The 57671-nt window shown below is 54.7% G+C and carries 57 protein-coding genes and 2 tRNA genes (1 of these 59 running past the window's edge); 34 read left to right on the top strand and 25 right to left on the bottom strand.

Annotated elements, in window-relative coordinates; genetic code table 11:
- A protein-coding gene (locus VK738_20125; GenBank protein ID HTD24970.1) for a DUF6569 family protein crosses the window boundary here: on the bottom strand, positions 1-420 show its beginning. It extends 687 nt beyond the left edge of the window; only the first 420 of its 1107 coding nucleotides appear in the window; it begins with the start codon at positions 418-420; the stop codon falls past the left edge of the window.
- Positions 421-691: 271 nt separating this feature from the next.
- On the opposite strand from VK738_20125, the gene VK738_20120 reads away from it, so the two are divergent.
- The 7 genes from VK738_20120 to VK738_20090 all read left to right on the top strand — a co-directional run bounded on the left by VK738_20120 (position 692) and on the right by VK738_20090 (position 7351).
- A complete protein-coding gene (locus VK738_20120; GenBank protein HTD24969.1) occupies positions 692-1615 on the top strand; it encodes a sigma-70 family RNA polymerase sigma factor in 924 nt (307 codons plus the stop codon).
- A 17-nt stretch (positions 1616-1632) separates the two neighbouring features.
- Positions 1633-3450, top strand: coding sequence for a hypothetical protein (locus VK738_20115; protein ID HTD24968.1), 1818 nt, complete (start codon positions 1633-1635; stop codon positions 3448-3450).
- Positions 3451-3483: 33 nt separating this feature from the next.
- Positions 3484-3651: a Trm112 family protein gene (locus VK738_20110; GenBank protein ID HTD24967.1), complete on the top strand. Its 168-nt coding sequence runs from the start codon at positions 3484-3486 to the stop codon at positions 3649-3651.
- Between the two features lie 16 nt (positions 3652-3667).
- Positions 3668-4246: an aminodeoxychorismate/anthranilate synthase component II gene (locus VK738_20105; GenBank protein HTD24966.1), complete on the top strand. Its 579-nt coding sequence runs from the start codon at positions 3668-3670 to the stop codon at positions 4244-4246.
- Between the two features lie 76 nt (positions 4247-4322).
- Positions 4323-5312 (top strand): hypothetical protein, encoded by a 990-nt coding sequence (locus tag VK738_20100; GenBank protein ID HTD24965.1) that lies wholly within the window; start codon positions 4323-4325, stop codon positions 5310-5312.
- A 324-nt stretch (positions 5313-5636) separates the two neighbouring features.
- On the top strand, positions 5637-6524 hold the full coding sequence (locus VK738_20095) for an energy transducer TonB (protein HTD24964.1): 888 nt from the start codon (positions 5637-5639) through the stop codon (positions 6522-6524).
- Positions 6525-6559: 35 nt separating this feature from the next.
- Positions 6560-7351, top strand: coding sequence for a TonB family protein (locus tag VK738_20090; GenBank protein ID HTD24963.1), 792 nt, complete (start codon positions 6560-6562; stop codon positions 7349-7351).
- A 40-nt stretch (positions 7352-7391) separates the two neighbouring features.
- Here the strand turns inward: VK738_20090 and VK738_20085 are convergent, their stop codons facing one another.
- The gene (locus VK738_20085; protein ID HTD24962.1) at positions 7392-7721 is read right to left on the bottom strand and encodes a YtxH domain-containing protein; all 330 of its coding nucleotides are present in this window, start codon (positions 7719-7721) and stop codon (positions 7392-7394) included.
- A gap of 274 nt (positions 7722-7995) precedes the next feature.
- Between VK738_20085 and efp the strand changes: the two genes are divergently transcribed.
- The 7 genes from efp (at position 7996) to VK738_20050 (ending at position 14362) form a co-directional block, all read left to right on the top strand.
- Positions 7996-8556, top strand: a complete 561-nt coding sequence (efp, locus tag VK738_20080) for an elongation factor P (GenBank protein ID HTD24961.1) — start codon at positions 7996-7998, stop codon at positions 8554-8556.
- A 92-nt stretch (positions 8557-8648) separates the two neighbouring features.
- Positions 8649-8939, top strand: coding sequence for an acylphosphatase (locus VK738_20075; GenBank protein HTD24960.1), 291 nt, complete (start codon positions 8649-8651; stop codon positions 8937-8939).
- A gap of 95 nt (positions 8940-9034) precedes the next feature.
- Positions 9035-9580 carry an adenine phosphoribosyltransferase gene (locus tag VK738_20070; GenBank protein ID HTD24959.1) on the top strand — a complete coding sequence of 182 codons (546 nt, stop codon included), beginning with the start codon at positions 9035-9037 and terminating at the stop codon, positions 9578-9580.
- Positions 9581-9641: 61 nt separating this feature from the next.
- On the top strand, positions 9642-9830 hold the full coding sequence (locus tag VK738_20065) for a hypothetical protein (GenBank protein HTD24958.1): 189 nt from the start codon (positions 9642-9644) through the stop codon (positions 9828-9830).
- Positions 9794-10105 carry a type II toxin-antitoxin system RelE/ParE family toxin gene (locus VK738_20060; GenBank protein HTD24957.1) on the top strand — a complete coding sequence of 104 codons (312 nt, stop codon included), beginning with the start codon at positions 9794-9796 and terminating at the stop codon, positions 10103-10105. Before VK738_20065 ends, VK738_20060 begins: the two co-directional genes overlap by 37 nt.
- Before the next feature lie 140 nt (positions 10106-10245).
- Positions 10246-12072 carry a GAF domain-containing SpoIIE family protein phosphatase gene (locus VK738_20055; protein HTD24956.1) on the top strand — a complete coding sequence of 609 codons (1827 nt, stop codon included), beginning with the start codon at positions 10246-10248 and terminating at the stop codon, positions 12070-12072.
- 166 nt (positions 12073-12238) lie between these two features.
- Positions 12239-14362, top strand: a complete 2124-nt coding sequence (locus VK738_20050; GenBank protein HTD24955.1) for a M13 family metallopeptidase — start codon at positions 12239-12241, stop codon at positions 14360-14362.
- Positions 14363-14547: 185 nt separating this feature from the next.
- Here the strand turns inward: VK738_20050 and VK738_20045 are convergent, their stop codons facing one another.
- The gene (locus VK738_20045) at positions 14548-16248 is read right to left on the bottom strand and encodes an OmpA family protein (GenBank protein ID HTD24954.1); all 1701 of its coding nucleotides are present in this window, start codon (positions 16246-16248) and stop codon (positions 14548-14550) included.
- Positions 16249-16497: 249 nt separating this feature from the next.
- Here VK738_20045 and aroE point away from each other — a divergent pair, with 249 nt between their 5' ends.
- The gene (aroE, locus tag VK738_20040; protein HTD24953.1) at positions 16498-18111 is read left to right on the top strand and encodes a shikimate dehydrogenase; all 1614 of its coding nucleotides are present in this window, start codon (positions 16498-16500) and stop codon (positions 18109-18111) included.
- Positions 18112-18173: 62 nt separating this feature from the next.
- On the opposite strand, the gene VK738_20035 is transcribed toward aroE, so the two are convergent.
- Positions 18174-18866: a LexA family transcriptional regulator gene (locus VK738_20035; GenBank protein ID HTD24952.1), complete on the bottom strand. Its 693-nt coding sequence runs from the start codon at positions 18864-18866 to the stop codon at positions 18174-18176.
- Between the two features lie 184 nt (positions 18867-19050).
- Between VK738_20035 and VK738_20030 the strand changes: the two genes are divergently transcribed.
- Together VK738_20030 and VK738_20025 are read left to right on the top strand one after the other, a co-directional pair.
- Entirely contained in the window at positions 19051-19530 is a 480-nt protein-coding gene (locus VK738_20030; protein ID HTD24951.1) for a dual specificity protein phosphatase, read from the top strand.
- Positions 19531-19605: 75 nt separating this feature from the next.
- Positions 19606-20475 (top strand): HipA family kinase, encoded by an 870-nt coding sequence (locus tag VK738_20025; GenBank protein ID HTD24950.1) that lies wholly within the window; start codon positions 19606-19608, stop codon positions 20473-20475.
- 111 nt (positions 20476-20586) lie between these two features.
- Here the strand turns inward: VK738_20025 and sucB are convergent, their stop codons facing one another.
- Positions 20587-22350, bottom strand: coding sequence for a 2-oxoglutarate dehydrogenase, E2 component, dihydrolipoamide succinyltransferase (gene sucB / locus VK738_20020; GenBank protein ID HTD24949.1), 1764 nt, complete (start codon positions 22348-22350; stop codon positions 20587-20589).
- Positions 22351-22452: 102 nt separating this feature from the next.
- On the opposite strand from sucB, the gene VK738_20015 reads away from it, so the two are divergent.
- Complete coding sequence (locus VK738_20015; GenBank protein ID HTD24948.1) at positions 22453-23700, top strand: hypothetical protein; 1248 nt, start codon at positions 22453-22455, stop codon at positions 23698-23700.
- Between the two features lie 45 nt (positions 23701-23745).
- On the opposite strand, the gene VK738_20010 is transcribed toward VK738_20015, so the two are convergent.
- Complete coding sequence (locus VK738_20010; GenBank protein ID HTD24947.1) at positions 23746-24786, bottom strand: small ribosomal subunit Rsm22 family protein; 1041 nt, start codon at positions 24784-24786, stop codon at positions 23746-23748.
- 161 nt (positions 24787-24947) lie between these two features.
- Here VK738_20010 and VK738_20005 point away from each other — a divergent pair, with 161 nt between their 5' ends.
- Complete coding sequence (locus VK738_20005) at positions 24948-25097, top strand: hypothetical protein (GenBank protein HTD24946.1); 150 nt, start codon at positions 24948-24950, stop codon at positions 25095-25097.
- A gap of 8 nt (positions 25098-25105) precedes the next feature.
- On the top strand, positions 25106-25375 hold the full coding sequence (locus VK738_20000; protein ID HTD24945.1) for a hypothetical protein: 270 nt from the start codon (positions 25106-25108) through the stop codon (positions 25373-25375).
- A gap of 18 nt (positions 25376-25393) precedes the next feature.
- Here the strand turns inward: VK738_20000 and VK738_19995 are convergent, their stop codons facing one another.
- Positions 25394-25777 carry an EVE domain-containing protein gene (locus tag VK738_19995; GenBank protein ID HTD24944.1) on the bottom strand — a complete coding sequence of 128 codons (384 nt, stop codon included), beginning with the start codon at positions 25775-25777 and terminating at the stop codon, positions 25394-25396.
- A 112-nt stretch (positions 25778-25889) separates the two neighbouring features.
- Between VK738_19995 and VK738_19990 the strand changes: the two genes are divergently transcribed.
- On the top strand, positions 25890-26900 hold the full coding sequence (locus VK738_19990; protein HTD24943.1) for an ion channel: 1011 nt from the start codon (positions 25890-25892) through the stop codon (positions 26898-26900).
- On the opposite strand, the gene VK738_19985 is transcribed toward VK738_19990, so the two are convergent.
- The 10 genes from VK738_19985 to VK738_19940 form a co-directional block, all read right to left on the bottom strand.
- The gene (locus VK738_19985; protein ID HTD24942.1) at positions 26890-27288 is read right to left on the bottom strand and encodes a RidA family protein; all 399 of its coding nucleotides are present in this window, start codon (positions 27286-27288) and stop codon (positions 26890-26892) included. The two genes, VK738_19990 and VK738_19985, sit on opposite strands and share 11 nt — an antisense overlap.
- Before the next feature lie 46 nt (positions 27289-27334).
- Positions 27335-27691, bottom strand: coding sequence for a cupin domain-containing protein (locus tag VK738_19980; GenBank protein ID HTD24941.1), 357 nt, complete (start codon positions 27689-27691; stop codon positions 27335-27337).
- Positions 27692-27714: 23 nt separating this feature from the next.
- Complete coding sequence (locus VK738_19975) at positions 27715-28137, bottom strand: hypothetical protein (GenBank protein HTD24940.1); 423 nt, start codon at positions 28135-28137, stop codon at positions 27715-27717.
- Positions 28127-29104 (bottom strand): alpha-ketoacid dehydrogenase subunit beta, encoded by a 978-nt coding sequence (locus VK738_19970; GenBank protein HTD24939.1) that lies wholly within the window; start codon positions 29102-29104, stop codon positions 28127-28129. The genes VK738_19975 and VK738_19970 overlap by 11 nt, the downstream gene beginning before the upstream one ends.
- Positions 29105-29813: 709 nt before the next feature.
- Positions 29814-31151, bottom strand: a complete 1338-nt coding sequence (locus tag VK738_19965; GenBank protein ID HTD24938.1) for a thiamine pyrophosphate-dependent dehydrogenase E1 component subunit alpha — start codon at positions 31149-31151, stop codon at positions 29814-29816.
- A gap of 100 nt (positions 31152-31251) precedes the next feature.
- Positions 31252-32007, bottom strand: a complete 756-nt coding sequence (locus VK738_19960) for a hypothetical protein (protein ID HTD24937.1) — start codon at positions 32005-32007, stop codon at positions 31252-31254.
- 114 nt (positions 32008-32121) lie between these two features.
- Positions 32122-33390 (bottom strand): hypothetical protein, encoded by a 1269-nt coding sequence (locus VK738_19955; protein HTD24936.1) that lies wholly within the window; start codon positions 33388-33390, stop codon positions 32122-32124.
- Between the two features lie 80 nt (positions 33391-33470).
- Positions 33471-34331: a lipoyl(octanoyl) transferase LipB gene (gene lipB / locus VK738_19950; protein ID HTD24935.1), complete on the bottom strand. Its 861-nt coding sequence runs from the start codon at positions 34329-34331 to the stop codon at positions 33471-33473.
- 329 nt (positions 34332-34660) lie between these two features.
- On the bottom strand, positions 34661-34957 hold the full coding sequence (locus VK738_19945) for an oxidative damage protection protein (protein ID HTD24934.1): 297 nt from the start codon (positions 34955-34957) through the stop codon (positions 34661-34663).
- Between the two features lie 235 nt (positions 34958-35192).
- Positions 35193-37682, bottom strand: a complete 2490-nt coding sequence (locus tag VK738_19940) for a 2-oxoglutarate dehydrogenase E1 component (protein HTD24933.1) — start codon at positions 37680-37682, stop codon at positions 35193-35195.
- Positions 37683-37949: 267 nt separating this feature from the next.
- On the opposite strand from VK738_19940, the gene VK738_19935 reads away from it, so the two are divergent.
- Positions 37950-38216 (top strand): hypothetical protein, encoded by a 267-nt coding sequence (locus VK738_19935; protein HTD24932.1) that lies wholly within the window; start codon positions 37950-37952, stop codon positions 38214-38216.
- 52 nt (positions 38217-38268) lie between these two features.
- Here VK738_19935 and VK738_19930 read toward each other — a convergent pair whose 3' ends face one another.
- Positions 38269-39096 carry a dolichyl-phosphate beta-glucosyltransferase gene (locus tag VK738_19930; GenBank protein ID HTD24931.1) on the bottom strand — a complete coding sequence of 276 codons (828 nt, stop codon included), beginning with the start codon at positions 39094-39096 and terminating at the stop codon, positions 38269-38271.
- 164 nt (positions 39097-39260) lie between these two features.
- Positions 39261-40223: a tail fiber domain-containing protein gene (locus VK738_19925; protein ID HTD24930.1), complete on the bottom strand. Its 963-nt coding sequence runs from the start codon at positions 40221-40223 to the stop codon at positions 39261-39263.
- A 336-nt stretch (positions 40224-40559) separates the two neighbouring features.
- Between VK738_19925 and VK738_19920 the strand changes: the two genes are divergently transcribed.
- From VK738_19920 to VK738_19905, 4 genes are all read left to right on the top strand, one after another.
- Positions 40560-41369 (top strand): hypothetical protein, encoded by an 810-nt coding sequence (locus VK738_19920; GenBank protein HTD24929.1) that lies wholly within the window; start codon positions 40560-40562, stop codon positions 41367-41369.
- A 40-nt stretch (positions 41370-41409) separates the two neighbouring features.
- Positions 41410-42090 (top strand): hypothetical protein, encoded by a 681-nt coding sequence (locus VK738_19915; protein HTD24928.1) that lies wholly within the window; start codon positions 41410-41412, stop codon positions 42088-42090.
- A gap of 129 nt (positions 42091-42219) precedes the next feature.
- Positions 42220-42921, top strand: a complete 702-nt coding sequence (locus VK738_19910) for a hypothetical protein (GenBank protein ID HTD24927.1) — start codon at positions 42220-42222, stop codon at positions 42919-42921.
- A gap of 243 nt (positions 42922-43164) precedes the next feature.
- Complete coding sequence (locus VK738_19905) at positions 43165-44211, top strand: hypothetical protein (GenBank protein HTD24926.1); 1047 nt, start codon at positions 43165-43167, stop codon at positions 44209-44211.
- A 266-nt stretch (positions 44212-44477) separates the two neighbouring features.
- Here VK738_19905 and VK738_19900 read toward each other — a convergent pair whose 3' ends face one another.
- From VK738_19900 to VK738_19890, 3 genes are all read right to left on the bottom strand, one after another.
- The gene (locus VK738_19900) at positions 44478-45683 is read right to left on the bottom strand and encodes a transposase (GenBank protein HTD24925.1); all 1206 of its coding nucleotides are present in this window, start codon (positions 45681-45683) and stop codon (positions 44478-44480) included.
- 320 nt (positions 45684-46003) lie between these two features.
- Positions 46004-46121: transfer RNA gene (locus VK738_19895), tRNA-Asp, on the bottom strand.
- A 1229-nt stretch (positions 46122-47350) separates the two neighbouring features.
- A complete protein-coding gene (locus VK738_19890) occupies positions 47351-48976 on the bottom strand; it encodes an FAD-dependent oxidoreductase (protein ID HTD24924.1) in 1626 nt (541 codons plus the stop codon).
- A 550-nt stretch (positions 48977-49526) separates the two neighbouring features.
- Between VK738_19890 and VK738_19885 the strand changes: the two genes are divergently transcribed.
- The 3 genes from VK738_19885 (at position 49527) to VK738_19875 (ending at position 51298) form a co-directional block, all read left to right on the top strand.
- Entirely contained in the window at positions 49527-50273 is a 747-nt protein-coding gene (locus VK738_19885) for a PilZ domain-containing protein (protein ID HTD24923.1), read from the top strand.
- Between the two features lie 26 nt (positions 50274-50299).
- Positions 50300-50674 (top strand): response regulator, encoded by a 375-nt coding sequence (locus VK738_19880; GenBank protein ID HTD24922.1) that lies wholly within the window; start codon positions 50300-50302, stop codon positions 50672-50674.
- A gap of 195 nt (positions 50675-50869) precedes the next feature.
- The gene (locus tag VK738_19875) at positions 50870-51298 is read left to right on the top strand and encodes a hypothetical protein (protein ID HTD24921.1); all 429 of its coding nucleotides are present in this window, start codon (positions 50870-50872) and stop codon (positions 51296-51298) included.
- Positions 51299-51420: 122 nt separating this feature from the next.
- Here VK738_19875 and VK738_19870 read toward each other — a convergent pair.
- Positions 51421-51497 (bottom strand) — tRNA-Pro (locus VK738_19870).
- 191 nt (positions 51498-51688) lie between these two features.
- Entirely contained in the window at positions 51689-52135 is a 447-nt protein-coding gene (locus tag VK738_19865; GenBank protein HTD24920.1) for a MerR family transcriptional regulator, read from the bottom strand.
- A 654-nt stretch (positions 52136-52789) separates the two neighbouring features.
- Here VK738_19865 and VK738_19860 point away from each other — a divergent pair.
- The 5 genes from VK738_19860 (at position 52790) to VK738_19840 (ending at position 57231) form a co-directional block, all read left to right on the top strand.
- Complete coding sequence (locus tag VK738_19860; protein HTD24919.1) at positions 52790-54511, top strand: hydantoinase B/oxoprolinase family protein; 1722 nt, start codon at positions 52790-52792, stop codon at positions 54509-54511.
- An 80-nt stretch (positions 54512-54591) separates the two neighbouring features.
- A complete protein-coding gene (locus VK738_19855; protein HTD24918.1) occupies positions 54592-54942 on the top strand; it encodes a hypothetical protein in 351 nt (116 codons plus the stop codon).
- Positions 54920-55486 (top strand): DUF1572 family protein, encoded by a 567-nt coding sequence (locus VK738_19850; GenBank protein ID HTD24917.1) that lies wholly within the window; start codon positions 54920-54922, stop codon positions 55484-55486. The genes VK738_19855 and VK738_19850 overlap by 23 nt, the downstream gene beginning before the upstream one ends.
- Positions 55487-55542: 56 nt before the next feature.
- Positions 55543-55758 carry a hypothetical protein gene (locus VK738_19845; GenBank protein HTD24916.1) on the top strand — a complete coding sequence of 72 codons (216 nt, stop codon included), beginning with the start codon at positions 55543-55545 and terminating at the stop codon, positions 55756-55758.
- A 258-nt stretch (positions 55759-56016) separates the two neighbouring features.
- Positions 56017-57231: a glycine C-acetyltransferase gene (locus tag VK738_19840; GenBank protein HTD24915.1), complete on the top strand. Its 1215-nt coding sequence runs from the start codon at positions 56017-56019 to the stop codon at positions 57229-57231.
- Between the two features lie 193 nt (positions 57232-57424).
- Here VK738_19840 and VK738_19835 read toward each other — a convergent pair.
- The coding region (locus tag VK738_19835) for a hypothetical protein (GenBank protein ID HTD24914.1) at positions 57425-57671 on the bottom strand (247 nt) is incomplete at its 5' end.

The raw sequence follows: 57671 nt of genomic DNA, 5'->3' as shown, positions 1-57671 counted from the left end.
TTTGCCGACAATGCGGTCCTGCTTGCCGCCGGTTACTATCTCGCCTGCCAGCAGCAGCAACGGACGCTTCGAGTTATTGATGAGATAGAGCCGGTTCACCTCGGCGCCCTCCCCTCGCGGCGGATAGTAGGTATGGGGACGCCTCACCATGGGACGAACTCCACCATGCTCGGAGACCTCCACCTCGCCGCTGTGCAGGCCTTCATCCAGTGTCAAGAATTCGTGGGTATCGTGGGTGGTAGAGGCCACGACTGGGAAGATCGTCAAATTGCCGTGGGTAATAGGTGAAAGCACCTGGTAGCGGCTGCCCGTGGGAAAGCCAGCCTCAGCCGGGGTTGGCGGATAGAGCAGGGCTACCGCGAATAGAGCCATCCCTAGGGCAATGGCTGTGAAAACTAATAATTTGTTTTTGCGTGTCATAAATATCCTCCAGAAATTCTCGCCGGGGTCGCTTCTGGAGAAAGAACGCTGCAGCTCACGTTTCTTGCAAGCAGTGTGGCTTTAAATCTAAGGGCTCCGCAGCCAAAACAAGGCTGCTACGCTCGCGCGAGGCGGCGCTCGCTCCGCGCTCACCCGGTTCACCCCCTAGTTCCAAAGATAAAAGTGCATGCAGGCGGTTATTTCGAGATAATTCAGCTAGACAGCTTTGCTGTCAGAAGCATCCAAATTGAGATAACATCCAGAAACCCAGATGGTTAGCAAGGCCCAACCTGCGGTATCGGCGTGGAAGCGCACGCTCTTCACCGAGCTATTCAACCAGAGCGGCGCCGCCGGGTATGGCCTGTCCGCTGAGTCGTTCACAATCTGTTTGAACGAAGTGGTAGCCAAATATTTGCCTCCAGCAGCGCCGGAGGCCGAAATCCGGCAATTTGTTAAAGCCCTTAGAGTGGCAGAATTGGTCCTGGCCCGTGCCTGTGCGGCCGGCAACGAAGCTGCCTGGACCGAGTTTTTGAACCGCTACCGCGCGCCGCTTTACCAGGCGGCCCGGGCCATCGTTCGTGACGACACTCTCGGCCACGAGCTGGCCGATTCACTCTATGCCGATCTTTATGGAATACGCACGCGTGAAAATGCCGGCGCCGAGGTGCGGGTTTCAAAGCTCAACTTCTATATGGGACGGGGCTCACTGGAAGGCTGGTTGCGTACGGTTTTGGCGCAGGAGTATGTAAACCGCTATCGCTCGCAAAAACGTCTGGTAAGTATTGAGGAAGAAAATGAACAGGGCGCACAGTTTGCCGCCCCTACAAGCGAGCCGGTTGCGAGCGCAGACCCGCGTCTGGATGCCGCTACCGATTCCGCACTGGCGCAATTAGGGGTTGAGGACCGCTACATTCTGGCCTCATATTTTCTGGATGAAAGAACTTTGGCGCAAATTGCGCGCTCGCTGGGGGTGCATGAGTCCACCATCAGCCGCAAGGTGGAGCGCGTGGTCAAAGACCTGCGCAAGAAGATTGTGCAAGCACTGGTGCGCGGCGGAATGAGCCCCCGCGCTGCCGAAGAGGCCCTGGAATGCGATGTGCGTGACATGGCCCTCAACGTCAGCGAAAAGTTGCGCCCGCCTCCCGTGCAAGAAAGCGAGAGTAGATCGTTCCAAAGGATAGAAGGGGAAGATTAGGGAGTAAAGTAGTGGTGATGGCAGATCCGCGAAATTCGAAGATTATCGGTGCGCGTTTGAGAGTGGGCGCGATGGCGCCCTCTTCCGCCCATCCCGACCCTGATCTGCTTACCGCCTTTGCCGAGCAATCCCTGAACGAGGGGGAACGGGTAAAAGTTTTAGAGCATCTGTCGCAATGCACGGTTTGCCGCGATGTCGTATATTTTGCCCTGCCCGAGGAGCAGGCAGCGCCGCTTGAGGTGGTTAAAGCTCCAATCGTTAAAGCCCCACCCCAGGCCCGCTGGTTTGCGGGGAGACGGTTGCAGTGGGCAGCTCTTGCCGCGTCGCTCAGTATGATTGCGGCAGTAGCGATTTTCCTGAAGAACAATCCTGAACGCCTCGCCACTCCCGGGCAGGTGGCGCATGAGACTTCCGGTACCGAATCCGAAAAAGACTCGCGCACTGTGGCAGCCCCGCCGGCCAATACCGCCCCAGCTTCTGCGATTACAGACGAAATAGCTGGGAAAACAGATAACGGTGGCAGCAAAAAAACAGATAACGACCTTAGTAGAAGAGAGACTGCGGCTTTAAAGTCCTCGGAATCTCCAGAAAAATCCAAGGCGAGCCCCGGGGTTGCGGGAGAATTCGGCAGAGGTTCATTCGGTGCACTCGCCGGGTCTCGGGATGATCAGGCCAAGGCAGGCAGATTTAGCGATAAGGAAGCCAAACAAGTTCCCGGAGCCAAGAATGAACAGAAGGACGCAAATGGAGAAGCGTTGGCTTTTAGCGCGGGTAACCGCTTGTCAGAAGACAATAAGAGGTTGTTCGATCTTCGCCAACAGCAGACGACTCACGGCGGTCCTGCTGCCAACATGAACGCCATGAATAATAGCGGTCAGAACAATACGAACTTGAATTATTACGACCGCAATGGGAATGGCTATACCGCCAATGCACCTCCTCCTCCCGCTGCCCCACCTTCCCCGAGTGCTACTGGAGCTGCGATAGGCGGACCAGTTTCAACGGGGAGTCCTGACTCCCTGCAATCGTTTAAGGTTGACCAGGCTGAGTCCGCGAAACCGGCAGCGCAGGCAGCTCTCGCAAAGGTGGCTGCACCTGCACCAGCAACGCGGGCGGTAGTGCCGGCTGAGGAAGCACGTAATAGAAAGAAGCTGGAAACAATTCCTGCGCAGCCAACTCCTCAAGGAACAGAGGAGACGGTTGCTGTAGCAGGGCAAGCCCAGGAAGTTGCGACAAACGGTACATCTGCTGGCCTTATAGACCAGAATAAGACTGAGAATTTGCCGATCAGCCGAAACGCAATAAGCCTGATGACGCTCACCCCCGGTGTGGCCCGCACGACCGCTATCACAGGCTGGCGCATCTATCACGGCCAGGTACAGGCTCGAATCTACGGTTTATGGCACACCATAGCAGTGCGAACGCAGCAAGCTTTTAACCACCGTTCCGCTAATCCCAGTTCTGCCAGCACGGTTTCAGGGGGCGTTGTTTCAGCGAATGACAGTTCAACTAAGGTCGGCTCAACAACTGAAACCGTTGCAGTCGAAATGTCGCCTGTGGTTCCTCCGCAACGTTTCAGCAGTGTGTCGGCCGTGGGAAGCGACGTTTGGGCGGCACAGGCGGTTGGCAAGGGTCAAGCTTACGTCACTGTATATCATTCGCATGATGACGGCGTGACCTGGCAGCCTTCCCTTCTAGCCGGCACAGGTCTTCTCAAGCCTGAGGCTCACGTTACCATTGCATTCAAGGACGCTCAGCAGGGCGAGGTGGACCTTTCCACCGGCGAAAAGTGGCAGACCAGCAATGGCGGCGCACAGTGGAAGTTCGTGAAATAACCCATCCTCCACCCGGTTATAATTTCAAATTGAATGATCTCGGAAGATTTACTTGCGATTCTGGCTTGTCCTGAATGCCACAAAGAGCTGGTTTATAACCAGCAGGCGCAAACATTGAAATGCGGCGCCTGCCGGCGGGTGTATCCCATCCGCGATGGTGTTCCCGTTCTGTTGAAGGACCAAGCAGTTCAAGAAGAGTAAAGAATTAGGCATCTTTATGGTTTTTGTGCTCGATAATTACGACTCATTTACCTACAACCTGGTGCAATATCTCGGGGAGATGGGTGAACAGGTTGAGGTGCGCCGCAATGATCAGATTACGGTGCAGGAGCTTGAGCGCCTGCGGCCCAAGCAAATTGTCATCTCGCCCGGACCGTGCACGCCGCAAGAGGCCGGTATCAGCATCGAACTCATTCAGTATTTTGCCGGTAAGGTTCCGATTCTTGGTGTATGTCTTGGCCATCAAGCCATTGGTGCGGCTTTTGGCGGAAATATTATTCGCGCCAGGAAGTTGATGCACGGGAAAACCAGTCCCATTACGCATAGTGGCAAGGGTGTGTTTCACGGCTTGGAGTCTCCGCTGACGGCCACCCGTTATCACTCCTTGATTATTGATCGCCAGACAGTCCCTGCTGAATTAGAAATTACTGCCTGCACCCGGGAAGAAGATGGTACCGAGGTCATCATGGGTGTGCGCCACCGCAAGTTTCCCGTGGAAGGCGTGCAATTTCATCCGGAAAGTGTATTGACCCCTTGCGGAAAGCAGATGCTGAAGAACTTTATTGCTTCGGCTTGACTGAATATTACTTACGCCTATGGTTCGTGGCCCGGCAAATTACGCTGACTTTAGAGTTTACAATCCCGGGCATTCCATGGTCTTCCGCTGCTGTGGCGCAGTAATTCTGCTGGGACTGGCGCTCTTTCCTGTACGGCTGCCGGCGCAAGGCCCGCCGCCTCAAGGCGAATCGAACGTTGTGGGTGAAGTGTTCGCCTCCGATGCCAGCGTTCAGGGCTCAGTCATCTTTGCTTCTGGCGGCATGCGCCTGCTCTCCGGGTCAACCGTTTCAGCCGGAGCAGCGACCGCAACCGTGCGGCTCAAGCGTGGCGGCGAGGTGCGTGTCTGTCCTGGAAGCAATGTCCAGGTGAACTCAGTGGCGTCGCAAGGCCAGCAACGTGACCTTGTGTTGAGTCTCGATACGGGCATGCTGGAGGCGCATTACTCTCTGTCAGCCGGCAGCGATTCTGTGGTCACACCTGATTTCAGAATTACTCTCACCGGCCCGGGAGAGTTCCATGTAGCCATCGGCGCCGATGCCCACGGTAACACCTGCGTGCAGCCATTGCGCGGCAACAATTCCGCCATTATTGTGAATGAGTTGATGGGAGAAGGCAGCTACCAGGTTAAGCCTAACCTGGGTATGTATTTTCTTAGCGGTCGCGTGAAAGCGGCCGTAGCTGAGGTTCCTACCTGCGGATGTCCCGCGCCGGTCGAGCCGCGCCCCCTGGAAACGGCCCAGCAGCCGGCCACGCCAGCTTCGCCAGAGATCGCCCAGGCTGGCCCAACCCAGCCCATGGCTGATAGCGTAACTCGGCCGCTACCGGCGACCCGGCCGAATGATGTAAGCGTACAAGTGGACGCTCCTGTCGTATTCAATGCTGCCGACCCCGGACCTTCGCTCGAAATGGCGCAATTGGTGCAACTACCCCTCACTCAGGTGCCCTGGTTTTTTACCGACACGGTGGTTCCACCGCCAGTTGTCCAAGTAAGCGCACAACCACCCAGCAAACCCAAGGACAAAGAGAAGAAAAAAGGCTTTTTCGGTCGGTTGCGCGGAATGTTTGCCTCTATCTTTGGGAAATAGGCGCTTGCGCAGCTTAGAAAGGGCAAAAGAAAAGCTTTTTTGGACGGGCTTCGCGGAAATGGTTGCCTCTATATTTTTGGGAAATTAGGGCATCTGGGCAGCAGTCTTTCGTAATTTGTCAAAATCTTGTCTCTTCTGCCACACTATGGCCATCCAGGGGTTAGAATCGGGATACCAGCTAATATTACTTAACAAAAGGTTACGTATGGTTGCGGGCTTTAGGGTTATTTTTTTTACGTTTGGCAAATGCTTTTTGAAACCAAAACGGCTAAAATCGCGTCTATACTAGACTAGTATCCAAATCAGAGGGCATTAGGGAAGTTCATGGCGAGTTCCGCAATCAAGAGTAATTCCCCGTTACCGCCTGCGCCTGCACGGGGAAGAGAACCCGATATCTTGCCTTCGCTCTTTGGTGCTGGATACGGCACCTACCAGACCCGCCCCCGGAATTTCATACTTTCCTTTGTGTTGCACACCTTGGCTGTCGTTTTGATCCTGGTGATTACCACTTATGTTGCGCAACATCCTAAAGTAATCACTGATAATGTTTCAAAGGTAATTGATATCAGTGCCTACGTTCCCTCCTCGATTGGGGGGCCGTCTGGCGGCGGTGGCGGCGGTGGCGCACGAGAAAAACTGGAAGCCTCCAAGGGAGTCTTACCTAAATCTGCGCCCGATCAGATAACCCCTCCCACAGTGGTTGTACGCAATCTTGAACCTAAGTTACCGGTTCCGCCAACCGTGGTTGCTCCTCCCATGGTTGCTCCTGCGTTGCCGCAGATGGGTGATCCGCTGGCCTCAGTCGCGCCAGCCTCCAACGGTATCGGTTCAGGCAGCGGTATTGGAAGCGGTTCAGGTACAGGAGTGGGTTCAGGACGCGGTCCAGGCGTAGGCCCCGGCTGGGGTGGTGGCATGGGTGGTGGCGCTTACCGTGTAGGCGGCGGCGTCAGTGCTCCGCGCGCAATCTTCTCACCCGATCCTGAGTATTCGGAAGAAGCCCGCAAAGCAAAGTATCAAGGTGATGTGATTTTATGGGTAGTGATCGGCCCAGATGGCAAGGTGCACGACGTTAAAGTTGCCCGCACCCTGGGGTTAGGACTTGACGAAAAAGCCGTAGAGGCCGTCAAAAAATGGGTCTTCGAACCTGCCAAAAAAGACGGCCAGGCAGTCGCAGTACAATTGAACATTGATGTTACTTTCCATTTATACTGATTGGCTCAGTATACTGATTTAACTCTGAACAACTTATGCAGATCCCTACCAGCTCGGCGCCGCGGGCACAGCAGCATATTTTGCCGAGCCTTTTTGGGATCAATCATTCCAGTGCCGCCCGCTCCACCAAAATCCTCTGGTCGGTGGCCTTGCATGGATCAATACTTTTACTGTTGCTTTGGCTTAGTCAGGTAGCACTGTGGCGCATCAACAAGGCCAATACCACCCCTTATCACATATCGGCTGTGATCTTCGCTCCCAGCTCGAGTGGCGGCGGGGCGCATAGCCTGCTGGCGCCTTCACGCGGAGCGCTACCGCAGACTCGTCCACAGCAAATTACCCCGCCTACAACGCGAACTGTAGAGCGCCCGCCCTTGCCTATGGAACAGAGTATTGCGGCTCCTGTGATCAAAACCGACGACAAGCCGGTAGGAGATCCTTTTCACGGCGTGCTGGGCCTGCCTTCCGACGGGCCCGGACAGGGTGGTGGCATCGGCACCGGGTGCTGTGGCAGCATTGGTTCCGGCATCGGTGATTATCCCGCAGCCGGGAAGGGTGGCGTGTCAATTCCCAGGGTTATTTACGATCCTGACCCGGACTATACCGATGCAGCCCGCCTCAACAAGCTGCAGGGCACGGTGGGATTGTGGGTCATCGTGGGCGCAGATGGCCACGTACAAGATATTCACTTGCGGCGCGGCTTAGGATATGGCCTGGATGAACGAGCTATTGCCGCGGTCCGCACCTGGCGCTTCGAGCCGGCCCGCAAAGACGGGCAACCCATAGCCGTGCGAGTGAGTGTCGACGTGGATTTTCGGATGTATTGATTGCCAGTCAACGATCAGGATTTTATTTCTGCACGTCCTCTTATCTTTTTACCTCTTTAATAACCGGCCTGATTTTTTCAGTGGCGTTTTCGGCCGCTTCTTTGGCCGAGCCAACCCAGCCGCGTGCAGTTTCTGCCCACTCGGCGCCGCGCTCTTTCCACTCATCGGCCCGTTCGTTCAGCGTCTCCATAGCGTCCTCGTATTTGCGCCGCAACATGCGCCGGGTCTGGCGTCCGGAGCGCGGCGCCAGCAACAGGGCAGTCAGCGCGCCAGCTCCCACCCCGATCAACAGCAAGGTAATGCCCAGTCCTACTCCGCTGCCTCGTTGTTCGTTGGGTTCGCATTCGCTAGTATGTTCGTAGTTGGTCATGGGTCCTCCCAGTCAAAAAAACATTTAAGAAATCGTGGTCTTCCTGAAAGCGGGAGACCTTTCGCAGCCGTCTCTTCGGTCTTGCTCCACTGAATATTTAGAAAAGCGGCTTGCCCCAGGTGTTGTCCCATCAGCTAAGAAATATCTCAAATGAGGGCCCGGCAACTTAGGTGAATTGGCGGCGGGAGATGCGGTAGAATATAAGTTTGCCTCTGCTTCCGCGCCCTAACGCGGCCAGCCTGCAAAGATCCAAATCAGCGAGGAGAAGTTTGGAATGTCAATTCCAGCAACCCAGTTGCGCCCAGGGATGATCATCAAGCACAACAATGACCTGCATGCGGTCTTCAGCGTCGAGCACCGCACGCCCGGCAACCTGCGCGCCTTCATTCAAGCCAAGCTGCGCAACCTGCGCACTGGCGCCATGTTCGAGCACCGCTTCCGTTCGCCTGACCCAATTGACAAAATTGTGGTCGATGAGGTGGAAATGGAGTTCCTATACGCCGATGGCGGAGATTATTACTTCATGAACACCGAGACCTTCGAGCAACTCCACCTGAACAAGGATGTGCTGGGAGACTCCACTGACTACCTCACGCCCAACCTCCAAATCAAAATAGAGTTTTATGACGGCAAGGCCGTGGGCGTGGAACTTCCGCAAATTGTGGAGCTGACCGTCGTCGAAACCGAACCTGGGTTGAAGAGTGCTACCGCCAGCAGCGTTACCAAGCCCGCCAAGCTCGAAACCGGCGTGGTGGTGCAGGTGCCTCCGTTCATTAATGAAGGCGAAAAAATCCGCGTGGATACCGCCGAAGGCGCATATCTGTCGCGAGCATAGCTCAAATGGGTGAGCGCGAAGCGAGCGCCGGATCGCGCGAGGGCGCAGCAGCGGAACGAAGTGAAGCGTTGCGGAGCCCTTAGATCAAAGCCATGGCGAGCAACCTGATCACAAAGCGTTATGTGGTTCGCGGCCGGGTGCAGGGAGTGGGCTTCCGCTGGTTTGTGCAGCGGGAAGCCGAAGCGCTGGACCTGTCAGGCTGGGTGCGCAATACTCCCGATGGTGCTGTAGAAGTTCTGGCCAGCGGCAGCGAGCAGCAACTTGCTGCTTTGGAGGCCAAACTCAAACAGGGTCCCAGGGCCGCTCGCGTAGACGGCGTGGAAGAGAGCGTGGCCCAGGCGCCTCCAAATCTCAGAAGCTTCCACATTGAAGGTGCCTGGTAAACTGAAAAAATTGTAGTTGCGGGCTTTGTGACAATGTTTAATCGGCAATGATATAAGAGTTCGAAACTGAACATACATCCAGGAGCGTAAAACGAATGCAAACCAAGGCCGTGACAAATTGTGACCATTTAAAGAAACTGATTCGCGAAGTCCCGGACTTCCCCAAGAAGGGCATTCTCTTTTACGACATCACGACGCTGCTCAAAGACAAGCTGGGGTTTGCTACGCTGATTGACGCTCTCTCCGAGTATTACCTCAACCGGAATATTGATCTGGTGCTGGGCATCGAAGCGCGCGGCTTTATCTTCGGACCAGCCCTGGCCTACCGCCTGAACGCGGGCTTTGTGCCCGTGCGCAAACCCAAGAAGCTTCCCGCCGAGACCGCCAAGGTGACCTACGACCTGGAATACGGCAGCGACACACTGGAAGTGCACAAAGATGCCATCCGCCCCGGCCAGAGAGTGCTGATTGTGGATGACCTGCTCGCCACCGGCGGTACAGCTTGCGCAACCGTGCAACTGGTCAAATCCCTGGGTGGAGAGATTGCAGGCCTGGGGTTCGTGGTTGAACTCGACTTCCTGAAAGGCCGCGACAAGCTGGCTCAACACGATGTTTTTGCTCTGCTGCACTACGACCAGTAGCCGTTGAATCACTAATAGCCGTTGAATCAATGATGAATTCGGGCTACTATTCGGACTAGACATGGCTAAAGCGAAGAAATTCGAGTTTGAGAATCCATCTCTCGCCGTTGACGATGAAGATGCAGAGACCTTGGCCGCCATTGATGAAGGTATCCGTGACGCTGAGGCTGGCCGAACCATACCTGCCGAAGAAGTCCGTAAGCTCTTGCCAAAGTGGATTACCGCCTCCTCTACACGCAAAGGGCGCTGAACGATCTTGCTGAAATCATCGGCCACATCGCCTCCGATGACCCAGAGGCGGTTTTCCGTTTTGGCAGCTCTTTGTTAGACCACGTTAATCTGCTGACTCGCTTTCCACGCATGGGCGGCATTGTTCGAAAACGGTCGCGAGTGCGAAAACTGCTGCATAGCCCAATTCTGGTTTATTACGAAGATCACGAAGATAAACGCCTGATAGAAATTTTGCACTTTCGCCATGGAGCGCGGAAGCAACCGAAGTCTGAAATCAATCCAAAACGTGGTTAACAGCGCAGTTGAGGTAGCATGGAAGCTTATTTACAAGCCCACTGCCGCCCGCATATAGTTAGTAGCCAATATCTCCCGCCGAGGCTTAGGACGAGCGGACAGATTGCAAGTTTTTCTGGCCAGGCGGAATAAGGTTTAGCTTGAATCCAACTGCCGCACACAAGAGCGCTGCCGGCCCCAAGGCCACACGCAAAGATTACGTCACCGCTTTTGGACAAGCCGTGACGCGGTTTAACTCCAAGGATTCAGGCGATAAAGTTTTGTCGTTGGTTCCCGAACTCTTGGTGGCTGATTTCGAATCGCTGCGCTCCGAGCTTTGGCTGTGGGATAGCGCCTCCAACTCAGCACGCCTGGCTCATGCTGCAGGAGTAGAAGGCGAAAAACAACGCCAAAACGCCGTCTTCGGCAAGGGAGCGATCGGCAAAGTGTTGGAAGCTCGCCAGTCTCTCGTGAGCAAGGCGTTGAATTCTTTCCCTGGCCCTGGCTCTGATCCGGAATTTGCTTCTCGCACTGGGTTGCATACCATTTCTGCTTATCCCCTGATTGTTCGCGGCGAGTTGATCGGTGTTCTGGCCAATTACACCAAGGAGTTGCCCGATCCAGAGCTGCTGAGCTGGTGGCAGCTCTACTCCGAAGTTTGCAGCGTGGCCGTACAAGAAGCGATCAGTTCCGCCGAGAGCCGCAAGACCATTACTCAACTCTCGCTCTTGTTCGAAGCTACCCGCCTGCTCAATTCCACCCTTGATCTTGCCGAGCTGTTGGAATTGATTCTTAAGCTTGCTCGCACCGAACTGAAAGCCGACCGTGGGTCGGTGTTCCTGGCAGATCATAAGACGAAAGAGCTGTGGTCCATCGTGGCTTCCGGCCTCGAGCATGAAGAGATTCGCATACCTGTAGGCCGCGGTGTGGCGGGCACGGTGGCGCAGACGGGCGAGATCATCAATGTGGAAGACGCCTACAGTCTCCCTTACTTCGATTCCAGCTATGACAAGAAGTTTGGTTACACCACACGTTCATTGCTCTGCCTGCCGATCCGCCATTTTGATGGACAAGTCGTCGGTGTGATCCAGTTGCTCAACAAATGCGGCAGCAGCAAATTCACCAGCGATGATGTTGATTTCCTCAACAAACTTTCCGGCCACATGGCCATGGCACTGGAAAAGGCGCGCCTGCATCGCGAAATCGTGGAGAAGCAACGCCTGGAAAAAGAAATGGCGCTGGCGCGGAACATCCAGAGGAGCCTGCTGCCTGAGGCCCCACCGGTGGTCCCCGGATACGAACTCGCCGTTCTGAATGAACCTTGCTTTGAAGTAGGGGGCGACTACTATGATTTTCTCAACCTGGGACCGCAGACCCTGCTGCTGGTGATTGCCGATGTCGAGGGCAAGGGCGTCTCCTCGGCGTTGATCATGAGCAATCTGCAGGCGACCTTGCGTGCCCTGGTGATGCATTTGCACTCGCTGGAGGTCCTGGCGCTCTCTCTGAACGAGATGATCTACAACGACACCAAATCTGAAAAATATCTGAGCATCTTTCTCGGTTTGGTGGATACACGCCGCGGCGGCCTGCATTACATTAACGCCGGCCACGTTCCGCCCATTCTGATCAACGGTGAGACCGGCGCGTACAAGCTCTTAGAGGAGGGCGGCACTGTGGTGGGATTGTTCCCTCACACCGAATACAATCGCGGATCGGCAACTCTTGCGCCCGGCGATGTGCTGGTCTGCTGCACCGATGGAATCCTCGAAGCCATGAATGCCAAAGAAGATGAATACGGCAACGAGCGCCTGGCAGAGTGCGTGGCCCGCCATCGCACCAAACCGGCGCAAGCCATCGTGGATGCCGTGCAGGCGGAAGTCAACGAATTCTCGCGCAGCGGAACTCACATAGACGACAAAGTCCTGATGATTGTGAAGGTGGTCAAGGCAGGATTGCTGGAAGCCGCCTCCACTAAAAAAATCAATTAGGCTGCTGGTAACGATTATTCTTTTCGTACGTCTACACTCTGATAGGCTTGGCCGAAGACCCCCAAACAGCTACGGTTTACAGACACATTACATTAGGCATAGACTTTCAATTTTGCTTAACCTTCCCGGCAATAAAGCTAACGACAAAAGAGGCGAGGATAAAGATATGCGTTGGAAAATTTTTTTCGCAGTAACTCTCCTGAGCATTGCAACCGCGGTCGCGCAGAGTGGAGGCGCGGCCAATCAGAACTCATCCAAGAGTTCTTTCACCGCCAGCCCTGGCGAGATGGCTTCGCAAGCCTCTGCGCCGGCTTCCAACCCGGTCGCACGTCCCAAATCTTTTGATCTCGGGGCCATGGATAAATCCGTGGACCCCTGCGAAGACTTCTTCGAATATGCTTGCGGAACATGGCGCAAGAACAATCCCATTCCGGCGGACCAGGCGCGTTGGGGCCGTTTTAATGAATTGGCCGAATACAACCGCCAGCTCCTGCACGAGATCCTGGAAAAAGCTTCCACCAACGGTCCCAAACATGACCCGGTCACGCAGAAGATCGGCGATTTTTATGCGTCCTGCATGGATGAAAAGACCGTCAACGCGCAGGGCAGCGCCCCAGTCAAGCCACTGCTCGATCGCATCGCCGCCATTTCCAATAAAGACGAACTGGTGAAAACCATCGCGTACATGCACTCTCTGGGTATCAACGCACTCTTCAACTTTGGCGCCCAGCCTGATTTGCACAATGCCAGCATGCAGATTGCCGGCGTGTTTCAAGGTGGGCTCGGACTTCCCGACCGCGATTACTACATCAAAGATGATCCCAAGTCGCAAGAGGCCCGCGAGAAATATCAGGCGCACGTCACCAACATGCTGAAGCTCCTCGGCGATGACGATGCCACCGCGCAAAAAGAGACCCAGACTATTATGGCCATTGAGACCAAGCTGGCCCAGGCTGAGTTTGATCGGGTGAAGATGCGCAATCCCGAGAACCGCGACCACAAAATGGCAGTCACGCAACTGGCTACGCTGGCTCCTAACTTTGAATTCCCGCGTTTCTTTGCGTCTACGGGCGCACCGTCATTTACCGATGTCAACGTGGCTCCTCCCGATTTCTTCAAACAGGTGAATGGAGTAATTGATTCCGTGCCGATTGACGATTGGAAAGCATATCTGCGATGGCACGCCGTTCACTCCGTTGCTCCCACGCTTTCCCAACCCTTCGTCGAGGAAAACTTCAGCTTCTATGGGAAATATCTCTTAGGCCAGAAGGAGCTTCAGGCGCGATGGAAACGCTGCGTCCTGTTGACCGATCAACAACTGGGAGAAGCGCTGGGCCAGCTTTATATCGCCCAGGCTTTTGGCAAAGAAGGCAAGGACCGCATGTTGAGGATGGTGAACGCCCTGGAGGAAGCTCTGGGCTCCGATATCCAGGACCTGCCCTGGATGACCGCGGACACCAGGAAACAGGCGGAAGTGAAGCTGAAGGCCATCACCAACAAGATCGGCTATCCCGACAATTGGCGCGACTACAGCAAGGTAAAGATTGTGCGTGGCAATCTGTTGGGCAACTTCTGGCAGGCACGCTCTTTTGAGATACGCCGTGACTGGAACAAGATTGGCAAGCCGCTCGACAAGAAAGAATGGGGAATGACACCGCCAACCGTGAATGCCTATTACAGCTCGTCGGAAAACGATATCAACTTTCCCGCCGGCATCTTGCAGCCGCCATTCTTCGATCAGGCTGAAGACGACGCCGTGAACTTTGGCGGCATCGGCGTGGTGATTGGCCATGAGTTGACGCATGGTTTTGACGATCAAGGCAGCAAATTTGATGGCAGCGGCAACCTGACCAACTGGTGGACCGAAGCCGATCGGAAAGAATTCGACAAACGTACTGGTTGCATCGCTGACGAGTACAGCTCATTTAATCCTGTGGCTGATGTTCATCTCAATGGCAAGCTGACACTGGGCGAAAACACCGCCGACAATGGCGGTCTGCGCATTGCCTTGATGGCCCTGCGCAAGGCCTTGGCTGCGGATCCCAATAACCCCGCGAACCAAAACAAAAACGGCTTTACTCCTGAGCAGCGCTATTTCCTGGGATTTGCCCAGGTCTGGTGTGAAAATCGCACAGAAGAAAGTCAGCGGTTGTTGGCTAAAACTGATCCGCATTCTCCAGGACGTTACCGTGTAATCGGGTCGGTGCAGAACAGTGCTGATTTCCAGAAGGCCTTCAGTTGCAAGTCTGGCCAGAAGATGGTCAGTGAGAACGCCTGCCACGTCTGGTAGTTGTTGTTCTCTCAAACTGAAGGACCCACAAGTTAAATAACAAGCAGCCTGCATTCGACATCCATACAGGATGGGATGCAGGCTTTTTCTTGTTGTTTACGGCCCCGGGATCTCTTCTGTAGAGGTAGGTCCCAATAAAAAAGGCGCATGAAAAAATTCATGCGCCTGTATAGGGGCTGTGATTCTTACTGTGGTGGTGGCGTGGTGGCAGGCTTCTTCCTGCTCCTCTTCTTGGTTGTTGCCGGTGCAGGTGTTACAGGCGCAGGCGTTGGCTCTGCCGGAGCAGCTTCTGCTGGAACTGTTGTGCCCGCTGGCAATATCCAGACTTCAGCCGTGCCGCTCGGGCTCGCACTCGTGCGGGTTTCAATCCGCTTGGGGTCAATGCCTTTACCGACGAGGTAATTCTTGACATTGGTGGCCCGCAACGCTGCCAGGGTCTTACGTTCCCCAGCATCCGAATGGCCTATGACAACCGCGGTTGCATCGGCTTGCTGTTGGAGCTGCAAGGCAACACCATCCAGAATAGCCTTGGCCTTGTTATCAACGTAAGCGCTGTTTCGTTTGAAATTGACCGTCTGCGAAGTAGGCGTCGGCGCCGCTGGCGGAGCTTCTACGTCCACGTTTGCAGTTGAGCTTGCCGTCTGATTGCGGTCATCGGTCACGGTTCCGGTTACACCTACAGGTCCGGGTTGAACGTCCGAGGTATCCAGCACGGCGGTGTTGTCCCGTGGCGTCAACCGTCCCGCTGAAGTGCTGTAGGAGAACGTCAGCGGATGGTTATCCGGACTGGAGGCATCGCAGGTGATTGTCGAACTCTCGCCGCGTTTTACCGTGGCCGGATTCGGAGTGCAATTGATGGTCGGAACTGTAGAAACAGCCGCTGGCGGCGGTGGTGGCGGCGGTGGTTCGAACATTTCTACGCCATCGCCGACTTTAATGTCTTCCAGAGAGAATGTAATGATGCCCGTGGAACTCTTGGGGCTCACACTCACTATCATCAGATTTCCCAGCGAGCGCCGTGGCAGTTCGTTGATCTTGGAGCTGGGTACATTGGGCAGGGCTTGCGTATCTTCAAGTGTGGAAGCCTTAAATGTAAGACTATCAGCAGCATCCTTGGCAATATCGCTATAAAGGCGGGTCGTGTGGAAGTAATCGCCCACTTTTACTCCTTTGTCTGCTCCGATATTAAGATAGACAATGCGCCCTTTGCCTGCGAGCAGGTCCCAATCTTTCGCCAGAATAATTCTTCCCGTTGTTTTACCGTTCACGGGTGCAAAAGGGTCAAAAGGTCCTGGGTCTTTGTACTTTGGCACCACCCGCTCCACATAAGGGATGGCAAGATCATGCGGCACAATTCCGTCGCAAGCAAAAGTAATCAGCCCAATGGCGGTATTGCCTCGAACCCCTCCCTGGACAATCGTCATATGCCCGACCTCGGCGTAGGGCTGGCCCGCTTCAGCAACCGCGCCGTGCTGGCCCTTAAAGGCCTCCCAGCGGTTGGGGTCTCTAAGCTTGCGGATAATGGAATATTGCTGGCCTTCCTGGAACCCGCTGCCAGTCAGATAGGCGTACTTTCCCTCGCTGAAGCGAGTCTCAAAGGGTGTGTCCCACCCGGCCGTTATGTAGGTTCCTTCCGGGACCTGCTGGTTGGTAATGAATCCGGCGCAATTGACGTCGCTATAAGTGGGGGCATCCACTTTTTCCACCAGATTGGTCCTGGAGACCACAGCCTGCGGAGGCGGAGGAGGCAGTTGGTCCTGTGTACCCTGCTGTAGTGAGGCAGGGGGCTGTTGCGGCTGCGATGCTGGCTGTTGCGCGAGCGCTTGCTGCCCCCCAGCAAGCACTGCAAAGGCCAGAATAAACAGCCCAAAACCGGTTTTTTTCATGGTTCCTCCGGGCAAATACGCCACCAGCAGCCGTTTCCGGGTGGAAATTCTCCCCACCGGGCAAGAAGACGCCTGCCGAAAAAGCTAGTAATCCGGTTGCAACGCTAACAAAGCCAAAGGGTTGGGTCAAGGGAACTCCAGGACACCCTGTTAACTGAACTGATACGTACCTTCGTGTAGCCGTGCAAAAAAATCACTGGGTTGCATCTTGTATGGTGCATTCTGTATGATGACGCGCCAGTCTCTAACATGCCAACTACCAGTAAATCGGTCATTCCTGAGGTAACGCCTCGGTTCAATCCGCGGTTGTTGCGCCTGCCGCGCGTCTGCGTGGCCCTCATTGGGGCCACTCCCACGGAGTTGGCGCAAAAAGCAGAAGCGGTAGTCCGCGAGAACCCCTTTATTGAGTTCCGCCTCGATTATCTTTCGCGGCCAGGATCGGCTTTTCCCATACTTAAAAGCTTCCTGGAGTTTCACCCCGAAGCCATTGCTATTGCCACTTGCCGGCGGGTGAAAAGCGGGGGCAAATTCCGGGGTTCGATCCAGTCGGAAGTGGAGATTTTGCTGAAAGCCGCTGACATGGGCTGCCAGCTCGTTGACCTCGACATCCAGAGTGCCAAGAAGCTCAAACCGGCCGAGCTTCAAAAAATCCGCCAAAAGGCTGCGCTCATTCTCTCATTCCACGATTTTCGCTCGACCAGGAAACTCGATGAGACCTTTGCCGAGATGGAGCGCATTCCGTCCGACTACATCAAGATCATCAGCACGGCCACCAACCTCTACGACAACGTAATCATGATGAAATTCCTGGAGCGCACCAGCGAGAAGCGCTCCATGGTGGGCGTTTGCATGGGCGAGCAGGGAATCATCAGCCGTATTCTGGGGTTGCGTGCCGGCAGCCAATTCACCTTCGCTTCCGCCACTCCTGGGGAAGAGACCGCTCCCGGGCAGGTTACCGGCCGCACGCTGCGCGAAACCTACCGCGTGGAGCAGGTGGATGCTGCCACCAAAGTTTACGGCGTTGTCGGGGATCCAGTATCGCACTCACTGTCACCCATCATGATGAATACCGCCCTGCGCCGCGAGAGCATTAATGCCGTCTACTTGCACTTGCACGCGCATACGCTGAAAGACCTGATGAATTGCGTGCGTGCAATTCCCATTCACGGCCTCAGCATCACCATGCCTTTCAAAGAAGGCATCATGGAGTATCTGGATAACACCGACCCGTTGAGTGCCAAGGTCGGCGCCTGCAATACCGTGGTCCGGTCGCAGGAAGGCAAGCTCTACGGCTTCAATACCGACGTGTTTGGCGTACTGCGCCCGCTCGAGCAGCGCATCACCCTTGAGAATGCCCGGGTTCTCGTGCTCGGTGCTGGTGGCGCCGCGCGCGCGGCGGTCTTCGGACTGCGCGAACGCAATGCCCAGGTTTTTATCCTGAACCGTACCGCTGGTCCGGCGGAAAAACTCGCCCGCCAAGCCAAGGCAAAAATCATCCAGCGCTCAGCCCTTAAGAAATTGGATTTTGACGTCATCATCAATGCCACTCCCGTGGGTATGGATGAGCTGCCCTCGAAGAAGAACGATGATGCTCCACTCAATGAACACGAGATCAAGGCCAGATATTTGATGGAGATGATTTACAACCCGATTGAAACTCGCCTGGTCAAGATGGCCCGTGCCAAGGGTGTCCACATTATCTCTGGCGTGGAGATGTTTGTGCACCAGGGCGCCCGCCAGTTCGAGATTTGGACCGGCAAGCCCGCTCCCTTTGAAGAAATGTACCGTGTAGTGCTCGCCTCGCTCGCCCGTCGCGCGGCGATTGCGGCGGCCCTAAAAAATTCCTCAAAACGCCACAAGTAAGACGACGCTCCGATTACATCGAACCTTGGATGTGTCCTGCCTTTGTGTCCTTTGTGGTTAAACTAGGTCTCAATCGCCACGTGACAAACGCGGCCAACGATGTAGTCGGCAAATGATTGGCCTTGTTCCATCTGGATCACGTCTATGGGGAAATCCTGATTATGCGGTCGCAGCACCAGCGCTCTTCCCGAGACTTCGACGTAGCGGACTGTGCAGCCGGCGTTGTTTGGCACGGCGTACATATTGGGCTCGCCTCTGCGGTAAGACTCCAGCGCATTGTAATGGCGGTCAATCAGCACCGTCGCGCCCGGTAGCAGCTTGGGATACATCGCCATACCATCGCGGGTATCCACCTTCACCATCACGAATCGCGACCACGTGTTGCGCGCGGCCGTGTGCAGGTGCGGGCGGAGCCGCTTGAGGAAGGTCTTTTTAAATTTCAGAATTTCTTTGACGTCCTGGTTCTTGATCAGTGGCTGGGTAGCGGCCACGATGCCCTCGACCAGCAGGACGTTTTCGAAATCATCTTCCGAGGGCGGTATAATGCTGGCCCGCTTGTTGATTTCTCCGGGATCGAGCAGATCGAGCACGGAAAGATGCTGTACTTGCAGGACTTTATCCAGGCCTTCCATGCTGAGCGACCGCTTGCGGTTCAGGAAGTTGGAAATGTGCGCCTGCCGGAACCCTGTCAGGTGCGCCAGTTTGAGGCCGGTGAGCTCTCTCCGCTGAATGCGCTCCATTAGAATTCTGCGCAAGTTGTCTTGCAGTGTTCTGAATTTCATTCCTATGCAGTATAGCGTAACGCTATAGCTTGCCGGGTGGGGTTCAGCAGGCTGGATTTATATGCTGGGCCGGAGATTTTGTAATTTATACTGGTTGGCAAAATTCGTTGTCCTATTGTTGCACGCAACCTCGGCTGGGCATCCGAGCGAAAGAGAAATGGACTATACCTGGATCACAGACCACATTGCCGTCGGCGGCGGCATTTGGAATGAAGATAACATGCTGGAGCTGGTGCAAGTGGGCATCACTCACATCATCGATATGCAGATTGAGTTTGATGACCGCCCCTTGGCCGAGTCCTGGGATATGAAGGTTGCGTGGATTCCCATCGATGACGATTTCCAGCTCAAGCCCCCGGAAATTTTCGAGCGCGGAACCGAATTCGCCCGTGAAGCCCTGAAGGACCCTGCCAGTCGCCTGTACATTCACTGTGCTGCTGGCATCCATCGCGCCCCTATGATGGCCCTTGCTGTCCTTTGTTCGTTGGGATGGGATCTGGAGCACGCCCAGGAGCACATTGCCCAGCGCCGCTACGTAGTGGATTGGAAAGAGGCTTACGTCGAGAGCGTGCGCAATTTCCTGCGCAACTCAACCGCTAATGACTCGCAGGCCATGTCGAAGGGGCCGCTGAGTTAACTGGGAGTATGCTCGTCAAAATCTTTCAGCTTCGAATTCATTCCTTAACTCAAACTTGATACACTGAACTGCTGCTTGCGTCAGAGTCAGCGGCATGCCAACAACGTGCCGGTTCCCATTAAACAACACGTCCGGCGCATGCGGGGCGGCGCGCAATCCCATCTCATGCGCGGCGCCGACGGGCACTTCTACGTCGTTAAATTCCAGAATAATCCACAGCACTCTCGCATATTGGTCAACGAATGGCTGGCGACGCGTCTCGCCGGTTATATCGGGTTGCCGGTGCCGGTCGCTGAAATTGTGGAGATCAGCGACTGGCTTGTCAGCGAAACTCCCGAATTGCACATTCAGCTGGCCAGCGGAAAAGTCCCGTGCGCCTCCGGACTGCAATTCGGCTCGCGTTTTATTGTGGATCCTCTCGAGGGCGAGGCGCTCGAATACATGCCCGATTCACTATTGTTGCGCAACGATATCGGGGGTGTACGCAACCCCGATGTTTTTGCCGGCGCGCTGGTTTTCGACAAATGGTGCTGCAACACCGACAGCCGCCAGATCATTTATTGGAAGCGCAACCGTGAGCGCAAGTACACCGCGGCTCTGGTGGACCAGGGGCATTGCTTTAACGCGGGCGAATGGGATTTCCCTGATTCTCCTCTGCGTGGCATCTTTTCTTCCAACGCGGTTTATTCCGGCGTCATCGGATGGGATTCCTTCGAGCCCTGGCTCAGCCGTATTGAAAAACTCGATCCAAAAGTTATATGGGACCTCGCCCAATATGTGCCCGCGGAGTGGTACGAGCACGATACCGACGCGTTCCGGCGATTGCTGGAAACTCTGAGCCGCAGGTGCGCGCGCGTGCGGGAGTTGATTGAAAACTTTCGCTCCTCTTCCCGCAACCCATTTCAGAACTGGGACAATGAAAGAAAGCGCCCCAGGTTGCTGTAGAACAGCATCGTAGAGACGCAGCTTGCTGCGTCTCTATCGCTACGAAATCGCTTTCGCAAAAGAAAACGGCAGGCTTCATGCCTGCCGTTCAATCTGTGCTGCCGTGCCGAATTACCCGATTTCCTCGTTCCAATTTTCCAGGTAATTCTTCACCGCGACCATGAATTTATCGGCGTCAGCGCCATCAACGACGCGATGATCGTATCCCAGCGTCAGGCGAATGATGGAACGGATCTGTATGGAATCATTGCCATCTTTATCGGTCACGACAACGGGTTCCTTGAAAATTCCGCCCATCCCTAGAATGGCCAACTGCGGTTGCAGAATGATGGGTGTGCCGAACTGCGGTCCGAAGATTCCCGGATTGGTAATAGTAATGGTTCCACCCGTCACCTCATCCGGCACAAGTTTCTTATTGCGGGCACGCTCGCCCAGGTCGTTGATGGCGCGCTGCAATCCCAGGAAACTGCGCTCTTCCGCCTGCTTCACGACGGGTACGATGAGTCCCCAATCCAGCGCCACTGCGATTCCGATGTTGATGTTGCGGTGATAGCGAATGCCTTCGCCCTCAACCGAGGCGTTGACGATGGGCATGGCCTTGATTCCCGCCATCAGCGCCTTGGCAATAAAGGGCATGTAGGTCAGCTTGACGCCGTGGTTCTGCTCAAATTTCGCCTTCTCGCGCTCGCGAATCTTGACGATGCGGGTCATGTCGACTTTGAAAACCGTGTGCACGTGCGCGCTGGTGTGCTTGGATTCCACCATGCGCTCGGCAATCTTCTTGCGCATCGGCGTCATAGGCACAAGCTCACCTGGAATCGGCGGAGGCATGTGCGCAGGCGCCGATGCAGCAGCCGCCGGCCGCGCCGGAACCGTTGCTGCCAGGACCGGACCCGGAGCTGTTATCGCTACGGCAGCCGAAGCTGCTGCGGCGACCGCCGGAGCTCCGCCCTTGCCATATTTTTCAACGAACCCGAGGATATCGTTCTTCGTGATGCGCCCTCCCAGACCGGTGCCGGCAATATTGCCCAGGGCAACGTTGTTGTCGCGCGCGATGCGGCGCACCAGCGGACTCGAGCGAATACGCCGTCCTTCCTGGTCGCGGTCCACTGCCGGGAAAGAAAGAACCTGGCTTGGTTGCTGTGCCACCGCTGCTACCGCTGGTTGCTTCGCGGCCGGCTCGGCCGCGCGGGGCTTGGCTGCCTGGCTGGCCGGAGTTGCGGCAGGAGCAGGTGCGGCTGCTGCGCCCGTGCTGCCAATCACGCCTACAACCGTATTGACCTGCACGGTTGTACCGGGCTGGACTTTGATCTCAGTGAGGATTCCAACAGCCGGCGCAGGAATTTCGGCATCCACTTTGTCGGTAGAAATTTCAAACAGCGGCTCATCGCGTTGCACTTTATCGCCTACTTTTTTGAGCCACTTGGTCAGCGTGCCTTCAACAATGCTCTCGCCCATCTGTGGCATGACGACGTTGGTTCCCGGCGTCGAAGCTGCGGGAGCCTGTATTGCCGCAGGAGCGGCAGGCGCGGCCGCAGGAGCAGAAGCCGTCGCTGGCTTGGGAGCTTCAGCTTTCGGAGTGGGAGCGGGAGCCGGCTTGGAAGCGGCCGGCGCAGGAGCAGCCACAACCGCGCTTCCTTCGGCATCAATCACGCCCACAACCGTATTCACCTGCACCGTGGCCCCTTCGGCGACTTTGACTTCTTTCAATATCCCGCTCGCCGGCGCCGGAATTTCGGCGTCAACCTTGTCGGTCGAGATTTCAAACAGCGGCTCGTCGCGCTGCACCTTGTCGCCGGGCTTTTTGAGCCATTTGGTGAGCGTGCCTTCGAAAATGGATTCCCCCATCTGGGGCATGATTACATCTGTGGGCATGGTGCTCCTCTAGCTTGCGTAGATGACAGTAAGCAAATATTTATTTTACAGCATGGGACGAGCAGAGCGCATGCTCCATACGGAGGAGCAGGTTCTGTATATTTGCGTTATGCTTATGCTTCTGGTGTGACCCGTTTTTTAGCAATCTGCGGATTCCTGCTCCTCGGCCTTTTCTCATCCTGCTGGGCTGGCCAGTCCTGTACGCCCGGAGCCGTCCAACGTTCTGTTGCCGAAGCAAAAGCCATTCAGTCCAGGTTATTGGCCAATAATGTAAAGGATATGGATCCTGAGGTCTCAGGCGCAATCCAGCAACAGATCCGAGCTATAAAAGAAGCGCTGGCCACGACCGTTGACACATATATGCGTTGCCAGGGAAAAAATGAGATAAAAGCCAGACAACTGCAAAATGAACTGGCAGTTTTATTGGGAGCGAACGCGCCGGAGAAACCACGGCAATACACACCTGAAAACACTTCACTGATGGATGATCAGGTATATGGAGGCGACCTTAAAGTTGCAGTGGCTAGGCCTGTAAATGAGTCGCAACTTATGGCCGTTGAATTGAGTTTTGGAATCGAGTGCGGTGACGACACCATACTGCTGATCTACGAACAAAACAATGGTGTCTGGCATCGGTCAGTGCGCTGGAATAGCGATGACTATGGCGAGATTTCCGGAGCATTTGGTGATTTCTTTCAGTATGTCGTGATGCCGAGCGGCCCGCCCATGGGCTGGGTCGTGGCAGTTGCCCATGGCCATCCCTGGTGCACATCTCGCTGGAGCGCATTTGATCTTGATGTGATTGAACCCGCTCAAGGAACCGCGACCCAGCGGTTGCTGTTTCACAAGCAAGACGGATACGTGCGCGAAACCGATCCGGTGATGAAGGTAAAGTCTGACGGCTTCGAGCTTCGCTTCGAAAAAGGATGTCTTGATCTTGGCATCATGACGCGTTCCGGCATTTACCGTTACCAGTTCGTCGGTGATCAGATGCATCGTGTGCAGCCGGTCGCAATGAATGGGCGCGACTTTGTGGATGAGTGGCTGCAAACAGAGTGGAGCGATGCAGCACAGTGGAGCGAGACAAGTAAGCTGAAAGAGCTTGAAGCAAAGCATGCCGGATTTCTGCAGCTAAGAAGTCCCGAGGCGAAGGGGGGGCCACTTTTCAGCTACGGTCCTGTGCGGGCCTGCTCTGATGACGCAAAACGCTTTGTAGTTGAACTCGATCAAGATCCAGGAACGCCCACCTACTTCCAGGTCCAACAAGGCGAGAATTCTTTTACCATGCGGGCAATCTCTCACATCCCGTTTCCACAGTGTAAGGGGCCTGATTTAATGCGGACGCGCTGACAAATCGCTCCGGCAAGAAATCAGGATTTCGAAGTATCTTACGGTTCACTGCGGTTTCCACTCCTCCCCCCAATTCACCTTGCGTGCTCTTTTGAATGCTTCGCCCTGGCTGCGGCTGGCGGTCTCGTGCTTCAAACCCTCCGGCGTGCACAACTCCAGCTTGATATGTCCTTTGAGCTGAATCGGATGCCGGATCACGCGCGCCGCTGCCGGCGCACTGGCTTGTTTTGCAGCCGCGATATAAGAAAATTTTTCGTCCTCGTATCCCAGCTCTCCGGATTTCAGTCTTCGGTGGAGTGAAGTGCGCTCCAGCCGTTGTGCAAAGTGGCACCAGTCTTGTTTTAGTTTCGTGTCTCGTGTGGCACAGCCATCCTCGGCTGTGTTTCGTTGGCTTTGATTCTCCATGGGGCATTGTTCCCCATGCGGGCACGGTGCAACCAGATGCGCTTTCTGCGCCAGCAATTCACCGCGGGCTTGCAACACGACTTGGAAGCCACTTGGAGTCCCGGGTTCAATCACGGCAACCACTTTTGCCGCAGCCTGCCATGCCCCCAGGATAAGCTGGCTGCGGCTTGCAGAGGGCATTTCGCCCAGCGCGTACGAGATGATTACCAAGTCGTGCGCCGGAAGCTGGGTTTCATACTTTAAGTCGGCTTCCACCCAGCGAGCGGTTTGAATTGCTACGGAGCGTGCAGCAGCCGCCAACTTTTGTCCCAGCCGGATGAAGCTACTGGATTGTTCAATCAGCGTCACCCGTTCCAACTCAGTGAAAATTTCCGCGGCCGCCCACATCGCCGTGCCTGGCCCTGCTCCCAGGTCGAGCAGGCTGCGAACTTCCAGATGGGGAATGCGTTGCTTCACCTCGCGCAGCACAGCATAAATTGCCGCGTAAGTGGCGGGCACGCGAGTCAGCAGATAGGCTGCGCGTTGAACGTCGTTGCCGATAAGACTTACTGGGCAACTCGTATCCCCGCGCAAATTCCGGTAGCTATTGGAAAGCTCTCCCACCGCGCGCGCCAGCGTTCTGCGGTCGAGCGTAGAGAGTTCATCCTCGATGATGCGCGTAAGCTGGGTTGGCAATGGCATCTTGGCACGGGTTTGGTGCGGGCTTGGCCATATTGCAGCGGCCAAAGCCGGAATTCTACTACTTCTGTTCGGTACGGCTGAGGGCTCGTGCCCAGCTCCAGTAAACAGCCGTCACGCTTCCTTATTCGCTTTATGCGGCCTGAATGTGTCATGCTTAGTACATGAAAACCAAAGACATGCGCGAGATGGAAAAGATGTGGGCCAAGAAGGCCGCTGAGCAGAGCAATCCTAAGCAAAAGACCAGCACGCCCACACGCCAGAGCCCGGCTCACACCACACGCACCGCCAGAAAAGCTTCACGCGGACGGTAACGCCGGCAATGCCAGACCCGGAAAATGAGCCGCGCACGCCGGGAAAGTTTCTGGGATATCAATATCCGGAGTGGCTTTTTATTCTCCTGGTCATGGTGCTGCCGATGATCGCCACATGGGTTCGCGCCCTATGGTTCCGGCACTCAGCGAGCGCAATCGCCATGCTGGGCCGGTTGCTGCTTTTCATGGCCGCCGGCTTGGTTGTATGGGTCGTGGTCATGCTCGTACTGTTCAAGCTGTACGAGCGCCGGGAGAAGCGCAAACGCCCAGTCCCCTGATTCTCGCTGCCAGGCCTGCTAACGCCCTTCAACCAGAAAGCGGTATTGCGCTTCTGTCAGAGGCACCACCGAAAGCCTGCCTTGCCTTACCAGCGGAGAGTCTTGGAATAACTTGTTCGCTTTTATCTCGGCCAGCGTCGGTTGCCGCGTAAGCGCGTGGCCGGCTTTGATTTTGACCGCCGGATTTTTCGGGTCTTTGGCGTCCACCAAGACGACAGAAGCCGTACCGGCAACGCGCTTCTCGTCTCCCGTGTGATAAATGACTAATTGCGCGCCCGGCTGCATCTCGCGCAGGTTTTTTAACGCCACGGGATTGGTGACACCATCCCAGGTGGTTGTGCCGTCGCGCTGCAAGTCGGAGAAAGAATATACAGAGGACTCGGTCTTCAGTAGATAGAACATAGGCGTATTTTCGTCCTTCGTAAGAGAACATGCAAAAGGCTCACTCTAAACGCGGGGCTCCTGACATTTCAAGGGCCAAATACCCTTTGCGAATTCTGTACAATCTAACCAAATGGAAGCACTCAATACCAAGCTTTCGCTGGTCGACATAGAAAGACAAGATCGCGACCTGGGCTTTGGCAACGTGGTCTCGCAGGAATCCGCACAGCGCCTGCTGAATCGCGACGGCAGTTTTAATGTGCATCGCAAAGGACTGGGCTTCTGGCGTTCGCTCCATGCCTATCAGGCGCTGCTGACCATGAGCTCAGTGCGGTTTGTCGCAATCATTACCGGTTCTCTCCTGCTCCTCAATGTTCTTTTTGCATGGGGCTACGTGGCCTTGGGGCCTCAGGCCTTGCTGGGCGACTCGAACACCGGCACCGGTTTCTGGCGGGCGTTCTTCTTCAGTATTCAGACCTTTACCACCATCGGATACGGCAATGTGGTCCCTGTAGGATTTGCCGCCAATATGCTGTCGACGATTGAGTCTTTGATTAGCCTGTTGATGGTAGCGCTGCTGGCGGGGATGATCTTCGCCCGTTTCTCGCGTCCCACGGCGAAGATCATTTACAGCCAGTCTGCCGTCATTGCGCCCTATCGCGGCATGACTGCCTTTCAATTCCGCATCGTCAACGCCCGCCGCAACGAGATCATCGAGGTGCAGGCCAAGCTTTTGTTCTCGCGCTTCGAGGTGACCGGCCGCGGCACCCTACGGCAGTACTACCAGTTGGCGCTGGAGCGCGACCGGGTCACCTTCTTCCCTTTGACCTGGACTGTGGTCCATCCTATTGACGAGAGCAGTCCGCTCTACGGCCTGAAACCCCAGGACCTGTACGATTCCAAGGGTGAGTTCCTCATCCTGCTGAACGGTGTGGACGAAGCTTTTTCCCAGCAGGTGTACAGCCGCACTTCCTACACCGCCGACGAGGTCATCTGGAACGCCCGCTTCGCCAGCGTGTTCACCAAGCACGCCAGCGGTAAACCCGTCATGGTTGACCTGGAGCGCTTCCATCAGATTGAAGAGCTGGATGGGGCGAAAGATGAAGCGAAAAAAGAGAAGGACGAGAAAATCGTTACCGCTTGACGGCAATTCCCACCATTTCGAAGCGTGCATTAAACAACAGCGGACCGGAACCTAAGAAGGCCCGCGCCGGCAATTCAGCTTTGAAGTAGTCGCGGTAAACGCGATTGAAAGGTTCCCACAGAGACATATCTGGCGAGAATATCTGGACGTGGACCAGGTCATCCATGTTCATGCCGGCCTGTTGCAGCACGGATTGGAAGCCATCCAGAAGGTTGCGCGCCTCCTGCTCGGGTTCGGGCGGCACCTGGGTTGTGCCCGGCACGAAGCCAATGCGTCCGGAAATGTATAACGTATCGCCGATCAAGACGGCGTCGCTGAAGGGAAGGTTGGCTGCTCTTCCCGGCAGATTAATGTGGCGGCGAGTGTTCGTGGCTGTGCTTGTAGACATTCCCAATAGATGATCGGAATTGTGCTGAGCTTCTTTGAATTATGAATTATTTCCCGCGCAAATAACCGTCTTCTTTTGCCGCCCAGTCGGCTCGCGGAGGACTGAAGACATCAATGGCAACACAGTCTTCCCGCGCTTCGGCCGCATGCGGCACATTGGGAGGAATCACTAGGAACTCTCCTGCCCGCACCGTGATCTCGCGCGAATCCATGTGGAAGACGAGAGAGCCTGAGATGATTGAGCTGATTTGTTCGTTAGGGTGTTTGTGCTCTGGAACCATACTGCCTTTCTTCAGCTCAAAACGCGCGAAGGTGATGTGCTCGCCGGAAACATATTGACGACTGATCAGCGGCGACATGGCTTCGGGTTGAATGCTTGACCAGGGGATGGGATTGATTTTCATAATGAATTTTTTCTCCAAGAATGTTATGGCCGGCGCGGAGTCGAGAGCAACATGAGAAAGATTCCGCCCGCGTAGAAGCCCGCAGCCTGGGAGAGCGATGCGCCCATGAATCTCAGCACGAAGCCGTAAAGGCCAATGCTTTCACAGAGTGCGAAATTCACGATCTGCAGCATGTGCCAGCGATTGAGTGCAGATGCATCTGTAGACGGAAGCCGTAATTGTTCTGCGGCAGCGGACAACAATCGCAGGCGAAGGAACAGAACAACCGCACCGGTTGCGAGAGCCAAACCTGCCATTGCTTTCAAGATCATGGGATCCAAGGTCTTAGGCTCCTTTTGAATCCACTCGCCCATATATACGTACAGCCCAAGTGAAACCAGCAAGGCGACATGCACGATGCGAAGATGTTTCAGTCTGGCTTCCATAAGGGCTTCGCTAATAGGCATGCAATTTACGCGCCTCCCGCACCACGTCTTCTACCTTGGGTAGAAAGAAATTCTCCAAAGGCGGCGAGAAGGGCACGGGGGTATCCAGCGATGCGATGCGCACAACCGGCCCATCCAAATCTTCGAAAGCCTCTTCGTTGATGATTGCCGTGATCTCTCCCGCCAGGCCTCCGGTCTTGGTGTCTTCATGCAGGATGATGACTTTATTCGTCTTCTTTACCGTTGCGGCGATGGCTTCGCGATCGAGGGGCAGCAGCGTGCGCAGGTCAACTACCTCTAACTCAATTCCTTCTTTGGCCAGAGCGTCGGCGGCTTCCAGAGCTGTGTGCACCATGGCGGCATAGGTAATCACGCTGATGTCTCTCCCTGCGCGCGCAACTCGCGCCTTGCCGATGGGAATAATTTCATCGTCAGCTTCCGGCAGATCCTCTTTAATGCGGCGATATAGAAGCTTGTGTTCGAGGAATAGCACAGGATTATTGTCGCGGATCGCAGATTTAATCAGCCCCTTGGCGTCACGCGGCGTAGCCGGGGCGATGACCTTCATTCCGGGCGTGTGCACGTAGTGCATCTCCGGGTTCTGCGAGTGGAAGGGGCCGCCGTGCACGCCGCCTCCGCAGGGGCCGCGCAGCACCAGCGGGGCCGGCGCCCGCCAACGGTAGTGCGATTTGGCCACCATGTTGACGATCTGGTTGAAGGCGCAGCCGATGAAATCCATGAACTGGAACTCGGCCACCGGCCGCAGCCCGGTCAACGACGCTCCGTAGGCCGCACCCACAATCGCCGACTCGGCAATGGGCGTATCAATCACGCGCTCGGGGCCAAAGCGGTGAATGAACCCTTCGGTGACTTTGAACGCGCCGCCATAGATGCCAATATCTTCGCCAATGCAGAAGACGGCGGGGTCGCGCTCCATCTCTTCCCAGATTCCCTGGCGAATGGCTTCGAGATAAGTTGTTTGACTCATAGTTCTCGGTTCTCAGTTCTCAGTGAGCATTCAGCACCCACGGTAAGCCGGGGCAGGCTCAGCAATCAAGCATTCAGCCAAAGAGGCTGCATCGGCGTTCCCAATCCCTTGTTCCAGATGGGGGTACTTGCTTGCTAGTCCCCGTCTTTCCCAAAACCCTTTGTTTACAGCGTCATACAGTCGAAAATGGGAGTACTTGCTGTGCTGGTCTCTCTACCTGTTCACCCGTTTCCGGGGCTCACATTCCGTCTGACCCTAACTCACCCCTCATCGAACTCCAGAGCATTCAGCCTTCAGTCAAAGAGGGCATCGGCAGCTCCCTTCTCTTGTTCGGGCCGCAGGGTACTTGCTTGCTAGTCCCGGCCTTCTCGAAGCCCTTTGTTTACAGCGTCATACAGCCGAAAAATGGGGTACTTGCTGAAATAGTCTTCCCAAGTATTCTCCAGCCAGTCTCCTCGCCCGTCTGTTCGCGCTCGAGCGCTCACGTTCGGCTCACCCTAACCCGCCCTCACCGAACTCCAGGCGCACCTCATGAAAATGATCGCTTACAATGCCCTAAAAACCAACAGTTTGATACCACTTTGATACCGATAAAGTACGATTTACGATTGAAGAAGTACGATTTGAGAGGTAAACGTTAGCGATCGATCCCGGAAAATTCGTCAATCGAAAATCGTCAATCGTAATTAGCATGACGGTTGAGTGCTCGTTACTTGAAATGTATTGCTGCCTCCGACTCCTTTAACTTCCCAGAACCCTTGTGGGCTTTTGGCGTTCCGTATTTCGGTTTGATCTCGTGGCAGCCTTCGCACCACACGCCCTTGGCCGCATCTTCGGGATTGGGCATGGGGGAAGCTTCGGCGACGGCGCGTTCTTCTTCTACTTCTTTTTCCACTTCGGAAACAATTGCTTCGTTCTGCTTGGGCGTCAGCCACTTCTTTTCCAGTAAGTATTTTTCAAAGCGCGCGATGGGGTCACGCTTGCGCCAGTATTCCATCAGCTCCTGCGGGACATAGGCTGCGGCATCGTGGATGGCGTGGCCTTTCATGCGCATCATCTTGGCCTCGATAAGCGATGCGCCCTCGCCGCGATGGGCGCGCTCGACGGCTTCGTAGGTTGCGTCATAGACCTGGCAGGCATCGGTGCCGTCAATGATTACGCCGGGAATTCCGTAGCCAATGGCGCGGTCGGCGAGGTCTTTCACGGCAAACTGCATTTCGGTGGGAGTCGAATAGGCCCAGAGATTATTTTCAACAATCAGCACCAGGCCGAGCTTCTGCACTGCGGCAAAGTTGAGGCCTTCGTGGGTCACGCCGGTGGATTGGCCGCCATCGCCGATCCAAGTGAGCACGGCAAGGTTGCGTCCCTGCAGGTGCGCCCCCAGGGCTACGCCCGCCATCACGGGAATCAGGTCGCCCAGCATCGAGATGGGCGAGACCATGTGGCGCTTTTCAATATCTCCATAATGGGAGGTCCCGTCTTTGCCATGCGTGGGCGAGCCCGCCTTGGCCATGTACTGCATCATGATGTCGCGGGCATGAAAGCCGCGCACCAGCTGTGCGCCCTGGTTGCGGATCATGGGCGCAAACCAGTCGTCTTTGCCCAGCGCATAAGCCGAGGCGCAGGAGCACGCCTCCTGGCCCAGGCCGAAGTAGACGCCGCCCACAACCTTGCTCTGCTTGTAGAGCGTCTCCAGGGTCTGCTCCATCTTGCGGTTGAGCAGCATCCAGCGATAGAGCTCGACGCATTGCTCGCGCTTCAAGTATTTAGAGTCGCGGATGGGTGGCGCGGGCGCGCGCAGGTTTCCCCGGACTTCATAGTGAACGTTTCCGTTCTTGCTGACCTCGATAGTGGTGAACTCGGGCCGCTCGAGGCGCCAGTCGGGGATGCCGTGGCGATTTTTGGTGATGGGGTTGGCGCCGTTTCGGGATGACTTTGAGTTTTTTGAAAAAGATAAGTTCTTTCGGGATGCGCCATTGCCCACAGCCGAGGACGGCTGTGCCACACCAGTCTTCAAGTTCTTTGAGGACTTTTTGGAGCTCGGCATTTTGGTTTTCTTCATGCGAGCCAACACAGGCTCTTAATTGTAACGCCGGAGGATAGCTTAGTTCAGAGCCTCGCGTTGTTTTGTTGAGTGTACTGCACGGTCAGTCGTACGGAGGCTTAGTTCCGACATAGATAACAATTGTAGTTTCATCAGCGTAGAAGAAACCGTCCTGAATCCGTGCGGGCAGTCCCAAGCCGAACGTCATTGTGGATAGCACCTCTCCTCCAAAACGACCGCAAGGCTCGAGTTGCGAATGCACTCCCACCACCAGACCTACTGGAGGCTCTACTGCTGCTCCATAAATCAAGTTTGCTTTTGCTCCATGTGACTGCCATGCGGCCTGAACCTCTTTGCCGTATCTTTGCGCTTCCTTGCTTGTCTCAGGAACGTATATCAAGACCCCACATTTAGACGGAACTTTATCTGCCATCTGTGCAAGTCCTTGCTTTTGAATAGCATTCAGATGACGGTCTTTTGTTTTTATAGCCCACGCGTCTAGGAGCCAACTACCAATTCCAAAACCTATCGTCGCAACGACTATAGATACGATCTTGAACATTCGTGATTTCTCCCAAACAACGAGTGCTACGCCTCCGACTCCAATGAGGTATGTGATGATAAGAAGAACTCGCGCGCCCTCCAGATTAATTACTCCATAGAGAGTGAGTGACCCGAGCAAGAGAGAGCAGAAAAGCGCAACAAGCGCGCTTGTTAAAAACCTTTTTACCAGCGCAATTGCTTTTGCAGACGTGTGTGGCTTGGAGGCTTTGTCAAATAGTGGATTCAATTTCTCAACTATTTGCTCCGCTACCCGCTCTACTATTCGTTCTTCCGCTCTTCTCTGATGGGAGTCCATTAAATGGGGATTTTAGCTCAGCCCATGCGAGCTGGCGCGGACTTTGATTGTAACGCCGGAGATAAGGTCAGCGGTGTTCGGCGTGCATAATCTGATCAAGTATTTCTATGAGCGTCAGCGTGCAAACGTCCAAATGCCGACAGATGAAAGAATAGAATTTCGAATTGTGGCTTTTAAAGCTTCGTCAGTTTGAGTCTCAAGTACAGCACAAACAGCTTTGAACAGTTCTGTTGTAGGCAGCAGGCAAAACTGATTTCTCATAGCACCTCGTAACGCATGTGGCGAAAACTGCTGCTCACGTTCAGGCGCATCAAGTGGCTGTAGGCGAAAGCCATTGCCAATAAGAATTCCCTTATGTTCTCTACCCTCGAGAGATTCAGCTTCAATATAGTCAAGAAGCTGTCGATATTTATCGACGTCGATAACACCTTCTGACCCTTCTACCTCCCCGATTGCCGTTTTACCGGACTGCGGCTCGTGTAGGTCGACGTCCCATTCCCCCGTGTATTCTTCGGGCTCTTTTACGTGAAATCCTAACAGCCTCAAAGCTGCTCTAACTTCTCCTTCTAACACTACCTTGCCATAACCGAAAAGCAATCGAACCCGGTTACGCAATTCGTCACGTTTGGCTTCCAAGCTCGATATCTCCAGTCCAATTCCCCCATGCTGCTTTTTCAATTCTGCGATACGGTCATCGTAAACGTTCGATCCGGGTACAAGGATTTCACTAGTCCATAAGGGCGATTCGACCTCTTTTTGTTGATCGTTAAAATGCCGGTAAACTAGTCGAGCAATGGCTGCTCCGACGCGGTCTTCCGGAACATTGTGCGCAGGTGGAATGAGCGAGAGCAACCCTTCCTCTATTGGGAATTCCAAGGCAATCGGATGTCCAACAGAGTTCACAGCAAAGATTGTTCCTGAGTGCCGAGCAATTTCTGATTCTGTGGTCTCCAAGAAAGCCGTAAACCGCAGATTTTCTTTTAAGATTTGCAAGTAGGCAGAAGTGGCTCCTCGTCCAGAAGGCATGAGACGAATAGTTGAGCCAGCGCCAGCTCTGGTCATCCCATCCAAAAAAGAGAGAATCGGGTTAGCCGCGCGGTTTAAAAAGCCGTATTTCGGCGCGTTTCCCATTCCACTGATAGGCACGACGTTATTGGGCTGGAGAATACAAACGACTACCCCACCCTTCTTATGCAGCAGGTCGCTTAGTTCGCTTTGTCTGCGAAAAAAAGGTAGTGCCTGAGGGATATCTGTATAAAAGCCATCGGGATCAATCACAAATGCGTCAAAATCGCTGATTGAGACTGGGTCGTTGATACTGCCCAAAGCTGTGATGGTCTCATGCGTGGCGGAAACACGATAGCTTAGGATCCGTGGTTTCATTCAAGAGAATCTCTGATTAAACATCATTTTACCCGGCAAAAGGCTGATGATTACATTTGTACGGATGGTGGGAGTGTGGCTTACGCCAAAAACGATCTATCCCCGTGCATTTCTTCCAACTCGCGCAGGGGCTTTGCAGGCGTGTCCTGATTGGCGGGCAGCGGCGGCGAGGCGCTGGCCATTAAATCTTCCAGCGACTCCAGCCAGAGGGTCTGCTTTTGAAAGACGCGGCCGAAGTTGCGCGCAATGATGTGAGCTACTTCCTGCATGGTGAGAATTTCTCCTTCGCGCAAGGCGCGCTTTTCGCGGATCTCTTTTTCGATTGAAGTCACTGGCTTGTCGGGGATTCCGCAGGGAACGATCAAGTTGAAATAATCCAGATCGTTGCTGACGTTCAGCGCAAAGCCGTGTGAAGTCACGGCACGGGAGATATGTACGCCAATGGCAGCAATCTTGGCTTGTTGATGCGCAGGGTTTTTCTCTGTGTCGCTGTGTTTCTGTGGTGAATCGGGAGTTGTCCATACACCAGTCAATCCCTTGATGCGCTCGGTCGGAATGCCCAGGTCGCCGCAGGTGCGAATGAGCGCCTCTTCCATCCGGCGCACGTACTCTACCGCGCCCAGCGTCTTGCGATTGCCGTGTTCATCGGTGAACGCCCGCAGATCGAAGATGGGATAGCCCACAAGTTGCCCCGGTCCGTGGAAGGTCACATCGCCGCCGCGGTTGCATTCAAAAATCTGCACGCCGCGAGCGGCCAGTTCCTCTGCCGAAGCCCGCAGGTTGCCGGCTTTGGCATTGCGTCCCAGGGTGATGACCGGTGGATGCTCCAGCAGCAACAGCGTATCGGCGATGCGATTCTGCTTGCGCAGTTCAACCAGCGAGTGTTGCAGCTTCAGCGCTGTTTCGTAATCAAGCCGGCCGAGTTGGAGGACGTTGATCATTATTCGTTCAAAGATTCATTCCCGCAGAGGACAAAAAGTCTGTGTGAGAATTTGAACGCATAGCGTCGTCCCTGACGGGACTAGGAATCGTTTCCTGCAACCTACCCAGCGCTGAAGCGCTGGGCTATAATGCGTCACCCCTTCGGGGTTGTTCGCCCTTCAGGTACCCACTAAAATTCAGTTCCCACACAGACTCTTTATACAGGCCTTCTAACGCATGCTAAAAAGCCGCGCCCTGATATAGTCTCGTGATCCAGGCTTGGAGACGTAGCAAGCTACGTCTCTACCGGTCATCCTCTTGTCTACCGCTCATCCTCCTGCAAACTGCTTTAGCTCTTGGGCGGGACATACTCCGGTGGCGGCGCCACGGGATTCTCGCCGAAGAAATAGTGTTCCATGTGCTGCACGATGACTTGCTGGTCGTGCGGGCTGGCCGGATTGAGGCGGTATTCGTTCAGCACCATCTTGCAGAAGTCGCCCCACGCCCGCCAGGCTTCGGCTGAGACCTGGTTATAGATGCGCTGGCCCAGCTCGCCGTCGAAGGGAGGCTCATCCAGCCCGGGCAGCTCCTTCTGCAATTTTATGCAATAGACCATGCGCTGGCCCGGCTTGTTGTCGTTACCCATTTAATGCTCCTTAAGATTGTCTAGGATTAATTCTACTCTTCCAGAAGAAGCTCTTAGCTTTTAGCTCTTAGCTTTAAGCTTTCAACCTCATGGCCGTTTCAGAATCGGTATCGGCAAGGAAGCTTTTTGGTGTCGCCCCTACGGGGCTCGCACTCTTTATTTCTGCTTACCCACCGCTTCGCGGTGGGCTAAACTCTCCGCCGCGCCTACGGCGCTAAGAGCCAAAAGCTAACGGCTAAGAGCTTGGCTTACTTCCGAATGCCATCGTGACCAGCGTCTTCTGCTCCATCTCGTGCGCCTTGGCGGAGCCGGTTGCCGGGCTGGCGCTGGCCGAGCGTTTGATCGAGAGTACGGGAATCTTGCCGGCCACGCGCTCCAGCCGTGGCAGCACGTAGGAGAGAGCACCCATGTTGGCCGGCTCTTCCTGAACCCATATGATCTCGCGCAGCTTGGGATGGCGGGCCAGCTCTGCTTCCAGCTCTTTTTCCGGGAAAGGATAGAGCTGATCGAGGAAGACAATGGCAGTGCGCGTATCTTTACGCGCAGTGCGTGCCTGGCGTAGCTCGTGGCCAATTTTGCCGCTGCAGATCAACATGCGCGATGCGTTGCTCACCTGATTATCAGGGACAACCCGCAGAAAACGTTCGCGGGTAAATTCGTCGACGTTGCTGCTGGCATCGGGATGCCGCAGCATGCTCTTGGGGGTAAAGACGACCAGCGGCTTGCGCCATTTTTGCAGGGCTTGCCGCCGCAGCAGGTGGAAGTACTGGGCAGCGTTGGAGGGCTGGCAAATCTGCATGTTGTCTTCGGCGGCCAGTTGCAGAAAACGTTCAACGCGGGCGCTGGAGTGCTCCGGGCCTTGGCCTTCATAACCGTGCGGCAGCAGCAGGACCAGCCCTGAGTACAGGCGCCATTTGTCCTCGCCGGCGCTGGCAAACTGGTCAATCACAATCTGCGCGCCGTTGGCGAAGTCACCGAACTGGGCCTCCCAGAGCACCAGCGTCTCGGGATAATCGCGGCTGTAGCCATATTCGTAGCCCAGCACGGCAGCCTCGGAAAGCGTGGAGTTGTAAATTTCGCAGCGCGCCTGGTCTTTGGAAACGTGACAAAGCGGGATATATTCCTGCTCGTTCTCTACATCAATAAGCACGGCGTGACGCTGGTTGAAGGTCCCGCGGCGGCTATCCTGTCCGCTCATGCGGATGGGGACACCTTGTTTCAGCAGCGATCCGAAGGCCAGCGCTTCCGCCATGCCATAATCTACCGCTTTAGCGCCGGAGCCCATGCGGGCGCGCTCTTCCAGCAGCTTCTTGATCTTAGGATGTGGAGTAAAAATCTCGGGCACGGTGGTCAGCGCCTGCGTAACTGCGGCGAGCTCGGCGGTATCAATCCCGGTGCGGACTTCATATTCCGGCTTGTAGTTGCCGCCGACAAACTTATCCCAATACGCGGGCAGGGTGTAAAAGAGCAGCTTCTTTTTTATGCTTTGGCCGCGCTTTTGCGCATCCTGCAACTCGGTTTTGACTTGCTCAACCACAGGCGCAGGATCGAGATTGTTTTTCTGGGCATAAATCTGCCACAGCGGCGGATGCTGATTGATGATTTTGTACAACGCCGGTTGCGTGATGGTGGGGTCATCCACCTCGCTATGCCCGTGACGGCGGAAGCCGATCAGGTCAATGACAACCTCGCTGGAGAACTCATAGCGATACTCGGCAGCCATGTTTGCCACACGGACGATAGCTTCAGGATCTTCCGCGTTGACGTGAAAGACCGGGACCGGCAGGCGCTTGCTTACGTCCGAGGCGAAGCGCGTGGGATGCAGGTCTTTGGGGCTGGTGGTAAAGCCAATCAGGTTATTGCAGATCACGTGGATGGTTCCGCCCACATCGTAGGCCTGCAGGCCGGCGAGATTCAACGTTTCTGCCAGGATGCCCTGTCCGGCAAAGGCGGCGTCACCATGCAGCTCGATGGGAAGATACTGGGTGCGGCTGGTATCGCCGTAGCGGGTCTGCTTGGCGCGGGTGCGTCCGAGCACGACCGGGTCCACTGCTTCCAGGTGGCTGGGATTGGAAACCAGGTGGATATTGATCTTTTTTCCGCTGCGCGTGTTGAATTCACCGGTGGCGCCCATGTGGTATTTCACATCGCCCGCTCCCAGCACGCTGCGCGGGTCTACATCTTCAAAGCCGGAAAAAATCTCGGCGGCATCGCGGCACACAATGTTCAGCATGACGTTGAGGCGGCCGCGATGGCTCATGCCCAGGATGGCTTCCACGGTTCCGCGCGCGGCGGCGACTTCCAGAATTTCATCCATCAGCGGAATCAGGCCGCACAGACCTTCAAGCGAAAAACGCTTGGTCCCCAGATAACGCGACTGGATGACCTGTTCAAACACCTCGGAGCGGATGAGGCGCTGCAGAATACGTTCAGCATCCGGGGCTTTTTTCAAGGACCGCCCTTCCATGCGCTCCTGTACCCAGAGACGGCGCTCGGGCTGCGGCAGGTGCATGAATTCGGCGCCGATCGGGCCACAATAGATCGCTCGCGCTTCTTCGGCGATCTTACCGGTGAGCTTCAGTTCAGGATGAGGCTCGGGCGGCATGTGTCCGAGCGGGTCGAGGGCGGCCTGAAGGTACCCCCAGCGGCGGAAGAGCTCAAAAATCTTTTCGTGGTCTGCGGGTGGCTGCGTGGCAGCTTCCGGCATGGTTTGGGTGATACTCATGAAATCCCTTGTCTCGAATTGTTGCAGTCAAATCTTTCAGGTTGTAATTGAGAAGATTATAGATATCATTATAAAAGAACCGCGATTTTCAGAAGCGCTTCCTGCTTCCGAAAGTTAAATTTTCTTAATCCTGCGACTCAAAGCCAGATTGCTGCATCTGAATAAAGTGCAATTTTTCTTTTAATCTCTGGCTGAGCAACGCTACAGCCGTGACTTCCACCCTGCTGCTTAGCAGGACTCACTGATATAGATATCGAGAGGATGTCAATGGTTTCTAAATGCGCCAATCCAAACTGCTCAACACCGTTTCAGTACTTCCGTGAAGGCAAAATTTTCCAGGTAGAAATAGATGGCTCGGGAGAAACCCGGCCAACGGGACCGCAGCTTGTTCCTTCGTCGCGGAAGACCCCGCGTCTGGAGCATTTCTGGCTCTGTGGACGCTGCTCCAATACCATGACGCTCGCACTCGAGCGGGGTAAAGGGGTGTCCGCCGTTCCGCGCCGCCAGAATGTGCGGGAAGAGGCGGCATCGTAGGGATCACAGTTGCCGGTTTCCTGGTTGTTAGTTGCCAGTTTTGCTTCAGACTTTAGGCGGTTCTTTCGCTGGGGTTGGAGTCGGGCGGGCCTAACGCCAGATGCGGAACTTTGTATTTGCCGGTGATCGAATTCCAGCGCACCTTCAACATCTCAAAAAACATCTTAATGCCGTCTCTTAATGGATGGATCGTTGAGCGGTCGTCATGCGCCCACTCCACTGGGACTTCTGCGACTTTAAATCCAAGCCGGTGGGCGAGGAAGAGAAGCTCGGGATCGAAGCCCCAGCGTTCGATCCGCTGCCGGGGAAAGATGGTGTCGGCGGCGCGCCGGGTGAAGGCCTTGAATCCGCACTGCGTATCTTTTTGCTTCAGATTAAGAACAATTCTAAGTGCCAGGTTGAATATGCGCCCGAAAAACTGGCGGAGAAGCGGCTGCTTCTCAATCTGCAATGCTCTATTCATCCAGCGGGAGCCAATGGCCACCCCGGCCCCGCTTTCAAGAGCGGTAAAGAGTTTGCTTGCCTCATAGATTGGCGCGGAGAGATCGGCATCGCTGAACAGTAAGATGTCGCCTTGAGCGTGCAGCATGCCGTTGCGCACGCTGTATCCTTTGCCGCGATTGCCGGGGTTTTCTACCAGTTTCACGGAAGGGTTGCGCTGCGCGCATTCGCGCACAATTTCGGCGGTGTTATCGCGCGAGCCGTCGTTGACCACAAGGATTTCAGCTTGCCATCCCTGTTGGGCGGTATGCGCCAGAATCTTCTCCAAGGTCGGAGCGATGCGGGCGGCTTCGTTGTAGGCCGGAATGACGATGCTGTATTTCACGAATTCGTTCTTGCCTTCATCCATCAGCGACGTAGACGCCGGGATTGGTTTCAAGCTTCAAGTGTCGAGTTTCAAGCAGAAGATGTCAACTTGGATTTGGTTCAGAATGGAGACACAAAGGTTCTCAGCACGGCATCCGCCTAAAAAGAATGGTAACGCGAGCAGGAGACGCAGCAAGCTGCGTCTCTACCCAAGTGTATCAACTGGCCAAACTGTTCTTACCGTGCGGAGGCGACCTCGCTGATCCGGGCATTCGTTGGCGATGCTTTTTCCACGGCCGCGACGCGCAGCATCATGGTGCGCATCTGCTGTTCGAGGGCTTCAATCTGTTTCTGTTGAGCGGAGAGCTGGGCGTCTTTTTGACGAAGCTGCTCTTCCAGTTTCTGGTTCAATCCCTGGATGGCGGCCAGGGCCACGCCGCCTTCATCAATCTCGGTGATGTGGTGGTCATCTTCGCCCACGTTGAAGGCAGTGAAGAAATCCTGCGCCATCGGTCCGATGTGGCGGATGGAAGCATCCTGCGTCTTGTAATTCCAGGTGGTAACCGGGAGGGCCAGCACGCGTAGCAAAAGTTGCTGGTTATCAACAGGGGCAAAGTGTTGCTTGACGTTGCGGTCGCTGAGCGAAGACCAGCTACCGCCTCCTGCGGCCAGTTGCACACCGCTGGTCAGGCCCGAGTTGCTATAGAAAATCACGCCGCCAGAGGCGCGGGCCATAAACTGGTTGGGGACGGTGGCGTTCAAGCCAGCACATCCACTGTCACCCCACACAAAAGCCCCGCTTTGGTTATTGGTGTTAGCGCCGCAGCCCGCGGCAAAGCTGACAAACCCGCTGGCGACATTGCCGCCGCCGCCGGCAACGATCGAGTAGTTGCCGCTGGCGTTGTTGAAGGCGCCTCCAGTTACGGCGGAGGCAACTCCGCTGCCGGTGTTGAAGCCTCCGCTCACGGTGGTGTAGTTGCCACTGCCTATGTTCTCGGCGCCTCCAGTTATGACCGAGGCGTAGCCGCTGGCGAGGTTGTTGCTGCCGCCACCTACCGCCGAGTAGCTGCCGGTGGCAGAATTGTTCCATCCGCCGGCTACAGTAGCGTAATAGCCCTGCGCCAGCAGCTTCGTGCCCGAGCCGATGAACAGAGCAACGATCCCAAGATAGGCAAGAAAACGATGTGCCGAATACTTCATAGTTATCTCCTGCAAAAAGTTTCAAGTTTCAAGCTAGGATTTTGAAACTTGAACTAACAACTTGAAACTGTCTCATGTGATTGTGATTCAGGCCTGGAAATTGTTACTTCACTAATAGAACGGATTTCAGAAGAGAATGGATTTTAAAAAGTTTCAGTTTTCGGGTTCAAGTTTCAATAAGCAGATCGCTCACTATGTTCGTGATTGACCAGTATTAGATCGAACAGACCGGAAGTTGTCAGTTTGAATGGAAAAATACTCTGGTTGAATGGTTGCCTGCAACGTGGTAGAACTCGCAATGCAAGTTTGCTGAAGTGCATCGTTCTAACAAGTAGTATGGCTATTCGATTTTTACGCAATCCGAGCCCCGGCTGGACAACAATTTTTAGTTGTGCGCTTGCGGTTCTCACTACGTTATCTATCATGCTCCCGCCGGCTTCGGCAGACGATGCATGCAGCGCCAGGCAGAGGGACCTGGAAGCATTTCTGAAAGCACCGCCTGATCATTGCCAGCAGGACGCAGATTGCGATGGATATTACATTCGCGCCGACTCTTGCGCTCCGGCGGTCGTGCTGGCCAAGCCCGGCATCAGCAAAACACGAGGACCGGAGTTGCTGAAGCTGCAGGCACGGGTCCGTAATGCATGCGGGAAGCAGTGGGACCAGCGTCCGGCATGCGCCCCGATTCCTTTTCAGGCCAAGTGCCGCCAAAACCGCTGTGTTGACGGCAGCGCCTGGCTGTCATCTAAACCGATCACTGCGCAAGCTCCGGTTGGAAAAGGAAACTATTCTTACGCCGTGGTTCGTAATGGATGTGCACCATGGGATGGCCCGGCAATTGCAATTTACCTGACAAAGTTGCAGGTTACCTCAAGCGAGATCCCTCTTCCCTCAATCGCTATCAACCTTTGGCGGAATCTGCCGCCTCCAGTCAATCAACCGATTTCGTTGCAAGGGGATCTGGGTCTCGGCAACCGGTGTCTTGCTCCTGAACAGTGCGAAAGTGCGGTGGCCGGTACCGTTACTCTCACCACCTACGACGAAAACGGAGCAGCCGGAACCTATGAGTTGAAATTCAAAAACGGCGAAGTCGAACGCGGATCGTTCCAGGCCCGGTGGCAGAAGCTTAGACAATTTTGCGGTTAAGCGCCCAACCGCAGCACGTTTCGTTAATATGTTTGTAACCATGAAAGCACTATTTGGTATTGTCTTCTTCTTTTTTGCAATTTCTGTGCTGGCTTCTGCCGCGCCCCGGCAACACACAATTACCTTCGGCGCATGGATGCCAGTGAAGTGGTTTGTCGGTCCCGCCGAAGACAAGGCGCAGGACATCAAGGTCCGCGCGCTTTATGTGGATTCCAAGCTGCGTGAATTCACGCTGGGCGACCCGCACGATGTCACCGACCATGTGTTCGTGGTGCGCCGGGCGTATCGAGTGAATGACTCGCTGCCCGACGATCCTAAAGCAGCTCCCAAATGGAAGTGGCAGCGCAGCGGATGGTTGCTGGTAGACCGCCAGACAGGGCGCGTCTCTGTGCTGAACCTGCCGGAGTTTGATCCTTTTTATTCGGCGGTGAGCTGGTACCGGGATTTTGCCGCGTACTGCGGCGTCTCCAGCGATGCCGAGAAGGTTTACGTTGTCGTAGCTCAAATTGGGCGTAAAAAACCCGTCGTTCGCAAGGAAATTGGCGCCGCCCACAACAGCGACGTGCCTGATTCGGAGTGCCCCACTCCCAAATGGCAGCGCCAGCCGGCCCGCGTGACCTTCGAGCCCATTGGCACCGCACCTTTGAGCTTTGAGATCCACGGGAGCGCGGTCGAAATCCCCGAGCTGCCTGAGCCCGCCGCTGATGCACAGGAAAAATAGAAAATATGACTCTATCTGAGGATTCAAGATTCTTTAATTTCGAGCGAGATTCATAAACTCTTTAAGATAAAGCCTTGTCAGACAGTGTCCGCGCAATCCACCATTAATTTTATTGAGGAGATGAATTTCATGAAATCCGCCCGAACTGTTGTGTCTCTGATCTGTCTGGCAACCTGCCTGCTTGGCGCAACTCGACACAAGGCCAAGCCTCAGCTTCCAGCAAGCGAGGTGGAACTCACGTCTACCCACCCAAGCGGCCACCGGCCTAGGCAAATCCCACCTCAGGTGCTGCCTGATGGCAGAATGGTAGTGGTAGCAGATGACACCGTCTACATGCTGAGTGGAGACGGGAAACGAGTTTGGAAATATGCAATCGGTGACGAATCTGACGATGCAAGTATTTATTCAGGGGAGGCCGTATGGAAGGTGGTTTTCAGCGCCGCTCTGAGCGAACTGCTGCTTGACTGCGACGACAACTTAACCATCCTACTCGATGCAGACACGGGTAAGGTCAAGTACAAGCATCAACATCAGGGGGCAGAGGTGGACGCAATCCTGAGTGCCTATCGCAATGGTTACCTGGGGCAGGGCAGCCTCGCCGGCTATGGACAGCACGAGCCCGACAGCCTGTTCTACGAGGAAATAGATTCCAAATCTGGAGAGGAAAATGTCATCTGGAGTGTCGATGTCCCCATAGATGCGGAGATTTTTGTGGATGGGGATAGGATTTATTACGTAAAGAGAATCTATACTGGCAAAACCGGCCACTACAGCATTCGCCTGCAGGAACTCCATCCGCCGCAAGCTACGCAAAGACCAGGCGGGATTTAGGGCGAGGTGATCCTGCCATAAATCAAGATGACATTCATGCGGCCAGACCGGCCGATGTGAGTAAAGCCAGGAAGAATGAAGAATTGCTGAAGAATTGGGAAAAAATTTGGTAAAGAATTTGGTAAAGAATAATTAACATTGGCCTCGAGGACGCTGCTGTACACTAGCCCCGCAATTTAGAGAACCAGATTCTACGACCCAGAATTTAAAGACCCAGAACTGAACCAGGAGGTTATTACTTTCATGCAGATTGTTAAGCTAGTTCGCTTTTCTTGTTTTGTATTGATCGTTTTTGCATTCGGCGTTCTCTTTGCCGCCAAGGGTGACGGCCCTTACTCGGTAAAAACCAAGAGCACTGTGGGAGGCGAGGGGGGCTGGGACTATCTGGCAATGGATAGCGACGCCAACCGGCTGTACATCACACGCGGCACGCATCTCATGGTGCTGGATGCGAGCGCGCTCAGGGTTCTGGGAGATGTCCCGAACCTGAACGGAATACACGGCGTGGCCCTGGTAAAAGATTTAGGCAAAGGATTCATCAGCAACGGCCGCGAGGGCAACGCGGTCATCTTCGATCTCAAAACTTTTAAGGAGTTGGGCCGGGTCACTACCGGGACCAACCCGGATGCCATTATTTACGAGCCGTCTTCCAAGCGCGTGTTCACCTTCAATGGCAGGAGCAAGGATGCTACCGCGATTGATGCTGTTACCGGTACGGTGGCAGGAACGATTCCCCTGGGCGGCAAGCCGGAATTTGCCGTGGCCGATGACAAAGGCAGACTCTTTGTAAATCTCGAAGACAAGAGCGAGGTGGTCTCGATTGATCCTAAAAAGCTTACCGTGCTGAACCATTGGCCGCTGGCTCCCTGCGAGTCGCCATCGGGACTGGCGATTGATAAAAAACATCATCGCCTCTTTGCCGGATGCGATAACAAAATGATGGTCGTGGTCAATGCCGACACCGGCAAGGTCATCACTACGCTTCCCATCGGCGAGGGAGTGGATGCTACCGGGTTCGATCCGGGAACCGAGCTCGCTTTCAGCTCCAATGGCGGTGGTGATGGCAGCCTGACGGTGGTGCATGAAGACTCGCCCGATAAATATTCAGTCGTGCAGAACCTGACTACCCAGAAGGGCGCCCGCACCATGGCCCTGGACGCCAAGACCCACACGGTTTATACCGTGACGGTTGAGTTCGGGCCGCCGCCGGCGGCGACGCCAGAGCAGCCACGTCCGAGGCCCACGATGGTGCCCAATACCTTTACCGTGCTGGTTCTGAGCAAGCAGTAACTTCGGTTTTTAAATTTCGAGCTGGTGGTTCGCAAGGGCTGCCAGCTTTTTCTTTGGAGGGCGTTTTTCCGCTGCCAGCCTAGAAAGCTACCCAGTTTATCTTTTAGCAATCATCGGCACCTGCAAAAGGCCGGCGCCCTCACCCCACTTGCTGGCTAGTGTTTTGAACCCGTGAAACAGTATGATCTCCGCGTATTTACTGGGGAAAAGCTCCTGCCGCGGCGACACTTGCTGTGCTGGTCTGTGTTGGCTTTGCACAGAAAACCTCAGTTTAGGATGCCTTCTTGTGCAGCCTCTTGAGTTTTTGTGCAGAAACTAACGTTGATATCAAGTTCTTGAATCTCATGGATGAGCACGACCAAGTTATGACAGAGAATCTTACACAACGATTCGTTGACCATAGCGGTATCGGTTTTACTTCGCAGTCCGTCACCGAACTTGCGTTTGATCGCGCTGAAGGTGGATTCGATGTTGCTCCTCTTGTGGTAACGCTCAAGGAACTCCTCTTTGTGAAAATTAAAGAAGTAAAACATCTTTTCCCACAGTCCACCCGGTTTTGCAGTCTGTCCTTTTCTGAACGGAATGAAAGGCGTGGCTCCAGTGGCGGCGATAGCTTCCATGTTCTTTGCACTAATGTATCCCTTATCAGCAGAAACTTCAGAAATGCTGAAATTCTTTGCTGTCGTTTGAAGCAGTGGTGTAAGGAATGGGCTGTCTCCCGCGTACTTGTCGCCAATTTCAACCGCCGTTACAACGTTGGTCTTAACGCCACACATCAAATGTACTTTGACCCATTCGTGTTTCTGTCGAACAGTACCGTACTTGTGGTCAAACCAGCGGACAAACCGCGACGAGGTAAATCCGCTGGAGTCCACAGCGAAATCAACTTCAACAGATTTCAGAGGCAAGCTGCTTTGGGCAATAAGCTCCTGCAAAATCGGCGTCAGTTCTGCGCTCTCAAGAGTGTTGGAAATAGTGTTGAAGTGCGGAACCTTGGCGATAAAACCGCGCTCGTGAGCTTCTCGCAAATCGCTCATGAAACGGCGCTGAGAAACTGTGGAATAAACTTTGTATGTAGCACTAAAAATAGCATCACAGAACGGCAGCGGCGGTCTTCCCGTTTTGGGCATCGGAGTAGACACAGTGCAGCAGAGATCATGCAGCAGGACTTGAAACCTGTCTTGCTCCGTTGTTTGGGCAGTATTGTACTGTCGCCAGTTCTGCGGATAGGTTTTCTTGACCGCAGTTATGGTCGTCGTTTCCGTCACCGTGCCATCGGGTTTTTGTTCGCGCACCACGGTATAAGCGACTGCAAAAATGTGTTTACACGGTTGCTGGCGTATTTCAAAATCGGGGCAGGAGCAAGTAAATTCCTCAGTCGCAACGTTGACCGTGTAATCCCCGAATCCAGTTTGCGAAGGAACAAGCCAGATTCCCGGCTGTTTACTCCGCAGTTTCTTGGTTGCCGCCAATTCCTTACCGCGCTCTTCTCTAGGTTCCATAAGCACCTCGCTTACCTGAGAAGTATATTACTATCTAGGTATATAGTTGTCAAGAATATACTTGACAATATATCCTTATGCGGTATATCGTTCTTTGCATGGGTACCGGTCCAACAGATACAATTGTTAAGAAGGCATATAAATGCCTTCGTTGTGGGCATCTCTGGCCACCTCGAAAAAAGACTCCCCCGAAGGTCTGCCCCAAATGTAAAAGCCCATACTGGAATACACCTCGCAAAAAGAACGGCTAGGATTTACAATGCCGTTCTTTCAGTTCTTTTAAAAAGATTTGGCCGAGGGAGAGGGATTCGAACCCCCGAATCCCAGCGGAGCGCCGCCGTCAAGCTAGCTCTCCGCAGGATTACCCGAGTGACAGTCGGGCGGTTTCAACCTCTCACCCATCCCTCGATCAAAAGGTCACGGCTTATCGGGACCGTGAATCCGGCTGCGGGTGAGGAGTGCGCCTCTTACAACGTTGCTCCTCACTCGCTTCCAAAAACTACACTCCCGCCTTATTGTGCTGTACTAGCACAGACGGAACATTTAACAGTTTTAAACTTGACTTGGCAGGGCGGTCAGACTATAAAGAGGCCAGTCTGTCCGCTTCCGCTTGCGCTATCAAGCTTGAAGCTTTACCGGAAACGCTCCTGTTTCGCCGCAGGAGCTTTTCCTTTTTATTCTCCATCAGAAAACCTTACTGCCAAAAACTGTACCCCCGTTTTGTTGTGGCCGTCAATAGAAAACACAATATCTAGTACCTCATGTGCAAGATTTGCAACTGCCACACAAGTTGTGCAGTTTCCTGCTCTGCTTCTAAGGCTACTCCCTAGCAAAAAAGCGTCAATATCCACAGGCAAGAATTCTGTGGAAACCCTGTTGATGCAAATAGCTTTCTGTGGAAAGTGTGGAAAAAATGGGAGGAAATGGGGAAGTGTAGGGGTGCATAGGCTTAGTAGGAACGTGTCGGAGCGTGTTGTCAGTAAATTGTGATGCAAAGTACCCCTACGCCCGTTGCTTTTGGGGTTTGTGTGCAGAACGCGGAGTTTAGCTTCAGGATGGACTTAGAGTGCAAAGCCGTCTGTGTTTACTAGATACATAACATTTCGCAGCCGTTTTGAGTGCTGTGTCTGGTGCTGTTTTTTTTGAATTTTCAAAGAGCCTAAGGGGGCTTTTATCTAAGGGCTCCGCGGTAAAGCCGCTGCGCCCTCACCTTAACCCCCGCATTCTTGAATGCTAGATACACTTCCAGGACAATGATGACCTAAAATTCCTGAGAAATGAAGGTTTTGATATCAGAATGATATCAACAGACCAGATGGCCTATGCTTTTGTGCAGCAAAAGTGAAAAAAGGTGTCGCCCCTCTCCACCCCACGATACGCAAAACCGGCGTGTGGGCGGGGCCCTGGCACCGGGGTTCGGATCGATTTTCTAACTTACCCACGAGGTGCGAGAACTCGAAGAGATAGCGTCGTCCCTAACGGGACTACGAATCGTTTTCGTACGATATCGCGCACTTCATGAATAATCCAGGTTCCGCGCTGGGCTTGTCATCATCGAGGACCTCATGAATAATCCAGACTGGGGAACAGTGGAATCCAGGCTAGGGGGACTGTGGAATGCTCGAAATGATTTTCGACTACTCCTGCAGCGTCTGGTGCACCAGATGAATTGAAATTGATCCTTCGCCCACGGCTGATGCCACGCGCTTGACGTTGCCGCAGCGGACATCGCCCACCGCAAACACGGCGGGCAGACTGGTTTCCAGCAGATAGGGCGCACGCGCGAGCGGCCAGCGAGCTTCTGCTAACTCGTCGGGGCGAATATCCTGGCCGGTCTTGATGAATCCCTTATCATCCATGGCAACGCAGCCGTCGAGCCAGCGGGTATTTGGGTCAGCGCCGGTCATCAGAAAAACGTGCCGGATATCGTGCGTTTCCACGGCTCCGTTTTCAGCATTACGCCATTGCACGCGCTCCAGGCGATCGCTGCCCTCCAGGGCTACGATTTCCGTGCGCGTATGCAGGGTTATCACCGGGCTCTCTTCGATGCGGCGAATGAGATAACGCGACATGGTGTCGGCGAGGCCATCTGACCTGACCAGCACGTGCACATGCTTGGCGGTCTGCGACAGAAAAACGGCTGCCTGCCCTGCCGAGTTGCCGCCACCTACAACGATGACTTCATCATCCGTGCACAACTGGGCCTCTACGAAAGTAGCGCCATAATAAACTCCCGTGCCTTCAAAGCGCGCCAGATTGTCGAGCGGAAGCCGGCGGTATTGGGCACCGGTGGCGATGATGACGCTGCGCGCGGTCAGCCGCGCGCCACCGTCAATTTCGATGGCGTAAGGCCTGCGATCGCAGACCAGCCGCATCGCTGCCCGGGCAATCATCATCTCGGCCCCGAACTTCTGCGCCTGTGTGTAGGCGCGACTGGCCAGCTCCTGTCCGGAGATGCCGGTGGGGAAGCCCAGATAATTTTCAATCTTTGAACTCGAACCGGCTTGTCCTCCAGGCGCGTTTGTCTCTACCACGAGGACATCGAGTCCTTCCGAAGCGGCGTAGACCGCGGCCGCCAGTCCCGAGGGTCCCGCGCCCACGACGATCACATCGCGCATCTGGGTCGGGTCAATGCCTTCGTTGAAGCCAAGACAATCGGCCAGTTGCTGGTTCGTAGGATTCTGCAGCACGACCTTGCCCCGGCAGATTACAACCGGCACCTTTTCGACCGGTACCTGGAAATGATCAAGCAGCTCCTGCACACCGGTGTCACGCTCCAGATCAAGGTAAGTGTAAGGATGTGCGTTGCGCGTCAGGAACTCTTTGATGCGCAGCGTTCCGGCGGAATGGCTGGAGCCTACAACCACCACGTCGCCGCGTCCCTGGGCAACAAGTTCCGTGCGGCGTAAAATGAAGGCCCGCATGAGGATCTCGCTCAACTCGGCGTCAGTTTGCACCAGCGCCCGCAGACTGTTGAGATCGAGCTCAATCACCTCACCCTGTTCGCGTACGCGGGCGCGCACGATGCTCCGCCGTCCGGAGAGCATGTTCAGCTCGCCTAAAAACTGACCGGACGAGTGAACAACGATGACTTCTTCGGTCGCGCCCACGGGACGCACAACTTCCACCTGCCCCGCAGTCACGAGGAAAAAGCGCACAGTCTGCGCACCTTGTTCGATAAGTATTTCTCCGGCTTGCACCTTGCGCGTCTTTCCGTGCTGGGCAATGCGGGCAACCTGGGCGGGGCTCAGCGTGGGAAACATCTGCTCTTGCTGTCTGTTCGTACTTGCTGCCAATGGGGAGCTTGCCTGTGTCATGGGATGGTCCGTGAGATAGCTTGCTGAATGGATTTTGTGCCAACGGGCGACCGGAGGCCTTGAATAAATAATAGATGATACTCTTTCACCTTGGTCTTTCACCTGCTCCAACGGGCAGGTGGGAATTCTGTCAAGCCATGCTGCCAAGCTTCCTTTACCGCCTTACCGTTTTCTAATACCAGAACTTTCACGCTGCACATACGTTTCACGAGGCTTAGTGCAAGTTTCATAATGGAATTATTCCTGTAATGGTACTAATATCAGCGGTGAGCGTGCAAAGTATGTTGTGTACCAGAGCGGCAGTAGCTAAAATCTAGAGTATTCGCTCGACAGGTTCTGCAATCCCGCGTACTCAGGTTGGGCCTTCTCTGGATCTTGCTACAGGGGTTTGAAACCACTGGCAGGAACGGTGCTTACTCAAGCTGCAGTTTGGGAGAGCAATGCGAACGCTCATATACCGAACGCGCTAGAGCACGTACCTTAATAGGAGGCGCCCGTGAGTGAAGACGTAGTAAAGCTTAAGGGGCTCTTGTTCAGCAGTGACGCGCAAGTACTCAGTGTGATGAACCAGGTGCTGGATAATTTCGAAATTGAGACCGAAGTTTGCATCGAACTCAGTTCGGCGTTGGACGCGGTGACGAACACTAAGTTGGACACATTGATCATGGATTGGACTGGGAGCGACGACTCCATTCAAATCCTGAACGCGATGCGCAATTCTGCACAAAATGCCAAATCTACGGCGCTGGCCATGGTCAACGGAGACCTGGAAGTGCAATCTGCGACAAAGGCCGGGGCCAACTTCATCATCTACAAACCGGTGAATGTTGATCAGGCCACGCGTTTTCTGCGAGCTTCGTACGGAAACATGCTCATGCAGCGCCGGCGGGCGGTCCGCTGTTCGGTTGATATTCCAGTGACCGCAGATGTGATCGGAACCGGACCTGTGGAAGGCAAGATTGTCTACCTCAGCGTCCGTGGGCTGGCGTTTCAATGTAGGCACGCTATGCAGGTGGACCAGCACCTTGCAATAGCATTTAAGCTTCCGGGCACTTCTGCGCTGATTCATGTCAGCGGCAAAGTAGTGAATGTCGCAACCCCGGATGACCAAACCCGGGCGGGCGTAAGTTTCTCTTCCGTGCCACCCAAAGAGTTCACGGTGCTTGAGCAATGGATGTCAAATCATTCGCCTAAGCTCCCCAGCCAGTTGATTGCCCCGGACAATCGTCCAACAGCAAGCTAACCGGACTAACAGGAGAAGACGGACATATGCGGGCCAGAGTACTGTTGATTGATGATTCCAGGTTTCTGCGGAGTGCATTGGAAAAAACCCTCATTGCGAAAGGATTCGAGGTCCAGGTTGCAGGCGACGGCGAAGAGGGCCTGCGATTGGCCCGGGAAGACGGAAAGTTCGACCTGATCCTGCTGGACCTGTTCCTGCCCAAGATGACTGGACACGAGGTGTTGCGGCTTCTCAAAGAGGATCCTGCGACAGCCGCCATTCCGGTGCTGGTGCTCAGCGGTCTTGCCAAAGAAAAAGAACGACAGGAATTGATGAACAGTGGGGCCGTGGATTGCCTGGTCAAAGCGCAGGATTTGATGGCGGTCGTGGCCAGCGCGGAGAGATGTTTGAAGCTGGAATAATCACGAATGGATAGTTGCTGCCGGCAATGCAGCAATCAAGTGCGTATCTTTCAAGTAGCTTTTTTCCCCCTGCCCTAAGTACTCCCAGCAGACCTTCATGAAATCTTCAGCAAAGCTTTACAAACTTCACTGGTCCTCAAAAATCAAGCGCGCATCTTAACAAGTATGACAAGTGTGGGCGGAGTAGGAGAAACCTTGAACACACAAATAAACTTTGCAAAATTCGGGAAAAGAATAGCCTTGGCTGCAACTCTGGGCGCAGTCTGTTTTCTGGTTGGAGTGCCCCGCGTGCAGGCTGAGGACGGAAGATCGTGCCAGCTTCGAGTTGAGCGGGCAGAAGCCAGACTCCGGGATGCCATCGAAGACCACGGATACTACAGCCGACAGGCGTATGACCGGCGGCGTGACCTGAACTACGAGCGTGAGCGCTGCTGGAACCAGTTCCATGGCTACTGGTTTAGCTACGGTTACAACAATCAGTGGCGCGGTGACCGCGACGTGGACCGTGATGGCCGTTATTTCAGGGACCAGGACCGCGATCGAGATCATGACCGCGACCGCAATCATGACGGTGACAGAGGCCGTGACCGCGATAATCGTTTCCGCGATCATGATTCTCGCTAAATCAGGCACAGTTGTTTTGAATGGGTTGGAATCATCAATGATTCCAACCCGTTTTTAATCGCAGGCTCAGTAGACCAGGGATCGTCCTCGAAAATATTTGCTTATTTTGTTTATGAAGAGAATGGTCGGGACGGGCAGATTTGAACTGCCGACCCCTCGCACCCCAAGCGAGTGCTCTACCAGGCTGAGCCACGTCCCGACAAGAAGAGAAAAACTTCGCTGTCGCGAAGTCAGGGTGAAACTATTCTAGCATTTCGAGCCCGCAGCAATCGCAATGTCGCCCTGAAAAACCTAGATCCCTCCACTCCGCCGCGAAGCGCGGCTGCGGTCGGGATGACAAAAGTGGATTAGGAAATTAAGGATGTCAATAATACCTACCAAACTCCTTGCTTACCGTTTTGGTTTCGACAGGAGCGCCAAAATTTCTTTTAGTCCATTGCGTACGCGTCGCAGTCCTTCCTGATCGCGCGGTGTGGCAAAGGGCAATGCCGTCTGGTTGCGGGCGGCCTTGCGCTCGGCCAGCAGATGCTGGCGCGCTCCGGGGATCGTCAATCCTTCGTGATAGAGCAGGCGCTTGATCTGCAAAGCCGCTTCTACGTCGTTGCGCCGGTACATCCTTTGCCCGGTACTGCTTTTGGTGGGTTTGAGCTGGGAAAACTCGGTCTCCCAAAAACGCAGAACGTAGGCGGGCAAGCGGCAGAGCTTGGCTACCTCTCCGATGCGAAAGTAGAGCTTATCGGGAATTAAGACTTCTTCAGGCCGAGAGCGGGCGGCTGCGTTCTTTCGCTGTACCCGAGGACTCGTCGCGCTGGCAGCTTTGGCACTCAATAGGGTCACTCAATTCTTTCCTGGGAATGAAAGAAGCGGCGTATGGCGGATGTTAAGAGAATGTGAGCGCGCAGGTCAAGAGCTAAAGCGTTCCACGGCTGAATTTATCGGAAGCTCAATCCGCCACCTTTGCCCACGCAACCTTTGTGCCTTGGGACCTTCACGGAGCGATGGTTCCAGACTGGAGACGCATCCTTAAGCTTTGTGCAATAAATGATGCACAAAAAATTTGGGCCTTCACATGAGTGAAGGCCCTTAAAGATTTTCGCTAGTTGGTGAATTCCTTTGCGTTTAAAAAACTGGCGAGGCTATTAGCCTCGCCTGGCATTATCTCTTTTTCTTTTTTGCTTTTTTCTTCGCTGGCATCTGAGTTCCTCCTGGAACGTTATTTCCCTTGAATGGGGGCCCATATGCAACGTGAACCCAACAAAATGTGGTTTCACATCGCCTGGCACAAGATATTGCGGCTTCTTGCGCTAAAAGTCAATAAGATTTTTGAAAAAAACGGCCAGGAGAGCGTTTCATGCGGAAGTACGATTACGATTGAAGAAGTACGATTTTAAGAAATCCGGTTAGTTTTTCGGAAAATTCGTAAATCGAAAATCAAAAATTGGCATATGGGAGTGCACCCTTCCGTTGGTTTGTTAAGTACCGAGTGCTTGAATGTCAAATACTGATCCCATCGAACTCGAAATTTTTAAAAACCTCTTTCATTCCATCGCGGAAGAAATGGGAGCGGCCCTGAATCGCACCGCGTTTTCACCCAACATCAAGGAGCGGCGCGACTACTCGTGCGCTGTGTTTGATGCGGCGGGCGAGGCGATTGCCATGGGCGATCACATGCCCGTGCACCTGGGCTCCATGCCGATGTCGGTGCGGGCGGCCATTGGCGCGCTTTTTCTTGCGCCCGGCGATGTGGCCATGCTCAACGATCCTTTTTGCGGCGGCACGCATCTGCCCGATATCACGCTGGTTGCGCCGGTCTTCGTAAAGAAACAAAAGTCAGAGGCGCGGTCAGCTAGGTTGCGCACCGCGAAATCGGCGAAGGGCGGTTCTCAGCTTCAACCTGTTTTTTCGAAGCCAGATTTTTTTGTGGCCTCACGCGCGCATCACGCCGATATCGGGGGCGCCTACGCCGGTTCCATGGGCCCGTGCCGCAAAATTTATCAGGAAGGCCTTCGCATACCGCCGGTGCACATTGTTAAGCATGGTGAGTTGCAGCGCGATGTGCTCGCGCTTCTGCTCAGTAACGTGCGCACGCCCCAGGAGCGTGAAGGCGACCTCAACGCGCAACTGGCGGCGTGTCACACCGGCGCCGAGCGGCTGCGCCAATTATGCAGCCGTTATTCGTTGCCGCGCGTGCAACGCGCCGCCGTCGAATTATTGGATTACTCGGAAAACATGATGCGAGCATTCCTCGGACGGGTGCCGCGCGGAGTTTACCGTGCAGAAGATTTCTTGGACGACGACGGTGTCAGCGACAAGCCGGTAAAAATTCAGGTTGCGATTCACGTGGATGGGGGCACGAGCCGTGGATCCTCGGGGAAACATAGACCCATGGTCAAGGTTGATTTCACCGGAAGCGACGCGCAAGTGGAAGGCAGCATCAACGCCGTGGAAGCCATTACTTACTCGGCGTGCTTTTACGTCTTCCGCTGTTTGCTGGCGGAAGACGTGCCGGCGACCGCGGGGTTGATGCGTCCTGTCCGGGTAGTCGCGCCTTCCGGAACCGTGGTGAATGCGCATCCACCCGCCGCAGTAGCAGGAGGCAATGTGGAAACCTCGCAGCGCATTGTTGATGTTCTTCTGCGCGCGCTGGCGCAGGCCATCCCCGAGCGCATTCCTGCCGGCTCTTCGGGAACGATGAACAACCTCACGATCGGCGGCATTGATCCTCGCAACGGTCATCCCTTCGCCTACTACGAGACGATTGCCGGGGGCATGGGGGCGCGTCCGGGAAAAGATGGCGTCTCGGCGGTGCATACCCATATGACGAATTCGTGGAATACGCCGGTTGAGGCGCTGGAATATGCGTATCCCTTTCGGGTGACGGAATATTCCATTCGCCGCTCTACAGAGGCGGCAGAGCGCTCACTGCATGCAAATGTATATCGCGGCGGAAAGGGAATTGTTCGCGAAATCGAACTGCTTACCGATGCCGACGTTACCGTACTCGCTGACCGGCGCAAGCGTGGACCATATGGCTTGGGGGGCGCGGCCGATGGAGAGCCGGGGAAAACACAAATCGTTCGTCGCGATGGCTCACGGGAAGAGTTGCCGGGAAAGGTGAGCCGCAGACTGCGCCGGGGTGAGCGCATTCGCATTGAATCTCCCGGTGGCGGGTCTTTAAATTTGCTGATGGGATCGGTGGATGGGAGGCGGTGAGCACTCGCAGGCCGGGCCGAAGTCGCCACTAGACGGCGATTGTTTCTAGTATCCTGAGATGTTTCAAAAAAGGGGGAAGCATGCAGGAATTGAAGCGCTTGGATGTTTTATCCGTTGGGAAAATCGCAGGAGTAACTTATGGGTTGCTGGCGGTCCTGTTCATTCCGTTGTTCCTGATCATGGCGATCGCAGGTGTGTTCAGCCAGGATAAGGAAGCAGCCGCCATTAGCGGGGTCGTGGGAGTCATCTTTGCCATTGCCATGCCGATTGTTTATGGGTTGATGGGATTCGCCTTCGGCTGCATCAGCGCGTTTATCTATAACCTGGTAGCGGGAAGGATCGGCGGGCTTAAGTTTGAGCTGCGGCCTTTATCCGTTCCTCCGGTACTTCCGGTGCCGAGTTCGCAAAATGCGAGTTTGCAAAATGGATGAGGCGTGGGGCAAGGCTTATCTGGAGGAAGTCCGTCGCGGGCTGCGCGGGTACAAGCGGCTGGCCGATGGCGCAATCGCCCAGCTCAGTGAGAAAGAATTTTTTCTGCAAATTGATCCTGAAGCCAACAGCGTTGCCATCCTCATGAAACATATCAGCGGCAACATACGCTCGCGCTTCACCGATTTCCTCACCAGCGACGGGGAAAAGCCCGACCGCCACCGCGATCAGGAATTCGTTCAGGAGAACCTGACCCAGGAAGAGCTGATGCGCACCTGGGAGAAGGAGTGGCAATGCCTCTTCGACACTCTGGAATCGCTCAAACCCGAGGATGTGGAGCGGATCATTACCATACGCGGAGAGGCGCATACGGTATTGCAGGCGCTCAACCGGGCGCTCCTGCATTATGTTCAGCATATCGGGCAGATTATTTTTCTGGCCAAACATATTCGCGGTGCGGAGTGGAAGTCGCTGAGCATTCCCCGCGGCAAATCGGAGGAATTTAAAAGCAAATCACCAGGCAAGTATTCGAAAGGATTGCCGTAAGACGTGTAATAATTTCTCGATCCCTAAATGCGTGGGCAGGCGATAGAATCATAAATATGCAACGAAGCGAGATTATTTTCGAAGTCGTAGAAAGCCCAGAAGGTGGTTATGAAGCCCACGCACTAGGGGAATCTATATTCACTGAAGCTGAAACGATGGAAGAGTTACGTAAAAACGTTCGCGAAGCTGTGCGATGTCATTTTGATCGTGCAGAAGACCGTCCCGCACTGATTCGGCTACATATGGTTAAGGATGAGGTGCTCTCGGCTTGAGGCTGCCTCGCGATTTAAGTGGCTGAGATCTGGCAAAACTTCTACAGCGCTTTGGATATCAAATTACACGACAAGAAGGCAGCCATATGCGGCTCACTTCGCAATACATGGGAACTCAGCACCATATTACAATTCCTGATCACAACTTTCTGAAAGTGGGAACGCTTAACCGCATACTCACTGATGTGGCTGCTTATTTGAAGTGCGAACGCGATGCACTCGCATCACAACTTTTTGAAGGTTGAATATTAAAGCCTTATGGCCATCACCTCCACTCGCCCGCAACTCTCTTATCTCACCGACCAACTCAACGAACTCAAGAACAAAGGGACCTACTTCAAGCTGCGCGTGCTGGAAGACGAGCAGGAGCCGGTCTGTACCTTTGACGGCAAGAAGGTCATCAATCTTGCATCGAACAATTATCTTGGCCTGACCACGCATCCCAAGCTGCGCGAAGCAGCGCTGGAGGCCACGCGCAAATACGGCGTAGGTTCGGGCGCGGTGCGCACTATTGCCGGCACCATGAAGATCCACATGGAGCTGGAAGAGAAAATTGCCCGCTTCAAGAATGTGGAAGCTTGCGTGGTTTTTCAATCGGGATTCGCCGCCAATGCCGGCACGGTCTCGGCGATTTTGGGCAAAGAAGATTTCATCATCTCTGATGAACTTAACCATGCCAGCATCATTGATGGGGCGCGGCTCTCACGCGCCAAGATCCTGGTCTTTCGCCACAAGGACGCGGCACACGCGGAAGAGCAGTTGGCTTCTATCAAAGATCAGCCGGGACGCAAGCTGCTTATCACCGACGGCGTCTTTTCCATGGATGGCGACATCGGCCCGCTGCCTGCACTCTGCGATCTGGCGGAAAAGTACGGCGCCATCATGATGGTGGATGACGCCCATGCTTCAGGCGTCCTGGGGCGCAATGGCCGTGGGACGATTGACCACTTCAATGTGCATGGCCGCGTGGACGTGCAAGTAGGCACGCTCTCCAAGGCCGTCGGCGCACTCGGCGGATATGTATGCGGCTCGCGTGATCTGATCGAATTTCTTTATCACCGCGCCCGGCCATTCCTGTTTTCGACATCGCATCCGCCTTCCGTGGCCGCCACCTGCATCGCGGCCTTCGAGGTTTTGGAAGAAGAGCCCGAGCGCATTGAAAAGCTTTGGGAGAACACCCGCTTCTTCAAAAAAGAATTAGGCCGTCTGGGCTTCAACATCGGCGGTGTGAATACTCCCGCCAGCGAAACTCCGATAACGCCGATCATCGTAGGCGAAGGCCGCCTGGCCATGGAGTTTAGCCGTGAACTGTTCAAAGAAGGCGTGCTGGGCACCGGCATTGCTTTTCCCACCGTGCCCGAGGGCAAAGCCCGCATCCGTACCATCATGAGCGCGACCCACACGCGCGAGCAGTTGGAAAAAGCGCTGGAGACGTTGCAGCGCGTGGGCATGAGGATGGGAATTGTTGCCTAGTTCCGTAAAGGAACAGTTTCCTTAGTTGAGATCACGCCATGTCTCTAACCTTGAATTCCTGAAATCTGACAAATGAAAACAGTTAGAAATGTCAGAACCTTTAACTGCAAAGAAACATGGAGTTGCCTGCTTGCCCGACAGACGGGAGGGCAAGCACCACAACCCCAGGTACTTTGCCAAACTTCGAACTGACTTACTGGCCAATCGGTGACAACGCAATGCAGGCAGTTGCACCTGTGGTGCCGGCAGCAGCGCCAGTAGGATCAAAATGCACAACGCCATCCTCAATTGCGCAGAATGATTTATTTCCGGTTCTTCCCAGAGTAACCGGCGTGCCACCCTCGACAAAGCTCTGTCCACCATTGGAGTTTGCCGCCACAAAAGCGTATCCGCTCTTGGGGGTAGCAGGGACTGCGTTCCCAAGTGCATAGTCAATCAAG

The organism is Terriglobales bacterium, from assembly GCA_035487355.1.
In the GTDB taxonomy this organism is placed as follows: domain Bacteria; phylum Acidobacteriota; class Terriglobia; order Terriglobales; family Acidobacteriaceae; genus QIAW01.
Note: the sequence above shows the minus strand (reverse complement) of the source record. Positions and strands in the feature narration are given on the sequence as shown.

Excerpts from the sequence above, each read along its gene's own strand:
- VK738_20120 (HTD24969.1), top strand. The coding sequence starts at position 692 with ATGGTTAGCAAGGCCCAACCTGCGGTATCGGCGTGGAAGCGCACGCTC.
- VK738_20115 (HTD24968.1), top strand. The coding sequence starts at position 1,633 with ATGGCAGATCCGCGAAATTCGAAGATTATCGGTGCGCGTTTGAGAGTG.
- VK738_20110 (HTD24967.1), top strand. The coding sequence starts at position 3,484 with ATGATCTCGGAAGATTTACTTGCGATTCTGGCTTGTCCTGAATGCCAC.
- VK738_20105 (HTD24966.1), top strand. The coding sequence starts at position 3,668 with ATGGTTTTTGTGCTCGATAATTACGACTCATTTACCTACAACCTGGTG.
- VK738_20100 (HTD24965.1), top strand. The coding sequence starts at position 4,323 with ATGGTCTTCCGCTGCTGTGGCGCAGTAATTCTGCTGGGACTGGCGCTC.
- VK738_20095 (HTD24964.1), top strand. The coding sequence starts at position 5,637 with ATGGCGAGTTCCGCAATCAAGAGTAATTCCCCGTTACCGCCTGCGCCT.
- VK738_20090 (HTD24963.1), top strand. The coding sequence starts at position 6,560 with ATGCAGATCCCTACCAGCTCGGCGCCGCGGGCACAGCAGCATATTTTG.
- VK738_20085 (HTD24962.1), bottom strand. The coding sequence starts at position 7,721 with ATGACCAACTACGAACATACTAGCGAATGCGAACCCAACGAACAACGA.
- efp (HTD24961.1), top strand. The coding sequence starts at position 7,996 with ATGTCAATTCCAGCAACCCAGTTGCGCCCAGGGATGATCATCAAGCAC.
- VK738_20075 (HTD24960.1), top strand. The coding sequence starts at position 8,649 with ATGGCGAGCAACCTGATCACAAAGCGTTATGTGGTTCGCGGCCGGGTG.
- VK738_20070 (HTD24959.1), top strand. The coding sequence starts at position 9,035 with ATGCAAACCAAGGCCGTGACAAATTGTGACCATTTAAAGAAACTGATT.
- VK738_20065 (HTD24958.1), top strand. The coding sequence starts at position 9,642 with ATGGCTAAAGCGAAGAAATTCGAGTTTGAGAATCCATCTCTCGCCGTT.
- VK738_20050 (HTD24955.1), top strand. The coding sequence starts at position 12,239 with ATGCGTTGGAAAATTTTTTTCGCAGTAACTCTCCTGAGCATTGCAACC.
- VK738_20045 (HTD24954.1), bottom strand. The coding sequence starts at position 16,248 with ATGAAAAAAACCGGTTTTGGGCTGTTTATTCTGGCCTTTGCAGTGCTT.
- aroE (HTD24953.1), top strand. The coding sequence starts at position 16,498 with ATGCCAACTACCAGTAAATCGGTCATTCCTGAGGTAACGCCTCGGTTC.
- VK738_20030 (HTD24951.1), top strand. The coding sequence starts at position 19,051 with ATGGACTATACCTGGATCACAGACCACATTGCCGTCGGCGGCGGCATT.
- sucB (HTD24949.1), bottom strand. The coding sequence starts at position 22,350 with ATGCCCACAGATGTAATCATGCCCCAGATGGGGGAATCCATTTTCGAA.
- VK738_20010 (HTD24947.1), bottom strand. The coding sequence starts at position 24,786 with ATGCCATTGCCAACCCAGCTTACGCGCATCATCGAGGATGAACTCTCT.
- VK738_20005 (HTD24946.1), top strand. The coding sequence starts at position 24,948 with ATGAAAACCAAAGACATGCGCGAGATGGAAAAGATGTGGGCCAAGAAG.
- VK738_20000 (HTD24945.1), top strand. The coding sequence starts at position 25,106 with ATGCCAGACCCGGAAAATGAGCCGCGCACGCCGGGAAAGTTTCTGGGA.
- VK738_19995 (HTD24944.1), bottom strand. The coding sequence starts at position 25,777 with ATGTTCTATCTACTGAAGACCGAGTCCTCTGTATATTCTTTCTCCGAC.
- VK738_19990 (HTD24943.1), top strand. The coding sequence starts at position 25,890 with ATGGAAGCACTCAATACCAAGCTTTCGCTGGTCGACATAGAAAGACAA.
- VK738_19985 (HTD24942.1), bottom strand. The coding sequence starts at position 27,288 with ATGTCTACAAGCACAGCCACGAACACTCGCCGCCACATTAATCTGCCG.
- VK738_19980 (HTD24941.1), bottom strand. The coding sequence starts at position 27,691 with ATGAAAATCAATCCCATCCCCTGGTCAAGCATTCAACCCGAAGCCATG.
- VK738_19975 (HTD24940.1), bottom strand. The coding sequence starts at position 28,137 with ATGCCTATTAGCGAAGCCCTTATGGAAGCCAGACTGAAACATCTTCGC.
- VK738_19970 (HTD24939.1), bottom strand. The coding sequence starts at position 29,104 with ATGAGTCAAACAACTTATCTCGAAGCCATTCGCCAGGGAATCTGGGAA.
- VK738_19965 (HTD24938.1), bottom strand. The coding sequence starts at position 31,151 with ATGCCGAGCTCCAAAAAGTCCTCAAAGAACTTGAAGACTGGTGTGGCA.
- VK738_19960 (HTD24937.1), bottom strand. The coding sequence starts at position 32,007 with ATGGACTCCCATCAGAGAAGAGCGGAAGAACGAATAGTAGAGCGGGTA.
- VK738_19955 (HTD24936.1), bottom strand. The coding sequence starts at position 33,390 with ATGAAACCACGGATCCTAAGCTATCGTGTTTCCGCCACGCATGAGACC.
- lipB (HTD24935.1), bottom strand. The coding sequence starts at position 34,331 with ATGATCAACGTCCTCCAACTCGGCCGGCTTGATTACGAAACAGCGCTG.
- VK738_19945 (HTD24934.1), bottom strand. The coding sequence starts at position 34,957 with ATGGGTAACGACAACAAGCCGGGCCAGCGCATGGTCTATTGCATAAAA.
- VK738_19940 (HTD24933.1), bottom strand. The coding sequence starts at position 37,682 with ATGAGTATCACCCAAACCATGCCGGAAGCTGCCACGCAGCCACCCGCA.
- VK738_19935 (HTD24932.1), top strand. The coding sequence starts at position 37,950 with ATGGTTTCTAAATGCGCCAATCCAAACTGCTCAACACCGTTTCAGTAC.
- VK738_19925 (HTD24930.1), bottom strand. The coding sequence starts at position 40,223 with ATGAAGTATTCGGCACATCGTTTTCTTGCCTATCTTGGGATCGTTGCT.
- VK738_19920 (HTD24929.1), top strand. The coding sequence starts at position 40,560 with ATGGCTATTCGATTTTTACGCAATCCGAGCCCCGGCTGGACAACAATT.
- VK738_19915 (HTD24928.1), top strand. The coding sequence starts at position 41,410 with ATGAAAGCACTATTTGGTATTGTCTTCTTCTTTTTTGCAATTTCTGTG.
- VK738_19910 (HTD24927.1), top strand. The coding sequence starts at position 42,220 with ATGAAATCCGCCCGAACTGTTGTGTCTCTGATCTGTCTGGCAACCTGC.
- VK738_19905 (HTD24926.1), top strand. The coding sequence starts at position 43,165 with ATGCAGATTGTTAAGCTAGTTCGCTTTTCTTGTTTTGTATTGATCGTT.
- VK738_19890 (HTD24924.1), bottom strand. The coding sequence starts at position 48,976 with ATGTTTCCCACGCTGAGCCCCGCCCAGGTTGCCCGCATTGCCCAGCAC.
- VK738_19880 (HTD24922.1), top strand. The coding sequence starts at position 50,300 with ATGCGGGCCAGAGTACTGTTGATTGATGATTCCAGGTTTCTGCGGAGT.
- VK738_19860 (HTD24919.1), top strand. The coding sequence starts at position 52,790 with ATGTCAAATACTGATCCCATCGAACTCGAAATTTTTAAAAACCTCTTT.
- VK738_19855 (HTD24918.1), top strand. The coding sequence starts at position 54,592 with ATGCAGGAATTGAAGCGCTTGGATGTTTTATCCGTTGGGAAAATCGCA.
- VK738_19850 (HTD24917.1), top strand. The coding sequence starts at position 54,920 with ATGCGAGTTTGCAAAATGGATGAGGCGTGGGGCAAGGCTTATCTGGAG.
- VK738_19845 (HTD24916.1), top strand. The coding sequence starts at position 55,543 with ATGCAACGAAGCGAGATTATTTTCGAAGTCGTAGAAAGCCCAGAAGGT.
- VK738_19840 (HTD24915.1), top strand. The coding sequence starts at position 56,017 with ATGGCCATCACCTCCACTCGCCCGCAACTCTCTTATCTCACCGACCAA.